Below are 57,671 nucleotides of genomic sequence, written 5' to 3' on the forward strand. Positions count from 1 at the left end.
CCGCAAACACAGCCGCCGTCAGCACCAGCAAAAGCCAGATCACGGCAAAGGTCTTGGTCATAAGCGGCCGCACAAACGGCAGGGTCGCCGTTAGAAATCGGTCGGGATCCCAGATCGGCACGCGCACCGCCAAGGGTGACCAAACCTTCTGTTTGATCTCCATCCGTTTGTGGCGCTTGTGACGCCGGAATAATTCGCGACTGTCAGGAGATACATCGGCCACAAGCGCATCGGCGGCATGCAATTGCCCCAATAGCCGGATCGCCTCATTCTGCGTCGGGGCCCGTTCACCCAGCTGTTCGTTGGCAATATCCCACACCTCGCCAAGCGACCGCGTGCCGTCCAGCAAGCCGACCATGCGATACGCGGCGGGGGAAAACCGGTGCGACCGGCCCGTGGCTAGATCCTGAAGGATGAACCAGATGCGCCCACGGTAATCATGGCGATAGATATTCACATGCCGGCGTAGCCGTGGCTTCAGGTCCTTGACCCGATACCACGACGGCGAGAAAAGCGAGCCGGCCAAAGGGCTAGGCCCTCCAGGACCAAAAGGTCATGCGCACCCAAAGCACCAGACGGCGGGTCCATATTTCCACCAGTCTGCGCTCGTCGACCTCGATCTTGGCAACGCCTTCCATACCCGGACGCAGCGCCATAATCGGGCCCTCTTCGATGGATGCTTCGACATCAAAGACATTCGCGCCGTTCAGCGGGCTCGAAATCGGTGTGATCCGCTGCACGGCGACGCGGTAGGGCGTATCGGGTAGCGCGCTCAGGACCAAGGGCCCGCTGGTCCCCGGCGAAAGTTCACGAATATCGCGCTCATCCACGCGCATTGTGACACGGTATTCATCAAGCGGAGCGACCTGAAACAACACATCCCCCCGCTCGAGCGGGGCACCAAGCGCTTGGCTAAGGTCACCAGAAACGACAAGCCCGGTAAAGGGCGCGCGGATTGTCATACGTTCAAGCTGCTGATCCAGCAAACTGATTTGCGCGTCCGACTGTTCAATTTGTGAGGCCAGAATACGCGCTTGCGTGCGTTCACGCTGCGCCATCGCCTGACTGTATTCCTGCTGCTGCTTGGTCCGATCGCCCAGCCATTTTAGCCGCTCAAGACGAATATCACGGTCTTCCAACCGCGCCATTACGTCGCCTTCTTGCACCAGATCACCGGCGCGCGCCTCGGACTGGACAAGGTAACCGGCGATCGGCGCAGTCACGACACGCTGAATTTTACCCTGCACAACAGTCGTAGCCGTCACACGGTACGTGCCTGTCGCATAATAGCAAAAGGCGACAAAGCCGATCAGCGCAATCACCCCCAGCTTCAACAGCGCATGTCGCGCACCAAACAGCGCCTTAAAGAAATTCGTGACGGAGTCCCAAATCTTAGCAGGCAACCAGCGATCTTCGCGCCGTTTGATATCCAGCACAGGACCGACCAGGACGGCGGCCTGCTCTGCCAGCTGCACGCCGCCGGCATCAAATCCGTCGGCCGACTTGCGTTGCAACAGCATCGCGCCAATCGTCTTGCCCTGTTCGGTCAGCGGCACGGTACACAGCCCTGTGCCACCCTCATGATCCGCCAGCGCCGTATGCGCCCGACGTACACGGGCGGGCGACCCTTCAAGTGGGGGATGCGCGATGACCGCTTGCTGGTCGACGGCTTCATCCATCGCTGTTTCGATCAACCGAACAAGGGTAGCGCGCTTGCCAAAGGTCGCAGAGTTTGACAGCGCACGCAGCCGGATATGCCTGCCGCGCATCATGCCGATCGCCACCAATTCGCAATCCAGCGCACCGGCAAGTTCAGTCGCAACGGCGGTGGCGGCTTCTGAAAAGCGGGTGTGATGCAGACTGGTGGCCAGCAGCTCGATCACCGTCACAAGGTTATCATTGCCGCTGATCCGTTGCCGACGCACGACGGCCTCTATCCATCCGGATGCCCACTGCAGGTCACTGACGACACGGCGCAGGTCGGTATCGGCAGAATTATCCGACAAAACGGCAAGGACACCGCGCAACTGCCCCCCGATCAAAAGCGGCACTGCAATGGCGGCGTTGTCCTTGGCGCCGGTTTCCACCAGCATCCGCTGCCCCTTAAGGCACCCGTCAACCGCCCGCATGAGCTCGGGCGCCGCACTGGCCCCATCCGGCCACATCGCGACGGGTTCAAATTTGGCTTTGCCGGTGCCTGCCATGACGACAAGCCCCTGCTGTATCCCGTGCGTCTGCTTGGCAAAAGCCTGCAACCATGCCGCAGCGACCTGCGCCATGTCGGTGCCGCTGCGCAGCTTTTCGAGCGTTTCCGCATTCAAAAATGGTTCTTCCGAAGACGCCCCTAAGGCCTTGGTAAATTCGTTCAAACGGACAATCCCTGCACTTCTCGCCCGCTTCTTCGCAGGCATATATTCGAAACCTACGACACTTTGTGCCAATCACCTAAAAAATAAACTTTATTTAATAACATCATCCTGTTGCGCGCTCTCACCAGTGTCTATCAAGGCGCCGAAATCGACTGGATAAAAGGGATCAGCGCAAATCTCAGGGAACTGGTGCCCGCAACATCAAAGCTGAGGTCTGCGCGGGTAAAATCATGGGCAAAAGATGTCAGGAATTGCTGGGTCACCATTTTTCGCAATTCATCGTCCAGATCGCCCCAGACATAGGTGTTTGAACGGCTGGACCAGTTACAATAGTTGCCAAACCCGCTATAGTCGGCAGACGACGAGGTATAACGGCCGTGTCGGTCGCCAAAGGCGAACACGTCATAGGACTTGCGATGGCCCTTAAGGCTATCGTGACCTGCGCCCCCCACCAGAATATTGTTATAGCCCGAGGCCGACAGATAATCGTTGCCTTCACCCCCAAACAGGATATCCGCGCCGCCGCCGCTATAGATACGGTCGTTGCCGCCTTCGCCGTCCATCAGATCGTTGGCCTTGGTGCCATACATCCGATCATCGCCCGATCCCCCCAGGACGACCTGACTGGCATCCTCACCATAGCGCAGTTCACGGCTATCTTTGAAGCGGCCATAGCCCGCATCAAGCCGGTCATCACCCGCGCCGCCATCAATAAAGTTCGACCCCGATACACCGTCGATCCGGTCGTCGCCGCCATTGCCGGCCAAGGCGTTATTACGATCGTTGCCCTTGATCGTATCGTCATAGACTGACCCCGAAACATCTTCGAACCCACCCGCGGTGGACAGCTTGAGCGACAGGTTGATCTTACCGTACTTGCGGTCACCGTTTATAATCTGGCGGCTGCTGTCGCGCAGGTTCAGATCGATCGGGCCGATAAAGTTACTGAAATCAAGCGCATCACCGGTGTCATTCATCAGGCCGTCAGGCGTTGTGCCTTGGTCCGAGTGTTTGTGGTAGCGCTCGTTCTCGATGAAATCGCTTTCAACCAGACGATCAATGCCAAGGCTGCCCCCCGCAAAGACATAGGTATCGTCATCTGTGCCGCCCCACGCCCAGTCATCGCCGCGCCCGCCTTCGATCACGTCTTTGCCACCTTCGGTTACGAAGGTCAGCTGCAGACCCTGGATCGTGTAGGGATCAATCCGGTCAAAGTCATTTTTATAGTATTCGCGCTTGCCGTTGTCTGCGAACCCGTCGAGCCCGATGATATTGCCACGAATGATGATAACTTCGGCGTTGTCGCCAACGATCCGATCATCCCCGTCCTCGCCATTGAGGGTGTCATTGCCATCGCCACCGATCAGCACATCCCCATCGACGCCACCCAGAATCGTGTCATTCGCGGTTCCGGGCGCACCTGTCAGGGCGGCAAAGTTGAACACAGCGTTATCGAACACGCGCATGAACCCCTGATCCCCCAGCACAAGGTCGGTATCATGGTCACCTTGCTGCACGACATCTGCCTTATCGGCACCACCGACAATCTGGATACCAGCTAGGCTCGGCGTGTCGCGGTCGTGGTGATACCACTTGCCTTTGTGCTGGTACCCGCCCGAATTGATGCGCAGCTCGAATGCATCGCCGCTGACATCGCGGAAGATCACGACGTTGGCCGGCAGGCTTGGGTTCATCGGATCATATTCGATGAATTCACCGGTAAAGTTCGCGCCAACCGGATCGTTCAGGCTGATCGACTGGCCATTGGCAGATACCAGACGATACCCGCCATCGCGCGCCGCGTCGCGGTCTTCTGCATCGATATAAAGATATACGTCATAGCTGCCAGTGCCATAGATGGCATCCAGGCCAGAGACGTCTACCCCAAGTTCGGACTTGGACTTGGCGTAGATGTAACCGTTGAACAGGCTGCCATTCTGGGTGTCTGCGTTGATCTGGTCATGATCTTCGACATAGGCGTCGCGCACATATTTGCTGTCCAGATTCTGACCGACTGTGACGCGGATGCCTTCGCTTGTCAGCATGGAGGCAACATCCACCTCATAGGTCTTGGATTTTTTGTACCAGCCCCAGCCATGATCCTTGCCGTAGGTTTTGCTAAAGTCGCCTTGATCGACAAAATTCGTCCAGCTGCCCGCCGCGACAAAGCCTGCCGGACCATCAACCCAACCTTCGTCGACCTGCGCCCCAAAGTTGAAGCCGCGTGCGATCACATCCGCGCCCGAGGTCGCATCATCCACACCGTTATGTTCGAAAATATCGCCCGTGCTGATGGTGTCGTCACCCTGCCCGCCAATCACCCGATCCGTGCCGTTTCCGGTCAGGATCGTATCGTTATAATTCGGTGTGGCATCGCCGTTACGGCTGATTATCTCGCGCAGCTCGCCAAAGCTGACAGGGTCCACCGGACCGGTCCGCAGGAACGTCAGGATACCGCCGTCGCCCAGAACCGTATCCGCATCAAAGCGACCCATATCGGCATCGCCGGCGCTGTTGATCATGTCGCCGCCCGCCCCGCCAAGAATGATATCCTCGCCGCCACCGGTCAGGATAACGTCATCGCCGCCGATGCTGTCTGCCACCGTCTCGAACGTATCAATCGGGTAAGACTGACCAACAATTTGCAAGCCCGAAATCACCGGATATCCGGAGCGCTGGTTCGACGGGATCGACACTTCGATGGTAATAGAGCCGCCCGACAGGCCGGTGCCAACAACATAGTTCCCCAGACCCGGCGCATTCTGATCCTGCGACGTGACGCGGATCAGGTCACCCGCAAAGTTAACGCCATCCGGATCACTGACAAAGTAGCTTTCCGTTCCGATGGTGACCTGACGCACGGTGCCATATTTGCGGCTTGTCTTACCATCATCGCCGTCAAGGTAGACGTAGATGTCGAAGGTCTCATAGTGGCGATCCAAACCGCTTAACGTGATGACCAGCGTGTCGTCGTGACCGGTGTAAAGATAGCCCTCGTAGAGGCGATCATCGGCAGAGTTCGGATAGCGGATGTCGCTGTGGGTATCGTCATTAGCATCGCGAATACGGCCTTTGTCATCACGTACGCTCCATTCGATGGTGACATCGCGCATGATAGCGCCGCTGTCGTCGCGTACCAATTCGGCCGCGTCGTCGCCAAAGATGCCGCGATCATCGCCCAGCTCGTTCCAGCCGCCCGTACGCGGTGCGGGCTTATCAGAGACCGGATCGCCTGCCCCCGCAACACCGTCTACCGTGGTGTCAGCGCGATACTTGTCATTGCCAAAATTAAAGCTGATTACGCCGAATTCCTGACCGGATGGATCAGCAGTCGAAGGCCCTTCAAACACGCCGGTCTTGTTCAGGGTGATCTTGGCGTTGTCGCCAAAGACGACGTCGGTCAGGTTGTCCACGATGCCCGCATTGATCGCGTCATCACCGTTGCCCCCGAGGATGATGTCGGTCGACAGCCCGGTGCTGATCACATCGTTGCCGCCGAATGCGGGGTCAATCGACACGATGTCGCGCAGGAACGTGTAGCTGCCGGTCTCAGGGTTCACAAAGTTGATGTAGCCGTGGTCGCCCAAGACAATATCGTAGCCATCGGTGCCACTGAAATCACCGGCAAAGTCCGTGACAATCGTATCATCCTTGGCCCCGCCAAAGACGATGTCATTGCCCAGACCCGTGGTGATCATATCATTGCCGCCGATGGTAGGGCTTTGCGTGGACACGCTCAAAAGCGCGATTGGAAGATCGCCAAAGTTGGTCACGGTGCTGTCAAAGATCGCAGTGCCGTTGTCGCCAAGAACGATGTTATCACCCTGACCCGCGTCGATCAGGTCATCGCCACTGCCGCCAAAGATCAGATCGGTGCTCGCGCCCGTGGCGATCTTGTCGTCGTCGCCCAAAGCATCAGCGATCGACATCAGGGTGCGCAATGCCAGACCAAAGCTTGGGACATTGATTTCGACCGCACCAGATTCAAGCAGACCACTATCACCCAGAACAATGTTCGATCCTTCGGAGGCGTAGATTTCGTCGCTATCAAAGCCACCCAGCACGATATCATCGCCGCGACCTGTGTGGATCACATCGCGGCCGCCATAGGCTGTGTCGATAGATGTGACCAGATCAAGCGTCGACAGGTCGCCGTCAAGGTTCCAGTACGCCGCACCAAAGTCACCGAAGACCAGATTGATCGCGTCAGGCTGGGCCGTCGTTTCGCCGACATTTGCCGTGATCATGTCATGCGCACCACCGCCGAGGATCAGGTCAGCGCCGTAGCCCGTCCGTATAATGTCGTCGCCACCGGCTGCGGGCGACGTGGTCGAAATTTCGACCAGTGCAATAGCGAGGTCACCAAAGTTGGGTGCCTGCGTCTCGAAGATCACATAGCCGTTATCGCCCAGAACGATGTTATTTCCCTGCGCCGCGTCTATGTCGTCGCCGGCCTGACCACCCAGAATGATATCGGTGTCATCACCCGTACGGATTTTGTCGGACCCGCCACGGGTGTCTTCGATGGTCCGGATTGTCCGCAGTGCCAGACCAAAGGCCGGCACATTCGTTGCCGCCGCACCCGAAAGGATCTCGCCGCTGTCCCCGATAATCAGGTTCTGGCCCTGGCTTGCGTCAATATCGTCGTTTGCGTCGCCCCCGATGATAATATCGCTGGCGCGGCCTGTACGGATGATGTCATTGCCGCCGACGAAGGTATCTGTCGACACCACACGATCCAGTGTCGACAGATCATTGTCGTCATTCCAGTAGGCGGCACCGAAGTCCCCGAGGATCAGGTTCACCGCATCGCTTTGCGCCGCCGTCTCGCCCATATTTGCCACAATGTTGTCGTTGCCGAACCCGCCAAGGATCAGATCAGCACCAAAGCCGGTACGGATGGTATCATCGCCACCCGTGGTCGCATCCAAGGTTGCCGCATATACCAGCGCGTAGCGGAAGGTACCGAAATTCGGAGCCTCGGTCGCGAGCAAGACCTGACCATTATCGCCGAGCACGATATTGTCGCCCTGACCCGCATCGATCACGTCACCCGCCTGACCGCCGACAATGATGTCCGTGCCGGTGAAGGTGTTGATCGTATCAATGCCACCCACATCAGTGAACGTCGAGGTAAACGAGGTCGGCGCACGCGCCACCCCATCGGTCACATCGGTCAGACCGCCGGTGCCAAGACGCAGGCTCAGGGAGCCGTTTTCATCCAGATACTCGAGCACGCCACGGTCGCCAAAGACGATATCATCCGCGGTGCCCGTATCAATCTTGTCGGAATCCTGACCACCAAAGACCACAAGCGGCAAGCTCGTATCCGGTGCGGTGACAATGTCAGCGTCGCGCACGGCAGCATACTGGTCATAGGGGCCTTGGGTGTTCAGCGCAAAGAAGTCGTCGGCGTTGTCCAGCGTGATCATCACGTTGTCATTGCCCAGGCCCGTGTTCAGCGAAGTCACCGTTTGCGCACCAGCAATTGGCCGCGAATGTGTCGCATCGATAAAGATCGCGTCGTCGCCAAAGCCGGTCCAGTAGGTCACGCCGCTTAGGAAGTTGCCGTCGGCATCCGCAGCATAGCCGATGGCAGCAGGGGCGATCCCGACGATGTAGATGTCGGTCTGGCCAATGAACGTCTCGTCGATGCCGCGTTCCGTTGCCGCAGCTTGGGCAGCGGTACGGTCGTCGGTGATCAGCGCGCGCTGTTCGATGGTCCCATCGGCCAGAATTGCGGCCTCGTCCGAGATCATCAGCTGATGACGTCCAGCGCCCGCATCGATGTTAAGCAAGCCGGTGAGGTTGTTCAAGTGACCCTTCAGGAAGCGGGTATCCGTGGTCAGGTCTTCTGCAGCTTCCGACGATACATAGATCCGCTCGTCTCCAGCACCCAGATGAAGGATAGTGCGGGCCGTCGTGCCCTGAATGTTGAGAACGTCGTCTTTATTACCCAAAGACAGGTCAAGGAATTCGACATTGTGATAGCCGATGCCGTCATTCTGCAGCGTTGTGGCGATGCGGTCGGTCTGCTGGCCAGCAGCCGCCAATGCGCCTGTGATGGCAACCTGAATTGGTGCGCCTGAACGGCTGGTGATACGCAGTACACCGTTTTCGGCGGTGGCGACCAGATGCGGGCCTTGTGCCGCGGCGACCTTCTCAGCCAATTTCTGCGCGACGGTCTGGGCCGTATCCCCTGAAACGGCAGTGTAGCTGAAGACAGAGGCAGCCGCCGCCAGACCCGCGATCTGCGTCGGGGTCACAAGATCGGTTACAGTAACTGTCCACTGCTGGCCTACAACGGGTGCGGCGATAGCGAAGTCGGACTGGGTATAGTCGCCACCCAAACCGCGCGTGTCGATGCTGGCAATCCGCGTACCGGCCAATGCGCCCTGCAGCGTCAGATAAATCGCATCGCCCAAGCGATCCACGCCGACGTTATGGGTATAGGGTAGGAAATCGAAACCGTTGTTCGGGTTCAGGACGGGATCAAGCGCTGCAAGAATCTGTTTTTCTGTCGCGTTCCACGCAATCGCTTCGGTCGTCCGCAGGGCAACGACGCCGTTCACATCCGGCACCATGAAGGTCAGGGTGAAGGTCCCGCTGGTCGCGGACAGGCGCAGAACTTCGACGTTGTCGCGTATCGGGGTGATCGTGCCTTTGCGCAATTCCTCAATTGTGACAGCGGTGGTCGTATCAACGGCAGCGATCAGACCTGCAGTGTCAACGACGGTCAACGTATCTACATCAAGACCGCCTGCCTTGCCTCCAAACCCGACCAGATAGGCGATGCCGTCTTTGGTTTCGACGATTTCAACTGCAACGTCATAACCGGTGATCGCTTCGATCTGCTGGCGTGCAGTCTCGGTCGCGGCGGCGATGGTTGCGGCATTGGCGGTGCTATAGACAAAGGCCGCGAGCTCGGCGGTGGCCATCGTGCCACCATAGCCAAGCACGAAGCGGCCGCCAATCGCACGCACTGCGATCTGCTGCACTTCGGCAACCGACGGCATATCCAGTCCGGTGAGGCGATCCCCGGTCAGGGTCATCACGTTGGCATTGGTATCCAGGCTGTCGTCGAGGTTAAGTTTGTCGCCTGCGTCGGCCCCCATATCCAGCACCAGTTGGCCCGTGATCTGGTCAAGGATGCCGCGGTCGGAACCGACGTTGATGGTGTCGTTGCCAGCGCCTGTGGTGATGAACGTATGGCCGTTTGTGGATTTGACATTGACCACATCATTGCCGCGGCCCGTATCAATGCGTGTCTTGCCCTCGTGTGTGCCTTCGACCGTCAGCGTATCAGTATTTCGGCCCAGACGGATATCGAGCACTTCGATGCCGCTGTAGGTAATGCCACCGGCAATGCGCTTGCCTGCGATGACAACATCATCCCCCATGCCCAGACCGCTGAGGCGGTTCGCGGTGAGCACGCCGTGGTCGGCTGCGGGGCTTTCGCCGTTAAAGATCGTCAGCGTATCAACCTGATCCGCCTCATCTACGCGCAGGTTGGCATTCACCGGCGCGTAGGAATAAAGGATGTTCTCCCCCGTTGCGAAATCGCCTGGCAAGGCCGCCGCAATCGTCGCGGATGTCCCCGATACGACTGGCGTCAGGCTGCCGGGCAGCTTGTTCGCAAGTGTTTGCGTAATCGACGCGGCATCGGCTGTCGCAAGCGCAGTGCGCGCGTTTCCGTCAATGCTCAGCGACCATGTTGCACCGGCGGTTGGATCAATCACCCGGATCGCGGCCTTCGTCCACGTCACACCGGTCTGCTTATACTGCTCGGCCACGGGAGTACCGCCGATAATCGCCTCAGCCCCTGTCGGCGTTGCTACATCGATATCAAAGCCACCGATGGCATCCCCGACTTCGACAATCCGCAGGCGCGTCTCGCCAACAAGGTTCACGATGGCACGGGCCTTGAACTGGGTGGTGGCCGCGTTGATCGCATTCGCAAGTTCCAGCGCGATCGTCCCGGCAAAGTTCTGGCCCGCAGCCGGCGTGTAGCTGACAGTGATCTGGCCCGCAGTCGACCCCGGCGATGGTGATAGCGTGATCGCATAAGTGCCCGCAGTTGCGGCGGCGGTCAGGTCAACTGTCGCTTCCAGCCAGTCCAGCATGCCCAGAACTGCCGCACTTTGATCCGGTGTGCCAAAGATCTCTGCCGCACCAATCGCGGTGGCATCGTCATCATTTACGGTCAGGTCGACCGTGAACGGCGTGCCTTCGCCAATCTGGGTCCCGCTGGCAAAGGACAAGATGTTCTGCGCGGCGCTGACCAGATCAACGCGGCCGCTGCTGCCATTGTTACCAAAGGTCGATACGTCATAGATGGTCGCCGTGCCGTTGATGCGCGGATCAAAGCCGGGACGCTCGCCATAAAGCTTGTTCACATGGGTCAGCGCCTGATCCGTGATTGTGGTCACGCCATCCGACGTTTCGATTGTATCCGCTGTCCCGCTCGGCAGCTTGTCGTTGGTCTCGCCGGGGCGCAGGATCGGGTTGTTCAGTTCAACTGCGGTTGGCGACGTACCACCGATGACACTGATTGGCCCACGGATGGAGTTCACGCGCTCGTTGAACGCTGCAAAGACCTTGGCATCGCCACCGTCGATGATGTCGTCGTCAATCGCCAGAACCGTGATGGTTTGTGCCGTGGCCCAGTTGTCGGCATCAAAGCGGACGTATTGGCGCAGTGTCATGGCCCCATCGCTGTCGGCGACAGTTGACCCGACCGGTGTGATCTCACCCGATGCGGACAGCGTTGCGCGCTTGTCTGCCAGCAGCTGAATACCGACCACTGTGCCGTTTACCGTCACATCGTACTGCCGCGCACCGCCGTTTGTGATCCGCTGGTCGTCGTCCCCCTGAATGTCAGCCGCCAGCTTGGCAGCCAGCGTTGCAAGGCTGTCATCGGTCACAACGGTCTGGCTATACAGCTTGCCGTCAAAGGTGACATCCCACGTTTCGCCAACGGCAGGGATACCCGCGAATTCGATCTCGAGCACGTTGTCAAAGCTGAAATCCGGAACCGTACGGGTCAGGATTGTACCGCGTGTATCGGGCGTGATCACCGTCTCGACGAAGAAGCGTGGCAGGGATGCCGCATCGGTTGCCGTGATCAGGATGGCATCCTGCGTCAGCACGGCGGAATAGTCGGTCAGCAAATTGATGGCGTCGATCAACCCGCCACGGACGGTCGCCAGCGTGTCACCGCCCTGCACCTCATAGAAGGCCGTAACCGCGCCCACCTGATAGGTTGCATCGTCATACAGCGTGACAGACCATACCTCGCCCGCAACTGCGGAACCGCCAAACGAAAGCTCGGCATAGGGGGCTGCGACGCGTACCTGAACGCGGTTCGCCTCGCCAAAGTTGGCCGCTGCGTCAAATGCCGCATCGCCATTATAAGTCCGTGTCTTCAGCGGCGTCACATCAACGGTGACCCATTTGTCGCCGGTCAACGCACCCGTCAGCACAATATCGAAACTGTCGGTGGCGCGGGCATCCGGCCCCGTGACCCCATCGCCGGCAAAACGCTCGGCCAGATCGGTGGAATTGCCGCTCTCGATGATCTCGACCGTGGGCGCATCGTCATCCAGCAGTTTCAGATCAAAGGCCGCAGGGGACAGGGTTTCCTGATTATCACCGGCTACATAGTCATAAGGCTCAAGCAGGGCGGCATCAGCACCTTGCGCAATGTCAGCCGCGCTTAGGCGCAGACCCCAAGTCGTGCCTTGAGCAATCACACCGCTGATCAGGCCAAAGCTGACAGTTGCAAAATCCCAATAGGTGGTGCTCAGCTGGCGCAGTGCACTGTTAACCGCACCGGTCTGGCTGGTTTCAGCGCCCACCGTTTTTAGGCGCACAACCTGCAGGCCGAAGGGCGGCACGCCTGCTGCATCAGGGCGCTTGAAGATCACGATGGTGTTGTCGACGAACGCAGGCGGCGCGATGCTGTTGATGCCCGCAGCACCAAGACGGGTCAGTCCGCCCGTCGCAAGCGTCACAATCGAGAAGCCGTCGCCAGATGGCCGCGAGATCGAGATCGCGCCGCCAGCAGCAACGTTCACCACATACCCATCATTAAGCGCTGTAATCTGCCCCGCGATCTTCTGGCCGATCCCCGAGATACCGTTCTTCACGTCCGCCTCAACCGAGGTGTAGCTTATTACTTTGCCGTCCAGCAGAATGCTCCAGGTTGCGTCGGCAACGACACCGCCGACGATCGAAGGCACAAGCGTTGCCGTCCGGTAGAGTTCGGACGCGGCATAATCGGTGCCCGCCAGCTGGGCGACCAGACGGCCAGCGATGCTTTGCAGGGTATCGCCGGTGACGGCGGTGGCCGATACGGTCAGACCGTCCAGAATGATCTCCCATGTCGATCCGATCACGACACCGCCCGCAGCATTTTGTGTACCGTCGGCGGTCGAGGACGTCAGGGTGACGACAGCAACCTCAAGCGCGCGCTGGCCAGAAACAGGAAGCGCCGTCCCAGTGGGCGCAACTGCAGCAAGCTCGAATGCCTCGCCTTCGATCAGCACACCCATTTGGCTGTTCGCCGTGGCTTCGATTTCGAAACCGTTGTCGTAGAATGGCGTCTGCACCGATGCCTCGACGCTGAACCCGGCAGTATCCGTGATCCGCAGAGCCCCACCGATTACCGATGCCGTCAGGCCCGCTGGCCGACGCGCATCACCGTTGATTTTGTCACGCAACGCTTGCGCCACGGCAAGGCTGTTCGCGCCCGACCCGATAGTAGTGCGGTAGTCTTCGCCGTTGAGCGTGATCGTCCAGGTTTCAACGAAAGCGCCGGTATTGGTCGTGCCGCGGAAAACCTGGATGTCGGCAGAACGGTACAATGCAACAGCATCGCGGCTTTGGCTGATATCGGCGTTGATATTCGCGGCGACGCCCCGTGCGACATCGCCTTGCCCCAGCCCCAGGAACGCGTCCTGACCAAAGGTGATTTCGGGCGTGATGCGGGTATAGTGAACGCCCTCATCGACGCCGTCATTATTCGCGGCAATTTGCAACAGACGCGGCGTGTTCCAGTTGGTGCCATCAAAGCCCACAGTGACCGAATTGCCCGACTGCGTCCCCGTGAGGCCCGTGAACGATACCGTCGCGCCATCCCCGACATTGAAGGTGACAGTCACAGGGCCAGTGGGCGCGCGCGACAGGGCGACATAGACGCTGTCGCCATTGGCGGTCAGACGGATGTCTTCGGCTGCAACCTCTTGGTCGATGGTATCCACAGTCGACGCATTATCGACCTGCGAGAAGATCAGAACCTCGGCGCTGTCGTTATCGATCACCTCGACCAGCACATCCGCAACCACCACGTTGTCATAGGGTTGCGCATCCGTCCCGATTGCACCCTCGACCACCGAGTGGCGCAGGTTCACGACCTGCCGCCCTTCGGCCAGCGCATCATTGACGCCAGTCACCGTGACGTACTGGATTTCGTCCCAGTTGGTCGCGTCGAACACCAGATCGGCAAAGGTCTCGGATCCGTTGACCATCACGCCCTTGCCACCGGCGGCTTGCGCGCTTTCGGTGCCACGGGTTGGCGTGATTGTCACTGTCACCTTACGATCAGGCGCGCGCGACAGGGCGATGCCGTAGGTGTTATGGATCAGCAATGGCGATGTCTGCGTGTCTTCGAAAACCCGCAGCGCATCGTAGTCGTTAAAGATGATGACCCCCGCTTCATCGTTATCCGCAATATTGGCCACGACATCTTTGGCAAAGATCGCGTTATAGCGGGCGTCGTTACTGCTGACCGTGGTCTGGATCAGGCCGTTGTGACCATTCAGGCTGTTGGACACGACCGTGATTGCGCCGCCTTCGGTCACATCATTCAGATCGGCACCAGCAATGTTGATGTTGTCGCTGCCCAGACCACCGACGATTTCAACCTGCACGTTCTCGTTGGTGCTTTCGATAAAGAAGGTGTCGTTCCCCTGCAGGGCATCGACGACCAGCTTTTCGAGGCCGACGAAGCTGACAAACAGACCGCCGCCAAAGACGCCATTTTCGGTGATCACATAGTCGTCGCCAAATTCGCTGCCCACGATGGTCAGGCTGTCAAAGCCGTCGCCGCCATCAATCCGCACAGGCGCATTAATGTTGTAGGACACAAAGTCTGCACCCTGCCCGCCATTGATGTTCGTATAAGGTGCCGCGGGATCATCGGGATCGACGCGCACGAACGACCGCACAAGGAAGCTATCGTCGTCTTCATCCCCGAACAGGAACAATTCAGCCTTGTTGGAATAGACGGTAAAGTTGTCTTGCCCCGTACCACCGTTCAACGTGGCGTTCTTGCTGATCCCATTGGACAGGAAGCCAAGCGTCACTTGCGTCGTGGTATATTGGTCGCGCCCCTTGAGCCCGTTGTACGGGTTCGACGCATCGCGCGCGCTGTCAAAGAGTTGGCCAACCTGGAAGGTATCATCGCCCGCGTCACCAAAGACGTTGAATGTGGCGAGCGTATCATCGAACACGAACAGATCGTCGCCATCGCGGCCATTGACCTGAATATCGCCCTCAAGCGCGCCGTTATATTGCACTTCTTCAAGGATACCGGCGACCTGATCGCCGTTCTCGTCAAGCTGCAGTGCTGCGACGACACCGGTTGCGACCGTGGGGTCAAGGTTCGCGCGGAAGAGGAACAGATCGGCGCTGTTGGTCCCGTTGATCTCGGCGCGGTCAGCGCCCTGCCCGGCAACACCGCTGTCCAGCAGGCGGATCAGAGCCGTGCCCTCGCCCGACAAACCGATCTGATAGAAATCAGAGCCCTGCTCGCCATCAAGGTCAAGCTGGTAAGTCGTGCCCAGATCGCCGCTTTGCAACCCGTTTTTGAAGGTCTGTTTGCCGTAGCGGTCATAGTTGACCCGTACGATATCGTTCCCCTGACCCAGTTTGACCTCGGTCTGGCCGCCAAGGCGTTCAATGTTCAAGACATCATTCGCGGCGTCGTCAGTGGGCGATACAGCTTCGTCCCCCATATCGATCTGGGTCAACCCTGCGTGGGTGCCATCGATATGCAGTTCGTTGTTCGCGTCGTTGGTCTCGAGGATCAGAGTCTCGAAGCTGGTGTATTTGATCCCAACAGTCATGCCGAGACCGATAATCTCGGTCGCGGTCAGGCGGCCGCCGCGATCGGCTGTTGTATCGCCATTGTCGCTAACACGCAGAATGTCGGTGCCTTGCGCCGTGCCAGTCGGCTCTGACCCGCCATCGATGGTCAACTGGCCGAACAGGATGTCGTTGACCGTGTATTCGCTGCCAGCGGTGGTCGAAATCGGGTTCCCCACAATAACACTGTCAGTGCCGGTGCCGGTTTCGACAAAGGTTGGGCCATTGATAGCGTGGATATTGACCGCATCAACGCCGCCCCATGTGCGTAGCGTGGTCTTATCGGCCAAACCGGTCGAGGTGATGGTCGCTGTGTTTGCGCCGTCGCCCAGATCAACCTCGACCACTTCGACGGCGATGTAGTGGATTGCAACGGTCTTGGAGCCGTCGACAAGGTTAAAGCCAGTGACCGACATCATGCCTTCAAGGTTCGCGGGATCAATCAGGCCAATCGTACCGGAGGATGCATTCGCGTCATTGCGGCCATTGATCAGCAGGGTGTCACTGCCGCGGTCGGTCGGCACCGTCGCACCCGATGCGAAAACATCGAAAGCGTTGATCGAGACAACCGCGTCAATCGCTGTCAGCGATCCCGCAGCAGTTCCGATGCGGATCGTATCATCCCCGAGCCCCGAATTGATTTGCAGCGGAATATCTGTGCTTTGAACCGCAATGTCATCCGCGCCACCTGCCGTGTTCAGCACAACGTAGTCGGTGCCGATATGCGTCACCCCAACGGTCGCGGCACCGGTGACGGCCAGCGTACCATCGTTGACAATGATCATGTCGCTATCGTTCGACCCGTCAAAGCGCACAGTAGATGTACCAGCCCCGGTGTCATTGATGACCACATCAAAACCAGACCCATTGGGCGCGTTGATGCGGTACGTCTCGGTCGATCCGGTCGACTTTGCATCCAGTGTCGCGGTGCCATCAAAGGCGACCACGGAAACAACGTTGCCATTGACCCGAATGGTCCGGTCCAGATCGTTGACCACCATGCGGTTGGTCGCATTCGATCCGCCGGTCAGGGTGACATTTTCAAAGATACCGTTCAGGTTTTCGAGGGTCGCGCTGTTCCAGACATCGCTTTGCGCGCCAAAGACAGTGCCGACCACAAAGCGGTCTTCGAACAGGCCGAAGTCATAGCCCGCAAAGCTTTCGATCAGCGTATCACCGGTATCATTCGTGCCGCTGTCAAGGAAGGTGTCAAAGCCCTCGCCGCCTGTGATCGTGTCATTGTCAGAGCCGCCATCAATCCGGTCGTCAAAGGGCGAACCGACAATCGTATCGCTGCCGTCATCGCCATTCAGCTCAAGCGCGACGGTGTTCTGCGTGAGCCCCTTGGCATCTATGGTGTCACCGGATGCGCCAGCGTTAATGATCAGCCTGTCACCGGCGGCACGGCGGAAATCGTTCAACACGATCGCGATCGCGGTATTCGACCCGTTCCACTTTACGTCGACCTTGATGTCGCTTGCATCCACGGTGTCTTGCAGCAGCGTAAAGGTGTCTACGCCGGCGGTGCCGTTGATGATGACGGTGTCGGCGTTGTTGTCTGTGGTCCCTTCGCGCGACCCCGGACGGTCGGCTGGCGCGTCACGGAAACCCGGACCCTCGACCGCCAGATCGTCTTCGATGATCAGACGGTTCACACCCTGGCCCGAGATATCGTCGACGATGACCGTATCACTGCCGCCAAGCAGCTGAACCTGAACCGTGCCCGTGCCACCGCGGATATCCACGCCGCGCGTATTGTCGCCGTTACGGATCACAACCGATCCTTTGCTGAGGCGGGCAGTGTCAGCACGCGCCGAACCGGTCACAAATACGGTATCCTCGGTGCCCGTCCCGTTGACCGTCAGAATGCCGGAAGCTGCCAACGTACGGAAGATCAGGTCGGCACCCGTGCCACCATCGATCGTATCCGAGCCTTCGCCGCCATCAATTTCGTCTGCGCCGGACCCGCCGTTGATGGTGTCGCTACCCGCACCGCCAAACACGATGTCATTGCCCGCGCCCGCCAGGATTGTCGCGGCACCCGCCCCCAGCTGCTGGATAAAGTCATCCCCGCCGCGTGCGTTGATATAGATCGCATTGGCGCTGCTTGAAATGATGCGGTCGCCAAGCAGGCTCGCGGTTTCGCCGTCCGCCAATGCGCGTGTAACATCGGTGCCGTACACCTCGGATCCGGCGGCAGCAAAGCGCCCGATGGTGATCTGATCGCCAAAGTCGCTCGCGCCGTCTGTCTTGTTGATGATCGCTTTGCCCGACCCTTGGTAATCAACCAGATCAATGCCGTTGCCACCATCAAACACCAGATCGGCCTCGACGCCTTCGCGGACCAGAATGACGTCGCTGCCTTCGCCGCCATAGCCGATGATCCGGTCAACACCGGTGAAGACCTGTTCGCGACCCGAATAGATCAGCTTGATCGTGCCGGGTGCAATTTGTTCGATGATATAGGTTTCGTCCGTTGCACCAGCACCGATGCCGCGATCCCCATTGCCGGCGCCCATATTCAAGGTCAGGTCGCCGCCGTTTTGATCCGCGAGCTTGATGGGTTCGGGCAGTTCCAGATAACCGATGGTAAAGTTCAGGTTCAGCCTGATCCGGACGAACAGGATCTTGACACTTGCATTTGCCTTGACGTTGATCGGCACACGCCCGCCGCGCTCGACATTCTCGATCTTGGCACCAAAGCCGATGCTGGCCCCGCCCCAATTGATGCCCAGACCGTACAGGCTGACCGACGCACTACCAGAGAAACCGATTGCCAAATTGCTTGGCGGCCCGTTGGCCGGACGGTTCAGATAATCGTAATAGATGTTAAAGTGGAACGACCCTTCCATTCCGAAGCTGCGGCTGCCCAGCAACACGCCGCCGTTCAGGGTGACGTTAAACGTCCCATCGCTGCGGAAAACGCCATTTGCCGACATCGTCGCGATGCCGAAGAAATTGATATTGGCGTTAAAGTTAACGGTCCATGCCTCGTTCACGACGATGACACTGAAGGCCGCGTTGAACTTGATGGTTTTGAGGAACTGAACGTCACCACTCAGCGCGAGGCTGAAGCTATTGGCTTTGAGGGTAAAGCTGCCAATCCGGCGTTCCTGATTGGTGGTGTTCAGCGTCAGCCTGCCGCTTGCGTTGATATCGATGATCCGCGCGACATTTGCATCAATCGACACGGAAAGACCAAGCGCGATGCCGGTGATCTGCACACCGGTATAATACAGCCCCGCCGCACCCGCCGCGCGTACATTCAGCCCGCCAAGGCCAAAGACGACATCAAAGCTGATTTCGGTCCGGTTGCTTAGGATTGCAATGGTGGTCTTGCCGCTTGCCGTGGCGAAATTGGCGAAGGTGACGCTGCCACTGATGACAAGTTTGACGCCTGATCCGACACTGCGGTCTGCGCCGTCAACTTGGATGACCCGTGCCGATGAGAAGGTGTTCAGTTCGAATATTGCGCGGCCGTTAAAGATCAGCACATTCGGGATGCCGGCATTGGTAATCTGGATCGATCCATAAAGGATCATGCCGCCGTCCGAGATGACGATCTTGCCGACCAGATCGAGGTCATCCAGAACGCCAATCAACCGCGCCTTGACGGCGATCTCAGCGCTGACTTCTGTCCCGTTGTTCCTGATCTCGAAGGTAAAGGCCCCTTCAAGCTCGACGATCGGGTCAATCTTCAACACCGCTTCGATATAGAGCGACAGCCCGTTTTTGAGAACGATGATGCCCTTTTTGTTGCCGCTGATATCCGTGATCGGCAGGTTGGTATCCGGATCAAGAACCAGCGACAGATAATGCGCGCTTGTGGGAATCTTCGCGACTTCATCTGCATTCAGGAAGGTTTCGAAGTTTTCTGTGGCGGTGAATGTATTGATCTCGAGACTCAGCGTTGCATCCGCTTCGATATTTACGCCGGGGATCGCAAGGCCGCTATCAAGCGTAAGCAGTGCACGCCCGACTACACCGCTTTCGCCCGCTGGCGAAATCCGGATTTCCAGATCAAGCAGACCGCTCACCACGCCGATATATTTGATCGATCCGCTGACATTGCCTGTCAGACGGGTGGTGTTCACTGTCTCACCGTTGATTTCAGACTGGCTGTTGGCTAGTTGCAGCGATCCGGTCAGTGTCACGGCATTGAACAGCGTCACCGAACCCTCGAGCATTGCGATAAAGTAATACTCGGTCGGGCCCGTTTGCCCCGGTGCGTCGCCACCAATGACGATCTTGGCTGGTGCACCGGCAGGCAGCAGCGGCAGGAAGCTGGTCGGAACAATAAACTCTTGATCGACGCCCGTGGTGTTGAAGACCAGCGAGATGGTGACGTCGAGCAGGAACAGATTGTCTGGGATACCGCCAAAGTCGCCCGTATCCTGGTCACCGTCCGTGCTCTGTGAACCACCGCTACGTTCAAGCGACAAGCTACCCGCGATGCCTGCGCGGCCACCGGCGTCGGCGACCAGATCAACGATGAACAGGCCCTGCGCGCGGCCTTCGATCAAAACCAGGTCGCGGCTTGCGCCAAAGACGGTCGCGCTGGCCGTTGCGAAGATTTCGATCCGTTCCGCCGTGATCGAGAGGTAGAACCCGCCGTTCAGTTCCGCCAGCGGGCTGACGGCAGGGTCTTCGCCCGGCACCGTCAAGGTGATGCTGCCCTGGATCTTAAAGGCGAACGATCCGGCGAGCAGATCAAACGATTGCTCTTCCGAGGAAAGGATCAGCTCGGTCCCGTTCTGATCGGCGAAATAGGTCTTGCCCGCGCTGGTGATGCGCCATTGATTTACATCGCCGGCCAGCTTCTTGGTGAGCGCGACAGTCGCATTTTCAGCCAGCGTCACGCCGCGGTTTGCCACGGCAAAGGCAGTGCGCAGGCCCTGGCTTACCGCGCGTTCGGCAAACAGAGGCTCGGATGTGGACAGGCCAAGGCTGTTGATATTGCTCTGCCCCGAGATCTCAGTGCCAAGCTGGTCGCCCGCGATACCTTCGAGCGCGATTGTTTCGACACGATCCTGATTTGACAGGTTGATCTGCAATACGGCGCTTGCGTCGATATGCAGACCCATCGGGTTCAGCGCGGCAAAGTTGGTCTGGACCGCCGCCACACCCCAGAACTGCGGCACGCCGGTGTTGCCGCCGTCTTCGATGGTGAACGACCCTGCAATCGACCCGACATTGCCCAGCTTGATGATCTTGGCCGTGCCCGAGAACTTGAGCGAGAAGCGGAAGACATCGCCGCGGTCAGGATCGGCGTAGGTACCGAAGGTCAGGCGCGCCATGCCGCGTTGTTCTAGCAAGGCCTCGCCGTCAAAGCCCGGCGCGTCATAGCGGATGCCACCGGCAATCTCGATAAAGAAGATTTTCGACGTCGATGGCGCACCTGCCTGCGGTGTTGCGCCGTTGGCGACGCGGTCGATGACTTTGAAACTTTCAGTGCTTTGCGCGCCGGTGTTGCCTTCAAGGTCGGACCAGCTGCCCGCTGCGAAAGTGACGATCACGTCGCCCGTCGTGTAGGCACCAGAGGTGTAATAACGGAAGGTGTTGTTGCCCAGCTGTGTGGGTGCGCCTTGCAAGACAGTGACTGATGCGCCGGCCCCGCCGAGGGTAAATTCATTGCCGGTCAGCAACTGCGTATTGAGTGCGAAATTCGGGTTCAGAACGGTATCGCCAAGCGTCGCAAACTGGACGTCGATATATCCGTTTGTCTCTGCGCTCGTGACACTAAGCGTCTGCGTCTGCTGGGTCTCGATCGCGGCACCGGCGTATGTCCATGCGGTGGCGTTATAGGTCAGGGTGACAAACTCACCCGCAGAAATCGGGTTGGTCGTTGTTGCGCCGGACAATGTCAGTTCAATTAGGCCCGGACGAAGTGGTTCTGCTAGAGATGCCCCGGCAGGGGGTGCGCGGGCGTATTGCCCAGTGACGTTGAGCGTTGAACCATCGGCGCGCGTGATCACATAGGCTCCGCTGGCGATCCCTGCTGCAATGCTGGCACGATCAAGCAGCTCTGTCGTGCCGAGCTGCAGGCTCAGATAGAAGGCGGCGGGCGTCGTGCCCTGCTCGATCTGCAGCTCGACACTGTTGCTGTCGGTGACCGCGTCGACCGTATTCCCGCTGGCATCCAGCCAATTGAAGCTGCCGCTGATAAATTCAACCGTCACGTTGTCCGCTGTGGCGTCCCCACGGAAGCTGCCCAGATACCAGACACGGAAGATCGCGTCGGATCCGTCCATCCCCAGATAAAGCGGTGCCTGCGACGTATCCGCGACTATCGTGCCGTTGGTGGTGCCAAAAATCACCTCGGCATCCAGATCGGTGACCGATGCCAGATCGATGGCAAATGCGTACGACGGCATCGCAAAGCGCACGTCGATATAGCCGCGGTTGTTCAGGTCTTCGACCCCGATCACACCGCCATCAACAGGATCAGCGATCGCACCCGACAGTTGCAGCACGCGGAAGCTTTCGACTGACCCTTCGCCCGCGTGCGCCCCCGAGCTATAGCTGCCCGCCTGTACCGCCACGCGAACCTCGCCAGCGTTTAGGCTACCGCCAAGAAAATAACGGACCGTCAGACCATCGCCGATGCGCATCGCGTCAATGACGTTCACGTTGACGGGGGATGCGTCCGGACCAGTCGAGACGCTAATTTCGTCCCCCAATGTGCCAAAGTCGATGGCGTCGCCGAAGGTCGGGGTAAAGCGGACATCAACCCAAGGCGTATCCAGCGTCAGCGTGTCAAAAGATACGGTGCCGGTCGTTATCACTGCCACACCGTCGTTGCGCAAGACCGTGGCTTCTTCGACGCCATCGGCGTTCACAAAGCCCGCGATCCGTTCAATGGTGGTGCCCGCTGTGAATGTCCCCGTGGTCCAATAACGGAAGCGATAATTCTCGGTGATCGTATCGGGATCAACGGGGTTGCCAGCAGCATCGAAAGCAGGATCAGGGTTCAGCCATTCCGGGGCCTGCATATCATCAAAGGTGATCTGAACATTCTGCCCGACAAATACAAATTCGGGCGCAAGATCGGTGATGGACCCGATACGCAAACCTTGTGCAGACCGCGCGAAGCTCAGATCGACATAGCCGCGTCCGTTGATTGCACCGATGCCAATGATCCCATCAGCACCCGGGTTCACGATATCGGCCTGCGCCCCCGCCACCTTAAAGCCCAGCGTCAATGCGCGGTTCTGCGCGCCGACCGCGCCAAAGGTGCTAGCGGCAATTTCCAATGCGGCATCACCGACCGAGAAGCTGCCACTTAGGAAGACACGTGTAATCCCTGCGCCCATATCCATCAGTCCGGTGACAGTAACCCCGACAGCCCCCGCACCCGTCAGGGTGAAACTTGCGACATTCGCGGTAAAGTCTGGCACGGTCTGCCCCGTCGCGGGCGCTACCAGAATATCGATATAGCTGACATCGTCAGTCGCGCCGCCGTTCAGTGACGCGATCGTCAAGGAGCCACCTACGTCAGCCTGATAGGAGACCTGATCCTGCTTGAACGTCAGGGTGACCGCAGCGGAAGTTGCCGCGGCATCGGTGGGCACGATGGCATAGCGATACTGAACCGCGGTCGCCGTACCCGACCCATCATCCTGACGCACAGTCGGCGTATTTCCTGCCAGTGCCCCGCCCGTGATCACCGCAAATTCGGGTGCTGCATCCAGCAAGGACGCCGGATCAAAGCTGTAGCCGGTGGGTGCGGCCCCAAAGATAGTGGTCAGCGACAGCGGGTTCGTGACCCCGGCGACCGCGTCAGTCTCGCCAATCTCGAGAACGCCGTCGTTCACCGTGCCGTTCACTGTCACATCGCCCGCTGCCTTGACGAAGGACCATGAGCCGTTGATCGCAGTGACCGTGATGTCTGCCGTGACAGCGCCATCTGCGAAATCACCGGTCAACCAATAGCGATAGGTCGGCGTGCCCGTGGCCGATCCCGAGATCAGCGTCGGTGCCTGTGCGCTGTCCAGCGCGATTGACCCGCGGTCATCACCCGAGAGCGTGAATTCTGCCGCCAGATCCGTGATCGACACAAGATCGTAGGCCGCGAACGGCAATGGAACAGCCGGGAAGGTAATGTCGATATAGCTGCGTGCGCCCAAACGGTTGATGTCGATCGACGCACCCTCGCCCGGATTTACCAGTGCCGCAGTGGCGCCTTCGACAACCAGTTCAATTGCAGTCGCCGCGATGGACTGGTTACGGGCTGCGTCGCTAAAGGCATTGTCAACAAAAGTCAGCTCGTAAACACCCGGCGCGTAGGCGAAGCCAGCCTGCGTTACAGTGTACTTGAACTGGGTAATCCCCTGGGAGGTCAGGTATTCTTCGAGTGTTACGCCTTCGGCAGCTAAATCTGCGGGCACGGTCACCGCCGTATAGATGACCTTGCCATTGTCAGGGCTGTTTGCATCGTCGACGAACCCCTGCCGCACAGCCACAGGGCCGCTAACGGCGATATTCGATCCATCAAGGGACAGCGTGAATTCCGCATCCGTGTCAAAGATTGACGCATAATCCAGTGCATTGCCCGAAGGCCCGCGGAACGAGATGATCAGGTCCTGCGATCCGGCGTTCAACGCGTTCACATCCGCCGTGTACCCCGTGTCAGAGGTCCCGAAAGGCCCGACCAGTTTGGCCGTCGGGTTCACGATGCTAAAGCTTTGCGTGACGGTCTGAATGTTTGGCGTGCCATCGCGCGTCCAGCCATCCGCATTGAATTCAACCGTGTAGGTCCCCGTCGCCAGCGTGGTGTCGGCAAAGAAGAAGCGCACGATATCGTCACCAACAATCACGCGGGCGTTGTTTTTGGTCGCAGCTGTAAAGGATTTGAGCGCAACGATAGCGTTGTTCTGGTCGCGCACCGTAAAGGGTGCCACGTTATTGTTCACAATGGCGCGAAGGTCATCCAAGGTCAGTTCGGCACCTATCTCGGGGATAAAGCGGATATCGATCCAAGGGCCGGAAACCACGCTCGCTGTTCCCGTATCCGACGTCTCTTCGTCTGCAACACCACTGTACAGCACTTCGCCGGTCTGTTCGTTCAGATAGCTCCAGCCTTGATTAACGTAGGTATAGCTGATGTCGCTCGTCGCGGTGCCGATCACCCAGAAACGATAGGTCGTGCCGCCCAGATGGACAGGTGCCAGCGTATCGTCCAGCGCAACACCGCTACCGTCCGCGAGGATAAGCTCAGGTGACAGATCCAGGACGCTGGCGGAATTCAGGATAACACCTGTCGCATTTGTCGGCAGGGCATCCAACGTCACATCGATATAGCCCCCGCTATTGATCGCCGACTGACCCAACTCGGTGCCCGCACCCGGCCCGGCCAGTTCCTGTGTCGGGCTGGCGGCACGGTCCTGAACGATCGCAATCGCGACATCATCCCCCATTAGGGTCTGGAAACCAAAGCGCAGGCTGCCCTCTATCGTGATCAGATCAATCTGGTCTGGGATTTTTGCAAGAAACAGGATCGTCGCCTCGCCCGACGCGATCTTGCTTAGGTTCGCATAAAGACGCGCCGACAGAGACAGGTTGTCTGCCGCAAAATTCAGCTGCCCAATCACAAGGATCTTGCCATCCGTGGAGATCTTGATCGTGACCTGACCGTTGAAGGTCAGCTCTGATGTGTAAATCGAATACAGCTTTGCACTGCCGGTGATCACCATGGGTGCCTGGAAGGCCGCTGCAAAACCGCTTTGCGACGGGTTCGCCTGAACCAAACGGTATTGCGTCAGAACCTGACCGCGCACCATGTCCAGCCAACCGTCAATGCTGACATTGGCTGGCAGTTGGAAGGCAGGTCCGGTCAATTCGCCCGGCGTGGTGATGTCCGGCAAGCTGGTGAAGAAATCAACGCCGCCGGTAAAGTTGTTGATGGTCAGGCCTGAAATCGGCTCCAGCAGGATACCGCCCGGAATTTGCGCCGTCACAAGCACCCCAAGCGGGCCAAGTTCGCTGAGCGCAAAGCGGATGGTGAAGCCCGACAAACCCGCAAAGGAATACCCTGCCTCTACCCCGATAAAGAAGACGCGGTCGGCCACCACCGTATCGGTATCAAGCACGCCAATCTCGTTGCCATTGGCATCCACCTTGATAATGCCGCCAATCAACGAGCCCTCAATCTGGCCACCAAAGACATTGCCCGAAATAGAGACCCCGAGCGATTCAATCCCGATTATTGGGTTATCACCCGCAATCAATGCGCCCACGTCGATCTGGATGCCTCTGACCGTGCCTTCGAATTTCAGGCCGGGGTTGCCTTGCAGGCCGGTGATGGTCGCTGACAAGGTCAGCACGAATTCTTCAGGTGCCGCCTGAATATCTGCCCATTGAACGCCGATCTCGGTGATGCGGATCGGTAGCCATGCGGGCCATTTGAACGTCGCACCTGTCGCCGACCCGACGCCGATGAAGACGCCAAAGCCACGCTTGGTCACAAACGATCCGTCGCCAAGGAAGGCGAACTGACGCGCCTCACCGACCAGCGTCACAGAGCCGACAGTCAGCTCGGCCCCGATGGCGGCAAAGCTGATCAGCTCTTCGTCGGCGGCAGCGCCGGTATCAAGGTTCAGATCCTGACCCGTCAGAACAAGGTTCGGCCCCAATGTGATGCGGAAAGTATCCATGCGCCAGATAAAGCCGTCGACCACGCCATTGGTGAAGGTCAGACCAAGGCGGATCGCTTCGGTATCCGGTGCGCCAACTGTATCGGTCAGCTCTGGTCCCACACGGTCGCGGATGTCTGCAGAAATTGCCTTGCCCGGCGCGAACTTTGCCCCGCCCGAAGCAAAGAAGATCGACCCGTTGAAGGTCACGGCCTGACCGAACACGACGCTAAAGTCCGTGACCCCAATGCGCAGATCATCAAATTCAAGCAGGCTGCCAAACCGGATCGGGCCGGTTTGGTCGTCGGTGCGCGTCGCCGCAGCCGCGTTCGGGTTGGCGGACAACCCGCCATAAATCAGCTGCGCCGTCTTCAGGCTGAACCCGTTTTCATAGACGATCAAACCGGGCGTCGTGGCATTGCCTGTAATCAGGCCCGTCAGACCGAAACTTGGGAAAGTGACGCGCACGGTGCCAATCTGGACCAGCTTTTGGCCGGCACCGTCAAGCGTGTTCAACAGATCCTTTGACGCGTCATAATCGGGGTCATAGCCGATTTTGATGTTGAACGCCTCAAAGGTCAGAACTTCTGGCACGGTCCCGATCAAGCTGTCCGCCGTCACTTCCCACTTGCCTGTGAAACCGATGTCCGGCTCCCCGCCAGTCACCGTCGCCAGCACATCAATGCCAACGTCGAACTTGACCAGCAGGCCATTGATCACAACGCTTGTGCCACCCGTATTAGACGCTGTCCCGCCCTGCGCAGTAGTACTGCCAAAGGCAAGCGCCGCGCGATCAGCACCGATGGCAATCGTCAAGACCAGACGGCCATCTTTGAACGCCAGCTTGTCCAGACCGACAGATGGCGATTCAATCGTGACCGGGCCGATGTTGAAGGATAGGCCGCTGGTCTGTGCCTCGGGAATATTGGCAACCGTAAAGACCGACGAATACTGAACCCGAAGCGGATCGGCTGCAGTGCCCGCATTTGCAGCGTTGTTTACGGTGCGATCCGTCAGCGTCACACCATCGACAGCGCCAAACAGAACAGTTGTCGGTGTCAGACCCGTGCGGTCTTGCTCATACGACCAGGTGCCAGCAATAAAGTCGACCTTTACGTCGCCGACACTAAACGCCGCATTCGACCGTGTATTCGCAGCTGCCCCAACGGGGCTGGCCGGAACACCCACGACAGGAGCCGGGGGCTTGGCCGCAATGAAATAGCGCCATGTTGTCGCTGACACCCGCGCCACGCCAATGACACCGCCCACATTGGCAGCCCCCTCGACCGCCGAAATTCGGATCTCATTGCCGTCGATTGTGTCTAGGTTCAAGCGCTGTCCAACGGTCGTGCGGAAGGTCACGTCGATATATCCGGCAGCGTTCAGTTGCATCGCATCGACAGTCGCCCCCGAGAACGGTTTAGCGAGCGCGATCGACGCGGCCTGCGCCGCGGCTAGGCGGGCCAGTTCGAACTCTGCCGCGCCAAAGCCATCGCCAAGAGCCCGCAAAACGCTGAACCTTTCGATCTCTCGTGCACCCAGTGAATTGGCGCTGTCCTTCCAGGAATTCGCAAGGAATTCGACCTCGTAGGTGATCGGGGTGTTGGTGGGGATGCTGTCAGGTTTGCTCAGAATTTCGTAGCGGAAGGTCGGTTTGGCCGTGCCCTCGACCCGCGTGGCCGCGCCGGACACTTCGATATTAAAGGTCGTGCCAGACTGGTTCACCGCACGGATAATGAATTCCTGCTCGGCATCGGTGATAGAGCTATCGACTATACCATCAGGGTGATCGGCCGTGCTGAGGTAGTTATTGTTGTTATAAATAACGTCGATATAGGTCAGTTCGTCCAAACGCACGATCTGGTTCTGCAACGGTGAGGCCAGATCTGCGCTGAGCTGGACCAGATCGCGAGGCCGCGAGTTGACGACGCCAGTCTGGGCGTTGATCGTATAGCTGGTCAGACGGATATCGGACAGCTGGAACCCGTTGCCGCCGCCAAAGCTGAACCGCGCTGCCCCCCCCAGACCAATAGCGCGATCAGCATCACCTTCGGGGTTGACCGTGATCCGCGTATCCGGCGCAAATACCTCGATCACGCCAAGTGGGGTGCGGGTGAATTGCACAGCATCCGATGTAATGACCACGACATCCTCAGCCGAGGTTGCACCGATCCCGATGGTCAGCTTTTGGTCGCCTGTGCCGCCCATGACCATTTCCATCGTACCGGATACGAACTTGACCGAGAGGCTCGGCAGCACGTCATCGGAATCCAGTCGTGGAATATCCAGAACCTGCGTGGGTTCAATGGTCTGGCCAGAGTTGTTGATCCAAACCTCGACGGATCCTTGAATGCGCAGCCCGTCAATACCGACAACAGAGGCATCTCCCTTGGCATAAATCGCAAAGGTCCGCAGGCCGCTTGTCACGAATTCCAGCACAACAAGCTGGGTATTGGTGATCAGCAGACCCACATCATCATCAGTGCTTTGGAGGTCGGCACCTTTGTCCCCAAGGAAAATGCTGATGTTGCGTGCCGAAATCCCGCTGCTGACGCCTGCCGCGACAAAGCTGGCATAGTCAGCGATGTTCAGCGTGTTCACCGACCCCGAGATAGTCAGATAGGGGTCATAGGTCAGGGTCAAATCCGCAACGCCAAGCTGAATGAAGTACGGCGTAGTTGCCGTGGCGGCTTGGGCCGCGCTAAAGGTCAGCCGGTAGAGGGCATCGCCGATATCGACACTTTGATCGATGGTCCGCGCTGTGGTGTTAAAGCGCAGAATGCCCGTGGCTTCGGCAGCGAAATCACCGGCACCGCCCTGCGCAGTCAGTTCGATCTGTCCCGCAAGGCCGTTCTGTGTCGGGTCGGTTTCGCCAGCATAATAAAGGATCACGCCCTTAGCGTCGGTCAGCCCGTAAACGTCGGGGTTGGCCGCGTCAGAATTCGGATCGGTATAGGTGCCTGTCACACCGCTAAAGACAAAGATCGTACGTTTCTTGACATTATCTGGGTCGGTCACATCCGAAAAACTAGCGAGCGAAATCGCGCCACTAAACTCAAGCTCGGGTCGGTCGGACGCTGCAATCGTGCCGGATGCGTTATCCAGATCTACCCTCAGGCGCAGGTCCTCGCCCGTGATGCGGATGAACTTGCCCGCAGGCAGATCAAGGCTGCGTGTGGTCTGCACGACCCCATTCTCGTCGGTGTAGGGCGCGACCTTGAACTCTTCTTTGACCGCGACGGTCGCGGTATTCAGCTCTAGCCGGAAGGTCGGTGCATCAAAAGCGAATGTAGTGCGCCCATCAGTGAACGACTTGGCAGGCAGCGTCACATCGATATTTGCGGTCAGACCCGCAGGGGTGATCAGGATCAACGCGTTGCCGGTCACGGAAAAATCGATGCTGCCCAGGCTGGCGGTCACATTGGTAGCGGAAATCTTGGTGACGATAGACCCGTTTTGCAGCGTGGTCCGTTCAAAGCTGATATCAGCCAGAAGGGCGAAGTCTGCATCGGCGGCGCTGGACGGGGTGACACCGTTTGTGTTGATCAGCAGCGAAAGACCGGTGCCGGCGGTGCTGCCGATAGCCTCGAAACCAATAATGGTCTCTTTGAAGCTCTGTTCTTTGAAGACGTAAAGGAAATCTGGTTCAATTATCTCAGAGGTCGTGGCTCCCGGTGACAGGCCGGTAACCTCGGTAAAGTCGAAGGCAGCTGGCAGGGCCGTCTGTGGCGTGCCAGCCGGCGCGCCGGCGCGGCCTTGGTTGACCTTGATCTTGACGTTGGTCGACGAAAGCGCGACGCCACCAACGCCCACAAGATTGACGCCAGCAACCTGGGCATAAAGCGCGGTGTACCGGTCGCCGTTCAGGCTGGCGACATACTGACCGGTCGCGGTGCTCAGCTCTACCTGTGACAGCAGCGCGAGATCAAAGGAAATTCCCTGCACCGAGACGCCAACCGCGCTACCGGCGTCGGCCGGAACCGAAGACGTGCGGTTCGGAATATCTAGCTCGAAGTACGGCCCGCCTACACCAACAAAGGCATTGATGTTGCTGCCGCTGATCTGCGTCACCGCAAATTTCTTGGCTGTCGGATCAGTGGTGGCTGCGACCACCATCCCTTTCGAGAAAGTCACATTGCCAGACAGGAAGACATACTGGTCAATGGTGATGACGGCAAAGCCTGTCACCTCAAGGATTTCGGCTGCCATCGACAGCGTCACATCATTGGCAGCATCAAGTCCGGTGGGTACAATCAGGTTATTGGCATCAAAGTTGATCGTCCGCCCGATATTGGCCGCGTTATATTTTACTTCAAAGTCATAGGCCGCAAGCGTCAGCCCATCGATGCCCACCAACTGCACGTCTCCGCCGGCGTTCAGCGCGGTGTAGGCCCCTGCCGTTGGCGCGCCTAAGGCAACCGGCAGACCCGTTGCCGCATCAACCGACTGCAACAGCGCCAGCACCACAAACCCGTTCGAGATACTCAATCCGACCAGATCCGTCTGCGCATCGAAGGCCTTGGTTAAATCATAGCCCGTGCCGACAAAGATGTTCACATCCCGCGCACCGACAGTCAGCGCCGAAACCGTTCGCTCCGCGCCATCTGATAGCACCACATCCAGCAGGGCGTCGCCTTTGCGGAATGCAAACTCGCCCGAGATAAAGACGTATTCCTCTACCCCCAGTACAAGCGATCCGCGCACTTCGATTGCCGTTTCGATCAGATCGTCAAAAGTGATTGCGGTGTTATCACCAACGGTGACATTCCAGATGTCCGTATCACTGAAATCAAGTGTGCTGTAGGTGGGCAATGTCGTGTCGATGCCGTTTACCGCAACATTCAGCGTCCCGCTGAGCTCAAGCCCCTCGACCCCCAGCAGCGCGGCGTCACCGCTCGCCTTGATCGCATACCAAGAGCGCAATGGCGTTGTCGCTGCTGGACCTGTCGGGCTTTCCTTGACCAGCAAAACGCCAAGGCTGTTCACATTTAGCGTTACGCCGGTGACGTTGCTGGCAGGGTCCACGCCAGTCACGCGACCGGTCCCTGCATCCGTCAGATAGTCGGGCACCCCGTTGCCGGCAAAAACCGCGACATTGGCAAGGCCAAGGCGCAGCACAGATGTGTTAAAGGTCGTGGCATCATCCAGCGTCCGCGCGGCGACATTCAGCTCGGATACAAGCGATGCTTCACCGCGGGCATAGATGAAATCATTGATGATGATTGTTGCATCGGCATAAAGCGCAACGCCGTCGCGGGTCATGTCGAGAACGGTATCTGTATCAGGTGCCACAAACCCGTTAACATTCGTGGCCGAAAGCACGTCGTAAGTGGCGGCATCAATGGCTACCTGTGTCGTCCATTCGGTGGAATCGAGGTTTACGGCTTGGCTCCAGTCAAGAACGCTCAGCGGGGTCAGGCTGCCTTTGATCGCGGCAGTGTTCAGTTCAAGCGTAGCATTGTTCAGCGTCGCGTCGATCACCTCTACCCCTTCGAGGGTCGCGGTATCGATGTTTGCCTTCAGACCAAAGTAACCGCGTGCATCAAGAACAGGGTCAGACGAGGTAATGCTCGCGAACACCAGCTCGGCACTGGCCACCGATACACCCGGTCCATCGCGGATACCGATGGTCAGCCCCGGATCGGCTTGGGTGCCAACGACACCAAGATTGATACGGGTCAGCAAGGCGTTATCCATGTCGGCGGCCAGATCAAAGTTCTGATCGCTGTTTACATCGACATCAACGATGTCCTGCGCAAACGAGAATGTTGCCTGCGCCGCAATGAAGTCGAAGGCGCTGAAAGAGACCGACCCCGTGACCAGTGTCTTGTCCGCGGTCTCGTTGAAACGGGCCGCTAGCGGTGCATCCGAGGTACCATAGTTAAAGAGCACACCATCGCCCGACACCTGATCCGGCACAATGACGGACGTCCAGCTAAAGCCGGGGTCAGCCACATCAAGCGGCACATGGGTATAGTAGTCCAGTGTCAGGCTGTTGATGTTGAAATCAATCCCCTCTGGCAGGTTGGTGATGGTCGCATCACCTAGGCTGGCCGTGATCGCGGTAGCACTTGGGATCGTGGTGACCGTCGCCGTGGGTACTGCATCCGGCACCGCCGAAAGTAGGGCGACCGCGACATGTCCGTTCCCGACCGAAATCCCGACACCGCCCGGCTGCCCGATGAACATCGGATCCGTCAAGGTCAGGCCCAGCATCAACAGCGTCGCATCCTCGAGCGCCGCGTCCGTATCCAGCTGCGCTTCTACGCCAGAGATAACCTGCAGATCGAACCGCGCCCCCAGATCGACAAACCCGAAGGCATCTAGCGTCAACGTGCCCGCGACTTTCAGATCGGTGCCCGCATCAAACACATCCGGCACGGCCGTGAACTGCGCGACATTTACCCAGTCAAGCTTGGTCCCGTCAGTGAGAGCCCCACCCGGCAGTGCCGTCACGCTCGCCTTGTTAAAGATGACCTCGATATCCGTCACCGCGATGTCGAAGCCTTCGGGTAGGCCGCGCGGTGAGACTTCGCTTGCTGTCGCATAGAGACCGGTCCAACTGCGAACGGATGTGGCACCGACGCCAGCAGCCTCGTTCACCACGTAAAGATTAAGTGCCGCGTTGGTGACGGCAAAGCCTGTCCCCTGATCTGAAATGCCAATCACAGCGCCATCCGCCAGATCACCGTCGCGGGTAAAGGCACCGCCATCGCCGATGAACAGATAGGCATTGGACAGGTTGAATTGGATCAACTGCGCCTGTGCAACTGTGATGCCCGCGCCGTCGGTTACGTTCGATACAGTCTGGATTGTGCCCGAGAAACCCGCTGCGACAAGAACGTTGTCTTGAATGTTCAGCTCGATCTCTCCGCCGAAGGAAAGGTCAAGCGTCGCATCAATCGTGCCGATCCGCGTGCCGTCAAAGTCGCTAATGGCCGACCAGTCCAGTTTGGTCGATACCATCGCCGCATCTGTCGCCGCACCATTAAAGCGGAACGTAACGTTGCGCGCAATCGCGGTGACCCCATCGATGCCACGCAAGTCAGCCTTGCCAATCTCGCCTGCGACGGCAAGCCAGCTCAGGGGCGCTGTGGCTGTGGCAGGTTCGCTGATAATCGCCAGCTCAAAGTTGGCATTCTGCACGGCCAGGCCGGTGCCGCCGTCTTCCAGACCTGTCGCACGCTGGGTTGTACCGTCATAAATCAGTGCACCCCCTGCCCCTGCAAACATCGTTGCACCGCTAATCGAGAAGGACAGAACCGACGCATCGGCAATCGTGATACCATTGCCGTCATCAATCGTCTTGGTCTGCGCGTTGAGACCAAAGGCTCCAAACAGCAAAACGTTGTCTTCAATCGCGACTTCGATGGCCCCCGAAACGCTGTAATCAAGATCGGCATTGATCCCGTCTTGCGCATCCGTGATCGACGAGGTCCCAAAGATCGGTGCGTCGGTGGCGCTGAGCGTGGTCCAATCTAGCTTGGTCGCCGTCGCAGCAAGATCAGTCGTTGCGGCTGCGTTCAGACGGATTTCGAGGTCATAGGCCTTAAGGTCAATACCGTCGATCCCGCGAATATCAAGCTGCCCTGCCCCTGCCTTGATCGCAGTCCAGGTCTGTGTCGTGCCAACAATCGTTGGATCAGTCTGACCTTGACTGATCGACAGGAAATCGAGCGACAGATTAGCCGCTGCAAATCCGGTACCGCCCGCCGCAATGCCCGTCACGACACCGCCAACCGTGGTGAAGCTGCCGCCAACGCCGGCAAAAAGATACCCGTTCGCGACGGTAAAGCTGAGCACGTTAACGGTCTCGGACGCGGCCACGTCACCGGGCAGCGCATCAAGTTGTTCAAGCGCAACAATGTCGCCGGTCAACGCCCCAGCGAGCAGAATAGTGCTGTCGATTTCGCCCCGGAATGCACCGCCAAACGAAAAGCCCAGAGTGTTGTCAAAGACGACACCAAGGCTATCATCCACCGCGCCGACTGCCGCGAGCCCCGTCACCGCCGAAAATGCGGTTCCGTCCAGCGTCAGAGCGTTCCAGTTCAGTTTGGTGCTTGATGCTTCGTCTGCAATGTTGGTGCTGAAATAGACGTCTTTGACACTGGCCACGAAACCCTCGGGCAGGCCGACCAGATCGGCTGTGCCCACGCGTGCATCAATCGCGGTCCAACTACGTGCGGCCGCTGCGGCCTCAGTGATGAAGGCAAGTTCGGCCGAAACACCCGTCGCGCTAAAGCCGCTGGCCCCTTCCAGATCATTCAGCGCAATCAAGCCGGTGATCCGCGACGGATCGGCAACACCATATGTAAAGCCACCGCCGACACCCGCAAACAGGGATGCATCATCAATCGAGAAGGTTGTCACATTCGCGGCGAAATCCGACCCGATCCCGCTGGCCGAAACGGTGTAGCTACCCGTCAAAAGCGAGAAGCCGCCGTCGAGGTAGACAAGGCCGTCGCCGTAAAAGATCCGCCCTTGAATGGCAAAGTCCGTGCCACTGTCCAGATCGCCAAGCGCTGTGGCTGCATCGGTATAAGCGATGGTCGACCAATCCAGCTTGGGGGCCGGCTGGCCCGCGTCATCTGTCGCGGCATTGTAGTGCAAGATCACATCAGCCGCCTGCGCCTCGACGTTGCCCAGACCCAGCACCTGCGCGAGATCAAACCCGCCGGTCAGCCCGATATAGGTCACGTCGTCTGTCGTATCGATCACGTCGGCACCGGTATCCACGAGCACGCCCAAGGCAAGGTTCGCATTCTCAACGTAGACGCCGCTGGCATTGCCGCGGTTGATCACAAGGTTGCCTTCGGTATCTTCGGCAAAGACCGCGCTGCCACCGGCAAAGAACGTGGTCTCGGACAGGGTCAGCAAGATCAGATCCCCGTCGATACCCGATACTGGGTCCGTCGGTACATCCATCGCCACCGCCATCGAGAAGGTCGAGGTCAGGTAAACTGCGTTGGAAATTTCAAGCGTCAGCGTGCCGCCGATCTTGAACTGCTCGAGCCCGTTCAGCCCTAGCACCGCATCCGTCAGATCAAGCTGCGGGCCGGTCAGATCGTCGGCCAGGTTTTTCCAGTTCATCACCGTAGGGACGGCACCGGGGTCAACCACCAGATCAACGAACGAGGCAAAGTTGCCGGTGACCAAAAAGTCCCGACCTGCGATGCTAAAATCATCCGGGCCGCCAAGCCCCTGCACCGCAATATTCTCTACCGTGGCGCGGAAGGCGAGCCACGTCTCGAAACCCGGCGCGCCATCAATCGCGGCGCTGTCCAAGTTCCGTGCGATCACTGCCAGCTCGAAACTGACACCCGCGGCATAAAACCCTTCGAATGTTGCCGAGACACCGTTGGGGGCACCATCAATCGGCGTCCGTGTGATCGGTGCCTGCACCAGCGCATTGTTCGCGTCACGGGTAAGGTCGATGATACCGGCTGCAAAGAAGCCATCGCTAAGTTTGAAAGTGACGACCGTCGCGTCCGTCGCTGTAATCGCACCATCATCAATCGTCTGCGTCTTGACGGACAGTTCAACCTGTCCGGCAATTAGAACCGTTTCAGCAATCTCGATCTCGACATCGGCCAGCAGCTCGATCCCGTCAAATGTCAGATCCAGATAGGACGCGCCCGATGGATCCTTCAACGCATCCTGTGTCCAATCCAGCGCCGTGGTGAAATCGGATGCGACATTCAGCTTTACCGACAATTCGCGCGCGATCAGTTTTGTCTCGGCGAGACCAAAGGATTCCGCTGCCGTGGTAAAGCTCAGGCCGGCGTAGATCACCGAAGCCACGTTGGTGTCCGCCTGCGTCTTGAACAGACCAAGCGAGAAATTCAGGTCGGTCGCAAGGATGCCTTCGATATTCGGGCTGCTTGTGTCGAATGAAATATTCGCTGGCGCGACCAACACGCTTGGCAGTTCGATCCCGACGCCGATAAACGCCGACGCATCTTGCAGCTGGAAGACCAGCAGATCGCCAAAGACGGGATTGCCCGATGGCAAGGTTACATCCGCCGTTGTCTTGGTCAGCGTCACGCCACCCGCGACATAGGCGATGTCCGTATAGGTAAAGACACCTTGTGTCCGCTCGGTCTTTTCTTGCACAACCAGCGCGGCTGTCCCGGTGACCGATGCAAATTCGGCCGTCGCCGTTTCGAACGCGGTGCCGGTTGCGCGGATCACGACGGCGTCGCTTGTATCGATCCCGTCGACCACCGCCCCGTCAGACGCAACGTTCAACAATACGTCCGCCTGCCCGATCGACCCTCTGACCGCGTCGGCGTTGATCAGCGTCAGCTGTTCAATCGACGCATCCAGCGATGCCCAGACGTAGTACCCGGCGGAGGAGGCTTGGCGATAGAACCGCAGATCAAAGTCAAATTCCTGCCCCTCTATCCCGGTCGCGACATTTTCTTGGCCATTCGCCATGCGCGTGAAATACGCTTCGCCATCAGAACCGGCAAAGAGCGTCGCGCCGGTGACAGTCATCGTGACCACATCAACATTGGTCAACGTGACCTCTGCCCCGCCGATCACAAAACCCGTCACCGTTTGGTTTTGCACAAAGCTCGACGATACGCTGGCACCGTCCCCCAACGACAGAGTAACAAAATCACCGACAGTAATTTCGTAAACGTTGGTCGCATCCGCCGCTGCGTTCTGTTTGCTGTCGTCAAACCCGTGGGTCAGCAAGCCGCCGGTCGCATAGATGATCGCGTCATTCTCGGTGCCGCCAACCAGCTTGCCGATATTCTGGAACTGGATCGCGCCGGTTTCAGACGTTACCGTACCGGCATTTACCGAAGTGATATCCCAGACGCTGTCGACATCCTGGCCTTCGACAACATACAGGCCGGTATCGGTATCATTCCCGCCGCTCAGCAATCCGATGTTGGAGTAGGTCAAAACGTGGTCGGTCGCGGCACCCGTCGCAAAGCTGAGCGTGCCGCTGTTCAGACCGGCGATCTTGAAAGTGCCCTCTGGCGACAGCCCGCCAAACAATACGTCGGCCCCGACCAGCGCATCAGTGTTGCCCGCCAAACCGATCAGCGTGGTCACCGGGCTGCCGGTTGTCAGAACTTCTTGGGTGAGGGCCGCATCGCTGAACGCCGTGATCCCGCCGCTGGCGGTCATCTGGTAAAAGAGCTGTCCGCTCAGCGCAGCGGGAATGACGCTGATGTCGGTTGGCAGTACCAGCCGTTCGCCCTCGGCGAGGGTATCCCCCATCAAGGCCAATCCGCTGGTATGATCCTGGCCGGCGGCGTGGCCGATCTCGTGCAGCATCACGGTGAGCAGATCGATGCCTTCAGCAGCGGCGTTCCCCTCTGCCTCAAGCGCGTATCCGTTCAAGGTTGTATATTCAGTGTTCGCCTCGGCAGTGGTGTCTATGAACCACCCTGCCCTGGCCGCATCGCCATCAACCGTGATTAGGTTCGCGGCCAGATCATAGCTGGCCAGTACACCTGCCGCGAGATCGCCGATGATGAAATTAAGCCCCGCTGACACCGAACCGCCTGCCGCCGACCACATTACCACCGCACTATCGAATGTCGCTTGGGCTTCTGTTTCAAGGGTGATGGCAGTGACCGCGCCGGTGTTGCCACCCTCTAACATCAGATGATGGATATCCGAGACGCTTTCAGCAGGAGGTGTATGCGCACCCCCTGTTGAAAGAAACTCAGCCGTCCCAATCATGGATGCGGGGGGACCTGTCGGCGAAATACTATCGCGATCGACGGAGGTCGAAACGAAGGTCGACCCAAATGCATAGTCTGCATCTTCACCAGCACTGGTATCCAAGGGCGCGTGGGTCGCGACTTCGCGCTCGGCCTTTTCAACCCACTCTTCTGGCCACGCCATTTCGACTTCAGCCTCGTCGGCTGTTTCGACTTCAGCAGCCTTCGCATCCTGATTTTCAGTTGCGTCTATAACCTCGACGATTGCTGCCAGATTTGACATCGGATCATCCCAGCCCGCCTTGTCAGCGATGCGTGCCATTTCACCCAAAACGGGGTCAGCGGACAAAAGAATCCGCGGTTCCAGCGCTTCGACACGAAATGATTCTTCGCGGTTCAGGCTGTCATCTGTCGGGTCACGCAAAACGCCTTCAGCACCGAATCGAGAAGGCTCAGCGCGCGCGCCGTCCTTTCGAAACAGTTTTGAAAACAATGACCTGACAGACATTTAATGCACCCTGAAGGGGACCTATGAAACGATTGAGATGCTCCAGAAAAAATGGAGCGAAATAGGAAAAAACGCAGAAACAAGAATGATTATTCCCGAGACTAGGCGCAAATCCGCCTTCGAAGCAAACCTTTTGTGACCTAAGGGAACCTTCCCACAGAACCTGCGATAGCACAGGCATGGGCATATATTCCGGGTAGCGCGTATAGCGGCAGTAGGCCAAAAGGTTGCTATATGCTCGCCGGTAGACGCGTGTCGGCGGGGATGGGCTGGCACTTGAGGACGCCGTTCGAAGGCATCCTGCCGGCCCCTGCAACTAGCTCACACGTTCAAGTCCGCTGAGCCTGCCATAAAAACTGCGATCAATATGAAGCTCTCCGGCGGCCGCTTTTCTAAGCATTCCTCTCAGATATCCAGTGGGTGACGTGACCTCGCCTTTGCTATGCTTTTCAAAGATCAGCGCAAAGGAGCACGCAGCCATGTCCTTGCCCAGATGGTCCTCAGCGAGATGCCAGGTTTGCTTCGACACCCCGATCATCGGTGCCAGCTGACCAGCGACACGGTGCAGGTCGCCCCAATCGGTGACCTTAGAGCCCAGGGTCTGCGCCCAAGTGCTAAACTCGGGACACGTCTTCATAACCGTTTTCAAAGTAAGCTTTTGGTCGCTCCGCTGCTTTGCAGAGATGCTTTCCTTTGGAATAACAGGAAGCCTGTTTTGGGCCGTGGTATTTGCATATTCTGTGATCCCATTCGCCTCAACTGTCTGACTACAGGTTACAGGATTAAGTTTATTAGTAGTTAGTATATGGGGTTCATTTTCGGCCTCTTTGGGGGCCATTTCCGGTGCAATCCCTGTTGGTTCGAGAACGGTATCTTCGTCTTGGTCCGCAGATTTCGAAATCTCGCAGTAGGCTGTTTCGACGTCGGTCTGCAACGCATCAAAAGCTGCGAGTAGTTGTTGCAGTTGACCGGAGCCTTTTGGGCGCCGGGGTAGTTTGGCCAGCAACATGTCAAACATTGAGACGAGCTGATCCCACGGTCCACGAAGGCTGTCAGCCAGAGCATCCATAAGACGCGCGCGGATCATCCGGCGGGCGACCGTGATCTGACGTTTCAGACGCTGGCACAAAGCGCGTTCAGCCTGCAGTCCAGCATAGAGATTTTCAAATTCGACAGCACGCGCGGCGAGGGGGGATAGGTCAAAGCCATATGCCTCGCTGATATACCCATGCGCGTTTCTATGACCCCAGCGTTTGCCGTTCGCGCTATCGCGAAAGCTGATGACACCGTGATCGGCCAGCCGACGTGCATGGCGCTTTAGGGCCGAGAGAGAGAACCCGGTATGATCCATCAAGAGTGCGTTGGAGGGCCAGACAATGGGGCGGCACCCGCTTTCCCAATCCTGCGGCTGCGTGAAAGCACCAAGCGTATCGAGCAGCAGAAGGTCACCAGCTTTCAACCCGATATGCGCGCCGACTCGTTTTACCGCGACGAAAGCGCGGGATTTTGGGACCGCGCTGCCCTCCCCCATTCCGGCAAGATGCTCGGCATCCAGCAGATGGTGGGTTGCTTTTCGCCAACCCGAAGGTCGGCCAATTTTCGACATAAGACCACTGTTCTGTGGCTGCTCGGCCCCAGTTACCCCAAGCGGGGTGTCGATATATTTTTCCATTTTTATGCCAGCGGCAAAGAAATCCCGTTCGCTCGGAAGCGTTTTCTCTTGTATGGCGATTCGTTGGCTGCTAACTTCTAGGTGTCTAATCTAAAGTTTGCGCTTTGCGCAGCAGCCCTCGAAGCTCCGGCTTTGAGGGTTTTCTTTTTCGCGTCTCTCCTTTTTGCTCTGCCTCAGTTATCGTCTGCCGGGTTTACAGCTGTAAACTCAGCGTACGAATCTTCAATTATCTGGCTGAGATTTTTCTCTAGCCAGACTGCGAATCCCGCGTTGGTTCCGGTCTTTTTGGCCGATAACGACAACGCGCTGCGCCCTGTTTTAATCGTGACGCCTTCCACAACGGTCGTTTCCTTAGCCGTCGGGCTGGTTTTCGCTCCGCGTTTGGTAGCCTCTTTGATAAGCCGCTCTAGACGTTCATCGGCGTTCGATGTCCCGGTCAGGCGGTTCAACAGTTCTAATGCTACGGCTTCGGTTAGTTTTCCTGCCACGAATAGCTCTGCCAGTTCAGTCCAGCGCGGACGCCCTGACTTGGGTGCAGCCCCGATCATATCGCCTACTTTAGCCGGGACATTCTGTGTGACCTTGGACAAGTGGGACAAGCCCGACGCCGACAGGTTTAACACCTGACGCACTGTAGTGGTGTCGTGGCCCGCGGTTTGGATGGCTTGGGCGAAACGGGCTTTCTCGTAAAACGAAAGGTTGCGACGTGCCGCATTCTCGAGCCCTTTTGCGAGCAGCGCGGTGGCGTCGTCCACGTCTTGGACATTGGCGCGGACCTTGATGCCAAGCTCTCGACAGGCTTGCAGGCGACGGCGACCATAGATCGCCTCATAGCGGCCCTCAGCCGTTTTGGATCGCCGGATGAGAATTGGCACCTGTTGCCCGCCGTCACGAATGCTGTCCTTGAGCCCCTCAAAGCCTTCGTCCTCCTCGTCGTTTACAGTTGTAAACGCTTCGAGCCGATCTATGGGCCCCCAGTCGTCTACCAGAGCTGGATCGACCTCGCGAATAGACGCCAGCGACCCTTGTAGCGCTCCTAGGGCAGGGGCGCTGGTTTTGGGGCGCTGCTCGCTTGACGAGGTGCCCGAACGTGCAATGGTGTTGGCGATTCCGGACATGCCGCCCAAGGATTTTCTAGCCATTATTTACGCCCCCAGGATTGTTGTATCATGACCTCGACCTCACGGCCGACCGCATCCATGGACCCTTTGGCGCGGTCATATGTGGCGCGAGTCATTTCAGAGCGGACAACTTCGTAGATGGATTGCTTTAGCATTGTCGCATCGCTGATAGCGGTGCTTTTCAAAGCCGTCGCAGACATCACGCGATCCTGAAACAGTGCCCTCATGAAGGAGGTGAGCTGCTGAGACGGTACATCTGTCGGCTCGTCACGGGTGATCAGGAACTTGAAGTGATCGTAATCCAGTGTCGCGCCGGCGTCTTCGATCACACCCATGTAGGCTCCGGCGAGTTCGAGGAACTGTGCCGTTGAAGAAACATCCAGCATCGAAGGTGTCAGCGGAACGATCAAGGAGCTGGCAGCCGCCATTCCTGCAATGGTCAAAAAACCGAGCTGAGGGGGGCTGTCCATCAAGACGATGTCAAAGTCATCTTCGACCTGCACAAGTGCATTGCGGATACGCGTAAAGAACGGCTGATCCGGATTGGAATGCACGGCGGATTCTGTCTCGAATTCAGATAGCATCAGGCGTGACGGGGCGATGGAAATCCCCGGGAAATAGGTGGGCATCACGACGTCGGCCATACCAACCGGATTATCGTATCGGATCGCGTCATAGACGGTCAGCCCGTCGAACTCGATCTCGGGGCTAATGCCGCACATGGACGTCAGAGAGCCTTGGGGGTCAAGATCCATGACCAAGACGCGATATCCGCGCAGTGCGAAATAATGGGCGAGGTGGACGCTGCTTGTACTTTTGGACGACCCGCCCTTGAAGTTCATGAGCTGCCAGACCTGTAGCTTTTCGTCGCCGCTGCGACGGGGCAGGTAGCGACCTTTCTTGCGCGAGCTTACCTCTAGGATCTCGCGGGCATTCCAGATCTCTTGTGCGCTATAGTAACGGCGACCGCCGCGAATGTCGGCAGGTTCGGGCAGCGTGCCTTCGGCGTGAACCTTGCGCATGAACTGGCCAGATACACCCAGTAGTTCGGCCGTCTCTGGCGCCGAAAAGGACCGTAGCGTTTTGGAGTTATCTGGTGCAAAGGCAGAGAGAAGATGCTCCCTAATTGCGGCGTTCAGCCGTTCGGAAATATCCGTCGCCAAAGCCGAAGGGCGACCATTCGCCAATGGTGTCACAGGAATCATCTAGTTGCCTCAAATTCAATACTGCAGCTTATTTTGCGCTACTTGAAGGTAGAAGCAATGATTCAGGGGCCTAAGTCAAGAAATTTCCTCTATATAGGGCCTGTTTGGCGCATTAGGGACTATATGCGAAGTCGCTACAAAGGTATTTTTTGTGTCGTTGCCTGCGCACCTGCCGGCCTGGGCAATGCGTTTCGGTATAATATACATCGTGATGCGGGTGTTTACAGCTGTAAAATTTGTGCGAAATCTGATGGAGGATTTACGATAGCGCGGCATGCTGGCTTTGATCCGGCCCAAAAATGCGGTACGGTTTCTCATGGTGCAGCTTTCCGATATCGAGATTCTTTTGCCCGAACTTAGGGCCTATGCGATTGCCATCTGCCAATCGCGTGATCAGGCCGAAGATCTGGTTCAGGATGCGGTCGAACGGGGGCTGCGATCTGATCGACGGCCAACGCTGCTAAATGAATTGCGGCCATGGATGTTTCGCGTCATTCGCAATCTGCATTACGACGAGCTGAGAAAAAGGCGGGTGCGTCGGGAATATTCCGCCGTCGAGAAACGTCACTCTGATGAAGCGGGCGGATCGGACATCGCACGCGACGTGCTGATCCGGTTGGCGTTTGAAAAGCTGGCACCCGACACCCGCGAGGTGTTGTGCCTTGTGGACATCATGGGGTTGAAATACGCCGAGGCGGCGGAAGTGATGGATGTCCCGATCGGAACGGTGATGAGCCGGATCAGCCGCGCCCGCAAGGCGTTGCTGGAAATCGTCGATGGGGCCGAAGCGGCAAAGCGAAAAGTGGTGCGGAAGACATGAGTGAACTGAACGAGCAGGACTGGATGCTGGTCAACGCATATCATGATGGTGAGCTAAGTGCCGAAGAGATGCGCGCGTTAGAGGTTCGGTTCGCGTCCGAGCCAGCGCTTACTGCTGCGTTGAAGGACGTGCAGGCTGTCGCTCAAAGCTTGTCATCCTTGCGACCGGAACTGGTTCAGTCGGCTGCAATGCCTCAAACCCGTCCGTCTAATAAAAACTGGCATCCGCGACGCTGGCTTTTGGGCAGTGCGGTCGCCGCGGCTCTTGCTTTGGCTGTGGTGTTCGGCTCCGCGTTTAATGCGTCGCCGACCGCTTTTGACATTCATGCCGAACTGGCCGCGCAGACATATGACTTCGAAACCGCCGGTCTACGGGACGCTGCGGCGGGGGGCGGGGCAGGGGGGCCAGACCTCACCCTCGCAAATATGACGGCTGTTGCTTTTCGCGCATTAGACAACAAAGTTATCGCCCATTACGCGGGGCAAAATGGCTGCCGGTTGACCTATCTACGCGGCACGTTCAATGCGCCAGAGGGCAGCAGCACCTCGGATCAGCAGATCGCGACATGGACGTCGGCGGAAAACCTTCGCCACATGATTGTTGCGACAGGGATGGATCATAGCCGGTTCGCGGCAATCGCTGATTATCTCAAGCTTGAAACCCGCGACCGGGCCGTCTCTGAAAGCGTTATGGCGTCGCTGTCAGAGGCGATCCGGTCGGCGCGGTCCTGCGTCGGGTAGATCAATCGGTTTTTGTCGTAGCGTCCAAGCTGTCCAGATACGCGATCACATCGGGCTGATCTTGTTCTTTGCGCAGACCGGCAAAGCTCATCTTTGTGCCGGGAACCGCCTTGCGCGGGTTGGCAAGGAACGCCGCCAGCCGATCGGGTGTCCAGACGCCGCCATACCCCGTCAGCCCATCCGAATAGCGAAAGCCATCGACCGACGCGACAGCTGCATTGACGATGCCGTAAAGATTGGGGCCGACCCGATTGGCACCGTCTTGGTCAATCGTGTGACAGGCTTTGCATTTCCTAAAGACCTTTTCCCCCGCCACGGGATCGCCCTGTGCCAAAATCGCGGCACCGGCCAGGTCCAAATCTGCGACACTGGCGTCCTCGGACGAGGGGGCCAGTGCGTCGGTTTCAGTCTCGGCACCTGATCCGCCTGTTACCGCTACCACGTACTGGGAAACCGTTTCGATTTCATCCTTGGTCAGCGTTTCGGAAAAGGCGGGCATGATGCCAATCCCGCTTGTCACGGCGGCAAGTACCTGATCGACAGTCGGTTTAAAGTCATCAAGGTTGGGGCCAATCTCGCCCTCGGCACCGGCGTCTTTCAGCGTGTGGCAAATGGCACAGGGAGGTTGGGCCGTATCGTTGAAGATTTCGCGGCCCGCATCAGAACGTTCCTCGGCAGTCGCGGCGCTGCCGATCAGCGCAACAAAAAGCGCACCGCCAAGGCGCGGCGTCAATCGTGTGGTCATATATATGTCTCCGGTTTGTGGTCGGACCGGCGACAAAGGCCGCCGGTCATTAGGGTCAGCCTACGGTCACGTCGACGGCATGGGCGCGCCAGCCGTTGTTGCCGTACCCGCGCTCGTTAGGGGGGAAGATCTCGGGTTGGCTGTCGCCCGCTTGGTTGGTCGCACGGCTGGCTAGCATGTGCGTGCCTTCGGACAAATCTGTGATCAGTGCGAAGGGCCTCCAAGCATAGGGGCCCAAGTCAGGACCAAGAAACTGCGCTTCGGCCCAGTTTTGCCCGCCGTCGCTAGAGACTTCGATCTTTTCCAGACCGCTGACACCCCCCATGGCGACGCCATGGATCTGTACTTTGCCCGTTGCCGCATCCAGCAGCGGCCCCGTGATCCACGATTTTACCGACATTTCGTACATCGACGGTTGCGACGGGTCACCCTTTACCCCGACGGGACGCATCCGATAACCGGTTTGCTGAATCTTGTTGGGCGACTCATCGACCGTCAGCGCGAGACGCTTGAGGTATTTAACGTTGTTGACGCCGTAGTAGCCGGGTATAATCAGCCGCAAGGGGCCACCGTGAGCAAGTGGCACAGGCTCACCGTTCATCTCCCACGCCAGGATCGCCTGATCCATCGCGGCCTTCGGTACAGAGCGTTCGACCTGAATTGTCTCTGGTGGCAGACCGTCGGGAATCTCCTCGCCGCCGGTACCGGTCAGGAACACGGCCTCAGCATTCGCGCCCCCCATCGCGTCGATCACGGCGCGTACCGGCACACCTGTCCATACGACGTTGCCCGCAGCACCCACGGACCACTGAGAACCGCTGGTCTCGTGATCGAAAAACGCGCGTCCGTTGCCCGAACACTGAAGCACGCAAACCACCGTTTCGACGCCGAGCGTTTTCAAGGCGCCTAGTGTCATTGTGCCCGGGTTCGCGACGCCTTCAATCACGACCTCCCAAGCATCGCGGTCCGCGACGATCTTGTCGGGCGGGGCGGGCAGGTTGTTGCGGATGTAAAGTTCGGTCGTGGGGGTGATCAGCTCCGATCCTTGCGCGGCGCGCTTTGTCTCAAGTGTCTGCTTTGAATGGACAATCATGTCCTTGGCGTCTTTCCAAGCGACGTATTCTGGCAAAGGCTCTTGGCCTGACTGCGCCATCACCGGCGCCCCGACAGCCACTGCGGCCATTGTGCCAGCTGATCCGATCAAAAAATGTCGGCGCTTTACGTTTTCTACGATGTTCATGTCATTCCTCCCGTGGTTCGGAGCCTTTGCTTTCCATGGAAGGCAAAGGCTCTATGTCTGAATGACGTACGGTGCAGGGGGTTTATTCCAGCACGGCTAAAAAATTTGCCTGAAGGCAGCCGGTTCGTCGGAACCTTGAAGTGCTCCCTATTCTTTGGACAGGATCAGGCGCTCTTCTTTGCTCCTGATGATCGGGTTGCATGACTTTGATGTGCCGAGAGTAGACCACTGCCGGTGGTCGGCAGGGTATTGCGGAGCAATGTCCCAGGAGGGGAGGCTCATCGTGCGGAGTTTTTTGTTCGTTCGCTGCGTCGGCAAACCGAAATGGGGGGAGAGAAATTCGGGGGCTCGGGTTGGCAAAAGGTTAACGTGCAGCTTGAGGAATGCCCTCAGACGCTAAGAGAGATCCGCGTGCGAAGTGCTATGTCACAATGCCGGCCCGCTTCAGATTGTTAATTTCATCGGCTACGCTGGCAGCAAAAGCCTGCCCTACGGTGCTAAGTGATCTGCCGTGTGGCACAAATTGCGCGATATCCCAGGTTATGGGGGGGAGCAGTCGATGCACAGAAACCAAGTCGAGATCCAAAAGTTGATGCGCGACGGGATCAATGATTGCGATACCTTCCCCCCGTTCTACAAGTCGAACAATGCCGTGGATGGTTCGCAATTCAGCGGCAATAGTGCGGTGAACTTGAATAGTTTCCATCATCAGATCAATCCGCCGCCGTAGCGGGCTGCCTTGAGAGAGATCAATGAACATCTCGTTGCGCAGACGCGGCAGGGGTATCTCATCGATGTCTTCTAGTGAGTGCCCCTTGGGTAGGATACATTTTGCCTCGCAACGGGCAAGTGACAAGGCTTCGCCTCCGAAGGCCTCTGCGTTGAGGGTAATCCCGAAAGCCAGATCGCAGCGTTGCTCACTGATCATCCGAAGCATTTCAGCCATGCCTACATCAGCGATTTGCACCGTGGCATGAGGGTGTTGTTTCCGAAAGTGGGTAAGGGCGTTCAGCAGAAAGGTGTCACAAAAGACGGGCTGGGCCGCGATAACGAGATGCCCAACCTGACCGCTGGCGATTGCGCCGGCTTCTTGTTCCAGATTTCGCAGCCCCGCAAGATGGTGCACTACGTTTTGATGAAATCGAAATGCTTCGGTGGTTGGAGCGAGGCGGTTACGCTTGCGTTGGAACAGCTCGAAGCCTGCCTTTTTCTCTAATGACGACAGCAATCGGCTGACCATGGGCTGGCTTAAATCCAAATGTTCGGCGGTGAGTTTCATACCCCCCAATCGCATATAGGCGTCAAACGCCTGCAGTTCGCGTGTCTTGAACATGCTGTCTCCTCTCAGTATGCAATTTATGCAACTATTGACCGTCTCTTGTCAAATTCGGCATACTGTGGATGGTGGCCTGCATCCAACAGCTCCGGGATGCCGGACAAAATCTGAGGTACTCATGAAAAAAATAATCGGAACGATTGCATTTACTCTGATGGCAGTGGGCGGACCAGCTCTGGCCCAATCTTATCCTGAGAAGTCTGTGACGCTTGTGGCCCCTTATGGCCCGGGTGGTGCCTCAGACCTTGCTGGCCGGGCTCTGGCGGAAACGGCACAGCCATTTCTGGGACAGCCGGTAACAGTAATGAACAAGCCCGGGGCAGGCGGCATGAACGGCGCACGTTTCGTTTCTGATGCCGACGCGGATGGCTATACGCTGCTGCTCGCGCGTGTTGGCATGGCATTGTCACCTGCTGTGACGCCAGAGTCTGCCGTGCCGTGGGATGCCTATACATTTGTGAGCGCGCTCGAAGCGACGCCGATGATCTTGGCAGTGCGCGGCAACGCGCCATATGAAACCGTCGACGACCTGATCGCGGCAATCAAAGACAGCAATGGCGCAATGACCTATGCGGCTTCCGGTGCTACTGCGATTGATGGTTTCACCACACAAGCGCTTTTGGCCGACAACGATCTTGACCCGCTTACTGCAGCGACGCTGGTGCCTTACAAAGGCGGTGGCGCGCTTGCGACTGCCCTGTTGGGCGGTCATGTAGACTTTGTTGCAATGGCAGCCGCATCTTTGATGCCACATATCGAAAGCGGCGATATGAAAGCCCTGATGGTCTTTGCACCTAAGCGCGTGGACACCCTGCCGGACGTCGCGACAGCCCATGAACTGGGCTATGAAAAAGCTGGCCAGATCACTGGGTGGAGCGCGCTTTATGCGCCCAAAGACATGCCCGAAGACGTGATTGCCAAATGGCAGGATGTTCTAGGCCAAGTTGCGATTGATGAAAAATGGCTCGAACTCGCGGCCCGTCGCGGTTCGATCTCGACCATCGGTTCGGTTGAAATGCCCGACTACGCAAAAAGCCAGTACGAGCTGTTTAACGGTCTCGCCAAAGACTTTGGCTATCTGCCCCAATAAGCTTTTGCAGGTGGGTGAAACGTCGCCCGCCTGCATTCCCTGTCGCCGGCCCTCGCGACCAGCCTGATCTCAACATAAATCGCTTTTCTTTCATGAGGCTTGCCATGACGATGCCCGTTTTGCGGGGGCTGCTAGTAGTCGTATTTTTTGCGCTCTGTGCCTTCTATCTTGTCCCTGTATTTGTGCCTCGCCCGGCGTTCATCCCTGGATTTGCACCACCACCTGACATGTGGCCGAAAACCGTATCGCTGATTGGTATTGTGCTCGGTTTGCTTGCGCTGACCCTTGCAGTCCGCGGCGGGGCTCCGAAGGAGGAAGCGGTCGAAACGGATGGCAGTTCGATCAAACGTATGCTGCTCCGGTTTGCTGGTCTGGTTGTCGCTTTCGGGCTGTTTCTCTTTGCGTTGCCCTATGTCGGATTTCTGATCGCAATTATTTTGCTGACCCTTTCCATGGTCCTCATGACTGGTGAACGAAACTATCGGATCTGGATTGCGCTCCTATCTGTCGGGGGGCCGATATTGCTTCTTTTGTTCTTCAATTCCGCTCTCGGAACGCAGTTCCCCAAGGGTGAACTGATTAAGATACTTGGCTTCTGATCGGAGACACTGATGATAAACGAGATTCTTGCAGCCCTTGCGGCAGTTGCTAACTTACAAAACTTTCTGATCATGGCCGCCGGTATCTGGGGGGGCGTAATTGTCGGGGCTATTCCCGGCATGACAGGCACAATGGCTGTGACCTTGGCGCTGCCATTCACCTTTTACATGGCACCGGTTCCGTCAATCCTTCTGCTGGTGGCTTTGTATAAAGGGTCAACCTACGGTGGGTCGGTATCAGCGATTTTGATTAAGACTCCGGGCACGGCTTCGGCTGCTTGCACGGCACTTGATGGCTACCCATTGGCCCGACAAGGCAAAGGGGGCAAAGCGCTCAACATGGCGCTCTATTCCTCGGTGATTGGCGATTTCCTGTCGAATATCTCGCTGATTTTCTTTGCGGCCCCCCTCGCGTTACTGGCGCTGCATATCGGCCCGCCCGAGTTCTTTATGCTGATGCTCTTTGCGCTGACGACTGTCGCAGGGGTGTCAGGCGGTTCACTGCTGTTGGGTATGGTCTCTGCGGCACTTGGTCTGCTGCTGGCAACGGTTGGCGAAGACCTCTACGGCTCTTTCCGCTTTGCTTTTGTGCCTGACATGCAAGCCGGCCTGTCGATTGCACCGGTTCTGATTGGCCTTTTTGCCCTCCCTGAATTGATCAAATTGGTGGTCATGCGCGCAGCCAAAACTGATGAGGCAGCGCCACTGGGGGCCCAGCATGTGACACGCGAGGAGTTTATGGGGTCGCTGCGTAGCATTCTCAAAGGCTCTGTGATTGGCTCAATCCTGGGTGCAATCCCCGGTATTGGACCCTCCTCTGCGGCATTCTTTTCTTATGGTGAAGCGCAACGGAGTTCCAAGAACGGCGCTAACTTCGGGAAAGGCGAACTTGAGGGTATCGCTGCGTCAGAATCTGCGAATAACGGTGCCTGCGGGGCAACGATGATCCCGCTTCTCGCATTGGGCGTACCCGGCGATGTGATCACCGGCGTGATGCTTGGTGCCTTCATGATCCAAGGCCTAACTCCAGGCCCGCTGCTGTTTCAAACCAACATGCATGAAATTTACATGCTGTTCATCGGTATGTTGTTCTCTTCGGTGCTTTTGTTTTTCGCAGGCAAGATCACCATGCGGATGTTCACAAAAGTGGCGCTGATCCCGCAAACCTTGCTGACGCCGTTGGTGCTGCTTCTGTGTATCTTCGGGATCTATTCTATCGCCTCCAGCACCTTCGATGTGGCCGTGCTTCTTGTGATGGGTCTGGTTGGGTTTGGTATGTTTCTGCTGAACATTCCCGCAGCTCCCTTCCTTATTGCATTCATCCTCGGCCCGATGATCGAAGAAAACCTGCGCCGCGCGCTGGCAATATCACGGGGCGATCCGGCGGTGCTGCTCTCATCGCCCATAACATGGGCCTTCGCCGCGCTAATCATCTTTGTGCTTGGGCTAACCGTCCGCCGAGAATTCTCAAAATCTAAAGAAAGACGAGTTCAGCAATGATAGACCTGAACAAAACAACCTTTGCATTTGATGGCCTGACCGGGGACGCGGCAAAGCATCTGGCACATCTGATCTCATTCGATACGGTCTCGTGTAAGTCCAACCGCGCGCTCATTGATTATATGGCTGCATTCTTTGGGGATTTGGGCGGGCGGATCACGATCCTGCCTGACAAAACCGGAACCAAAGCAAATCTGATTGCGGCTTTTGGGCCCGAGGATAAAGCGGGTATCGTCTGGTCAGGTCATACAGATGTTGTCCCCGCAGATGAACCGGAATGGGAAAGTGCCCCCTTTGTCGCCGAAATCAAAGGCGACAAGCTCTTTGGTCGGGGCTCTTGCGATATGAAGGGATTTGCTGCCTGTGTTATGGCAGTGGCACCGCAACTGGCACAGGCGGTACTTGCGCGTCCGATCTACCTTTGCTTTTCCTATGACGAGGAAGTGGGCTGTTTGGGTGCACCTGCGATTGCGAAGTATCTTGGGCAACTGCCTATGCCGCCAGAGTTAGCGATCATCGGCGAACCTTCGATGATGAAGCTGATCACAGGGCAGAAAGGCAAGATCGCCATGCGAGCGCATGTAACGGGCATGGCCGGGCATTCGTCATTCGCCCCAGAGCATGTCAACGCCATTGAATTTGCGTCCAAGGTGGTTGAACGGATTTCCGAGCGCGGCAGGCTTTATGAAAAAGAGGGTCCCTTCGATCAGGATTTCACCGTACCGCACGCGACGATGCTGGTGACGATGATGCAAGGCGGTGTTGCAACAAATGTTACGCCTGACAATTGCACGCTTACATTCGAATTGCGCTCAATCAGCGGTATGGATCCCGAGCGGGATATGGAAGGGCTTTTGGATGGGATCACGCGTGAGATAGTCCCCCCAATGCAAGAGAAAATCCCCGGTACAGGCATCCGTTTCGAAAAGATTTTTTCCTATCCCGCCATGGGCGATGCTCGGGGAACCCAAGGCTTTCAACGCTATGGCGACCTTCTGCCGGCATGGGGGGGTAAGGTTTCATATGGTTCAGAAGGCGGTGTGTTTGAACAAATCGGCGGGATTCCTGCAGTGATTGTCGGGCCGGGTTCTATCGATCAAGCACATAAACCCAATGAGTTCGTAGAGATCGGCCAACTTGCAACCTGCGTTCAGTTTTTAAGCGATCTTATTAGCTTCACCTCCTTGGATCAGGTTTGATGGATCAGCTACGCCCAGAGTTTCTGACCCTGCCGTAAGCTGCAATTTGTTGTTTGCGGCAGGGGCAACGCGCCGCATAATCAAACCAACCAGATAAGCCGAACTCTTTCATCGCTTGAGCTACCATCGGCTCGTAGACCCCGAAATAAATTTACCATAATAATAGTTACAGGCTTTAGCGTTGTAGCGCGGCGCGCGCTATCCCCAAGTGCGACTCTTGTTAGAAAACAGTAGTTTATCTAATGAGAGGAATCGGTATGGGAGCCGTTTACGACCAACTAAGTATCACAGAACGACGCAAGATAGAACGCTGGAGACACGCAAAGGTCCCTGTCGATGAGATGGCGCGCGTTCTGAAGCGCTGCAGATCAACGATATTCCGCGAGCTAAAACGCAACAATTTCTCGGATGAAAACATGCCTGGATGCGATGGCTATTACGGTGCCGCTGCGCACCTGATGCAAGCGGAGCGTCGTGCTCGGGAGCGCAAACTGATCAAACATCCCGAGCTTCGCAAGCGTGTGATTGAGCGTATCAAGAACGGTTGGACACCCGAGCAGATCAGTAACCGCATGATCCACGAGCGCACTCCCCTCAGGGTCTGCCAGGAAACCATCTATCGCTATATCTATTCCAAGGAAGGTCAGCGCGAAGACCTGTGGTGGTATCTACCGACCCACCGTGTCGCCCGCAGACCACGTCGCACCAGAAAACGCAGAGAGCCCAAATTCCACCGCGATGTCAGTATCCTGTTCCGACCTGATGATGTTGCTCATCGCCGTCAGTTTGGCCACTGGGAAGCTGATTTGATGCTGTTCAAACAAAAGCTTGGCCAGTCCAACGTTACCTCATTGGTTGAGCGCGTCAGCCGCTTCACTGTGATCCTAAAGAACCCCAACAAGCGCACCAAGCCGGTTATGGGTAAGATCATGAGTGCCATTAGAGATCTCCCCTTCGTCGCCCGTCGGTCCATTACCTTCGACCGCGGAACCGAGTTTGTCAGTTGGCCGCACCTCCAAGCCGAGATCGGAACCCAGACGTGGTTTTGTGACCCTTCCAGCCCTTGGCAAAAAGGCACAGTCGAGAACACAAACCGACGCCTTCGAAGGTGGCTGCCCCGCAAACGCGACATCCGGCAATGCACAGATCACGATATGAAGGTGATCTGTGATCGCCTCAACAACACGCCGCGCAAGTGCCTTGGATGGAAAACGCCAGCCGAGGTCTTTCGCGAAAAGATATTGGAGGAAATGCGATGACACCCCTACCCTGAGTTCGGCAAGAGTCGCGGTTCAGGTATCGCTCACACCCCTACCCTGAGTTCGGCAAGAGTCGCGGTTCAGGTATCGCTCACAGCTGGTGCGAACGCAGGCGAGTTGGCAAATGCGTTGAAGGAGGCTATCGGCATTCCCCGTACTGCCGCGCGGAAGCGGGTGGAGCGGTTGTTAACGCTAGGCCAGATGCTGGCAGAGTATGTGGGGTTGTATGCCCGGGCGATTGAGGCTGTAGGGGAAGGCTTTGACGTGCCGGATCTTGAGGCGTTTCAATTGCCACCCGCCCCCAACCTTACGCCTGCGCTAGATACAGTCGCCAGTCACCAAGCTGGGTGATGTCTGTACTATCTGCAATTGCTTCGGCCTCACAAATGAACCCTTTCACCTGCCGCCCGTCTGACAGATCGACAGTGCCTATTCCCAGCGGGGCAGGAATGCCCTTCAGAAAGCTGCCGACAGTTTCAAAGGGCAAGGACCAAAGCTCTACCGCAATGGGGGCACCCGATCCGGTGGTGCCTTTTACTAATCCCGGCCGAGCAGGTGGATCACCGGCGAGAGCGTAGAAGCGATAGCTATCGGTGGTTGTCGCCGCGCCGAGATAAATCGCGCCTCGCTCGATCAGCTGATGATTCAGCGGCAACCCGTCCATATGGGCACCGCAAACCGCGAGAGTCAGGCCGTCGGTTGCAGCAGGTTTGGGGGTGGGAGCACTGGTGAACGGCCAATCGGTTGCTCCCAATTTGCGCTGCCCTGCCGCCTCAAGAGCGAGGCCCGAAGCTGCGATTTCGGCATCTTTTCCTGCAGCGGCCAGCAGTGTGACGCTGCCCGGACGGCCATCGTCGCGCGTCGGTACGGGCACGGCGATACCGCACATATCCAGCAGGTTCACAAAGTTCGTATAGGTGCCGAAGTTCGAGTTCGGACCGATCGGGTCGGCTTCTAGCTCGGCGACAGTGTGGAAGGTCGGAATGGTTGGCACGCAGAGCATATCCAAGCCTTCCAGCGCGGTTTCAGCAATGCGCGACAGCTCTTTCAGCCGGTACATCCCGCGAAACGCATCCGCGGCAGAAAGCTTTTCGGCCTTGCAAATGACCTGGCGGGTGACGGGTAAGATGGCCTCTGGCTCTTTGTGCAAAAGATCCGCAATGACGGTATACCGCTCCGCGACCCATGCCCCTTCATAAAGCATATCCGCCACATCATAGAGCGGCGTAAAATCAATCTCGCGTATCTCGGCACCTTGGTCGCGCAGCAGGTCCACCGCGGCGTTGAACGAAGCCTCTTGAACGGCGTCACCCGAAAAGCGGATGCTTTCGCGGCTAGGGATGCCGATCACGGGGGCGGGTTTTGGCGCAGCAAGGGCGGGAGCCGAGATGTGTCGTGCATAGGCATCGGCGGCATCATAGGCGCAGGCGACGGAGAAAGCCGTATAGGCGTCCGCGACGGTGAGCGCGAAAACCGAGATCGTCTCGACCGATCTACACGCGGGCACGACGCCAGTTGCGGACAAGGCACCAAGGGTTGGTTTCAGACCTACGATATTGTTCAGCGCTGCCGGCACCCGCCCGGAGCCGGCCGTATCTGTGCCAAGCGAGAAGGCGACGATGCCATGGCCTACCGCCACGCCGGACCCGCCGGAGGAACCGCCGGGCACGATTTCAGGATCTATCGAGTTGCGCGGCGCGCCGTAGGGGGTGCGGACGCCCACAAGCCCTGTGGCAAATTGATCAAGGTTGGTCTTGCCGATAAAAATTGCCCCCGCCTCGCGTAGTTTGGCCACGACAAAGGCATCTTGCGTCGGGGTATAGGCATAGGCGGGGCAGGCGGCAGTCGTCTCATAGCCCGCGACATCGATGTTGTCCTTCACCGCAAAGGGCACGCCCCAAAGCGGTTTGGCGGGGTCGTATGGCCCGATCGCGGCCGCCGCTGCTTGGGCCTCAGCTTCGCTAGTCATCGATAGAAAGATGCATGGGTCATCCACATCTCGAAAACGGGTATAGATCTGTGCGATGATCTGTTCAGGTGACACGCCGCGCGCATAGGCCGCGTGGAGATCGGAGATGGTCATCGCAATATCAGTCATAGGAGGCTCTTTTATAATTCAATCAATGTAATCGTCGCGTGCAGTACCACTGGGCTTGCCTCAGTCGTCCTCTGTTGCGCTGCAGAATTCAAATGCTAAGAATTCACAAAAGCGGTGCAAAAAATGCACCATTAAAGACAAGGGGCCTTTCCGATGAAACATCTGCAAACTTTCCGCTTCATTGAGGCAGTGTCGCGCGCGGGCTCGATTCGGAAAGCGGCAGATGATATGAACATCACGGCCTCTGCCCTGAACCGTCGCATCCAGCGGTTCGAAGAGGAGTTCGGCGTCGAAATCTTCGAACGCTTACCGCGCGGTGTCCGTCTGAACCCTGCGGGCGAATTGCTGATGCAGCACTTCCTGATGCAGGAATCGGATTTGCGCCGGGTAAGAAGCCAGGTCGCTGATCTTTCCGGCGAACGACGGGGTCATGTGACGGTGGCTTGCTCTCAGGCGCTGATCCCATATTTTCTGCCGGCACGCACCGCCGCCTACCGGCGCGACCATCCCGGGGTCACTTTTTCTGTTCAGGTGCGCGACCGCGAAGACGCAGAGCGTGATCTGGCCGAATTTAAAAGTGACCTAGCGTTGGTCTTCGAGCCTGTACATATGGTCGACTTGGAAGTGCTGATGCGGATCCCGCAGGTCATTCATGCCATCATGCGACGCGATCACCCCTTGGCTGCAAAGCCAGAGGTACGGCTGCGTGACTGTCTGGACCAGCCCCATGTGATTCCGTCGCGCCGATATGGGGTGCGGGCCATGCTGGATGATGCTGCTGCGCGGGGGTCGCGCCCGCTGCGCCCTATCGCGACATCAGACAGCTTTGAGTTCATGCGCCATTACGTACTGCATGAAAACGCCATCGCATTCCAGATCCCGATCGGACTGAATATGGGGGACTGCGCACAGCTAACCTCGCGCCCACTGGCGTTACGTGACGTCGCGGCGGGTAGTCTGGTGCTGTGTCAGTTGCGCGGTCGGACCTTGCCTGTGGCTTCCGCTCGTTTCGGATTGGCCCTTTCCACCGCATTAGAACAGTTTTCCGACGCTTAGAGGCCTGCTCCTACTGGTCGATTTTTCGAGTGATGCATTTTTTGCACCGCTTTGTGTAAAAATGAGCAGACGTAATCATCGCAAGGATTTTGTAGTCATTGAATCACATCAGATGCGCTCTCTCCTCCCAGGGCGGCGCACCATCATTGGAGATTTAAATGACACATGCACCGTTCTTGAACCGCCGGGGCTTCCTTGGCACTTCTGCCGCTTTGTTGGGCACCGCCGCGTTGAGCGGTCTGGCACGTCCCGCCATGGCTGCCGACCCGCTGACAGTGGGATTCATCTACGTCGGGCCCAAAGACGATTTCGGCTATAACCAAGCACACGCCGAAGGTGCCGCAGCGGTCAAGGCGATGTCTGGCGTGGTCGTGCTGGAAGAAGAAAACGTCCCCGAAAGCCAAGACGTGCAAAACTCGATGGAATCGATGATCAATTTCGATGGGGCCAAGCTGATCTTCCCCACCTCCTTTGGCTACTACAAACCCCATGTGCTTGAGACAGCGCCGAAACACCCTGACGTACGGTTCGAACATTGCGGCGGTCTGTGGTCCGAAAACGATCCATCGAACGCTGGTTCCTATTTTGGCTATATCGGCATGGGGCAGTACCTGAACGGCGTTGCGGCCGGTCATGCGACCAAGACCAAGAAGATTGGTTTCGTCGCGGCCAAACCGATTCCGCAGGTGCTTAACAACATCAACTCTTTCCTGCTGGGCGCGCGTTCGGTTGATCCGGCGATCGTCTGTCAGGTGATCTTCACCGGTGAATGGTCACTCGCGGTAAAAGAAGCCGAAGCTACCAATGCGCTGGCAGACCAAGGCTGTGATGTGGTGACCTGCCACGTCGATGGGCCAAAGGTGATCTGTGAAACAGCTGTCTCGCGCGATATCTTTGTCTGTGGTTACCACGCCGACCAGACACCGGTTGCAGGCGACAAATACCTGACCGGTGCCGAATGGAACTGGGCGAACGTCTATACCGACATGGTGGCCAAAACTCTTTCAGGAGAGCAGATCCCGAACTTCGTGCGTGGCGGTCTGGCTGATGGCTTCATCAAGATGAGCCCCCTCGGCCCCGCCGTGAGCGATGCGGCCCGGGCGCAATTTGAAGCGACAAAGGCCGAAATCGAAGCCGGCGGATTTGCCGCGATCAAAGGACCACTGAAAGACAACAAGGGCAATGTGATCGCCGCCGAAGGAGAATCCTTTGTCGAAACTGATGTCGCGATCGAGAGCATGGACTACCTTGTCGAAGGCGTGATCGGGTCCACAAGCTAAAATGACTTTGGTTGCTCAAGCTGAAAAGCCCGCGGCCACTGCGGCGCGGTCCTTTATAAGGATCGCGCCACGGGCCGAGGCTGTGGTGATCCCGATCTGTGCTTTACTGGCTGGTTTCGCTTTATTTAGTCTCTTTTTGCTGATGGTCGGGAAATCTCCGATCGATTTTTACCTGCTGGTTTGGAAGGCGGGATTTTCCTCTGAATTCTCGTGGCAGAACACGTTATCGCGCGTGGCACCGCTGGTGCTCGCGGCACTTTGCGTCGCGCTTCCCGCGCGACTGGGGCTTGTGGTTATCGGCGGTGAAGGCGCAATTGTACTGGGCGGTCTGGCGGCGGCAGTTGTAGGCACCGCTGTTGCGAGTATGCCGGTT

The 57,671-nt window shown here is 57.8% G+C and carries 19 protein-coding genes and 1 pseudogene (1 of these 20 running past the window's edge); 10 read left to right on the forward strand and 10 right to left on the reverse strand.

Going from position 1 to position 57,671, the window contains the following annotated elements; translation table 11 throughout:
- The 6 genes and pseudogenes from GLP52_RS17030 to repA all read right to left on the reverse strand — a co-directional run.
- Positions 1-526, reverse strand: a pseudogene (locus GLP52_RS17030) (peptidase M50); the annotation flags it as partial.
- 4 nt (positions 527-530) lie between these two features.
- The gene (locus tag GLP52_RS17035) at positions 531-2,369 is read right to left on the reverse strand and encodes an HlyD family efflux transporter periplasmic adaptor subunit (protein WP_237273783.1); all 1,839 of its coding nucleotides are present in this window, start codon (positions 2,367-2,369) and stop codon (positions 531-533) included.
- A gap of 134 nt (positions 2,370-2,503) precedes the next feature.
- On the reverse strand, positions 2,504-38,254 hold the full coding sequence (locus GLP52_RS17040) for a calcium-binding protein (protein WP_237273784.1): 35,751 nt from the start codon (positions 38,252-38,254) through the stop codon (positions 2,504-2,506).
- Positions 38,255-38,654: 400 nt separating this feature from the next.
- Positions 38,655-39,944, reverse strand: a complete 1,290-nt coding sequence (repC, locus tag GLP52_RS17045) for a plasmid replication protein RepC (protein WP_237273858.1) — start codon at positions 39,942-39,944, stop codon at positions 38,655-38,657.
- A gap of 239 nt (positions 39,945-40,183) precedes the next feature.
- Entirely contained in the window at positions 40,184-41,152 is a 969-nt protein-coding gene (gene repB, locus GLP52_RS17050; protein WP_237273785.1) for a plasmid partitioning protein RepB, read from the reverse strand.
- A complete protein-coding gene (repA, locus tag GLP52_RS17055) occupies positions 41,152-42,336 on the reverse strand; it encodes a plasmid partitioning protein RepA (protein WP_237273786.1) in 1,185 nt (394 codons plus the stop codon). Before repA ends, repB begins: the two co-directional genes overlap by 1 nt.
- 274 nt (positions 42,337-42,610) lie before the next feature.
- On the opposite strand from repA, the gene GLP52_RS17060 reads away from it, so the two are divergent.
- Together GLP52_RS17060 and GLP52_RS17065 are read left to right on the forward strand one after the other, a co-directional pair.
- Entirely contained in the window at positions 42,611-43,156 is a 546-nt protein-coding gene (locus GLP52_RS17060) for a sigma-70 family RNA polymerase sigma factor (protein WP_237273787.1), read from the forward strand.
- Positions 43,153-43,896 carry a hypothetical protein gene (locus tag GLP52_RS17065; protein ID WP_237273788.1) on the forward strand — a complete coding sequence of 248 codons (744 nt, stop codon included), beginning with the start codon at positions 43,153-43,155 and terminating at the stop codon, positions 43,894-43,896. The genes GLP52_RS17060 and GLP52_RS17065 overlap by 4 nt, the downstream gene beginning before the upstream one ends.
- Position 43,897: 1 nt before the next feature.
- On the opposite strand, the gene sorU is transcribed toward GLP52_RS17065, so the two are convergent.
- The 3 genes from sorU to GLP52_RS17080 all read right to left on the reverse strand — a co-directional run bounded on the left by sorU (position 43,898) and on the right by GLP52_RS17080 (position 47,214).
- On the reverse strand, positions 43,898-44,641 hold the full coding sequence (sorU, locus tag GLP52_RS17070; RefSeq protein ID WP_237273789.1) for a SorU family sulfite dehydrogenase c-type cytochrome subunit: 744 nt from the start codon (positions 44,639-44,641) through the stop codon (positions 43,898-43,900).
- A 55-nt stretch (positions 44,642-44,696) separates the two neighbouring features.
- The gene (gene sorT, locus GLP52_RS17075) at positions 44,697-45,881 is read right to left on the reverse strand and encodes a SorT family sulfite dehydrogenase catalytic subunit (protein WP_237273790.1); all 1,185 of its coding nucleotides are present in this window, start codon (positions 45,879-45,881) and stop codon (positions 44,697-44,699) included.
- A gap of 421 nt (positions 45,882-46,302) precedes the next feature.
- A complete protein-coding gene (locus GLP52_RS17080; RefSeq protein WP_237273791.1) occupies positions 46,303-47,214 on the reverse strand; it encodes a LysR family transcriptional regulator in 912 nt (303 codons plus the stop codon).
- 121 nt (positions 47,215-47,335) lie between these two features.
- Here GLP52_RS17080 and GLP52_RS17085 point away from each other — a divergent pair, with 121 nt between their 5' ends.
- The 5 genes from GLP52_RS17085 (at position 47,336) to GLP52_RS17105 (ending at position 52,864) form a co-directional block, all read left to right on the forward strand.
- Positions 47,336-48,307, forward strand: coding sequence for a Bug family tripartite tricarboxylate transporter substrate binding protein (locus tag GLP52_RS17085; protein WP_237273792.1), 972 nt, complete (start codon positions 47,336-47,338; stop codon positions 48,305-48,307).
- Positions 48,308-48,411: 104 nt separating this feature from the next.
- A complete protein-coding gene (locus GLP52_RS17090) occupies positions 48,412-48,906 on the forward strand; it encodes a tripartite tricarboxylate transporter TctB family protein (protein ID WP_237272761.1) in 495 nt (164 codons plus the stop codon).
- A gap of 12 nt (positions 48,907-48,918) precedes the next feature.
- The gene (locus GLP52_RS17095; RefSeq protein WP_273055897.1) at positions 48,919-50,406 is read left to right on the forward strand and encodes a tripartite tricarboxylate transporter permease; all 1,488 of its coding nucleotides are present in this window, start codon (positions 48,919-48,921) and stop codon (positions 50,404-50,406) included.
- Positions 50,403-51,605 carry an acetylornithine deacetylase gene (gene argE, locus GLP52_RS17100; protein ID WP_237273794.1) on the forward strand — a complete coding sequence of 401 codons (1,203 nt, stop codon included), beginning with the start codon at positions 50,403-50,405 and terminating at the stop codon, positions 51,603-51,605. The genes GLP52_RS17095 and argE overlap by 4 nt, the downstream gene beginning before the upstream one ends.
- A gap of 257 nt (positions 51,606-51,862) precedes the next feature.
- Positions 51,863-52,864, forward strand: a complete 1,002-nt coding sequence (locus GLP52_RS17105; RefSeq protein ID WP_237272163.1) for an IS30 family transposase — start codon at positions 51,863-51,865, stop codon at positions 52,862-52,864.
- A 307-nt stretch (positions 52,865-53,171) separates the two neighbouring features.
- On the opposite strand, the gene atzF is transcribed toward GLP52_RS17105, so the two are convergent.
- Positions 53,172-54,962, reverse strand: a complete 1,791-nt coding sequence (gene atzF / locus GLP52_RS17110) for an allophanate hydrolase (RefSeq protein ID WP_237273795.1) — start codon at positions 54,960-54,962, stop codon at positions 53,172-53,174.
- A 153-nt stretch (positions 54,963-55,115) separates the two neighbouring features.
- Here atzF and GLP52_RS17115 point away from each other — a divergent pair, with 153 nt between their 5' ends.
- The 3 genes from GLP52_RS17115 to GLP52_RS17125 form a co-directional block, all read left to right on the forward strand.
- Positions 55,116-56,018 (forward strand): LysR family transcriptional regulator, encoded by a 903-nt coding sequence (locus GLP52_RS17115; protein ID WP_237273796.1) that lies wholly within the window; start codon positions 55,116-55,118, stop codon positions 56,016-56,018.
- Positions 56,019-56,176: 158 nt separating this feature from the next.
- Positions 56,177-57,298 carry a BMP family ABC transporter substrate-binding protein gene (locus tag GLP52_RS17120; RefSeq protein ID WP_237273797.1) on the forward strand — a complete coding sequence of 374 codons (1,122 nt, stop codon included), beginning with the start codon at positions 56,177-56,179 and terminating at the stop codon, positions 57,296-57,298.
- A 1-nt stretch (position 57,299) separates the two neighbouring features.
- On the forward strand, positions 57,300-57,671 hold the start of the coding sequence (locus GLP52_RS17125; RefSeq protein WP_237273798.1) for an ABC transporter permease. 735 nt of this gene lie beyond the right edge of the window; the window shows 372 of its 1,107 coding nt (coding positions 1-372); its start codon is at positions 57,300-57,302; the stop codon falls past the right edge of the window.

It is taken from the genome of Sulfitobacter sp. M22, from assembly GCF_021736025.1.
In the GTDB taxonomy this organism is placed as follows: Bacteria; Pseudomonadota; Alphaproteobacteria; order Rhodobacterales; family Rhodobacteraceae; genus Sulfitobacter; species Sulfitobacter litoralis.

Coding starts and splice junctions, on each gene's coding strand:
- atzF (WP_237273795.1), bottom strand. CDS start 54,962: ATGACTGATATTGCGATGACCATCTCCGATCTCCACGCGGCCTATGCG.
- GLP52_RS17105 (WP_237272163.1), top strand. CDS start 51,863: ATGGGAGCCGTTTACGACCAACTAAGTATCACAGAACGACGCAAGATA.
- GLP52_RS17085 (WP_237273792.1), top strand. CDS start 47,336: ATGAAAAAAATAATCGGAACGATTGCATTTACTCTGATGGCAGTGGGC.
- sorU (WP_237273789.1), bottom strand. CDS start 44,641: ATGACCACACGATTGACGCCGCGCCTTGGCGGTGCGCTTTTTGTTGCG.
- repC (WP_237273858.1), bottom strand. CDS start 39,944: ATGTCGAAAATTGGCCGACCTTCGGGTTGGCGAAAAGCAACCCACCAT.
- GLP52_RS17080 (WP_237273791.1), bottom strand. CDS start 47,214: ATGTTCAAGACACGCGAACTGCAGGCGTTTGACGCCTATATGCGATTG.
- argE (WP_237273794.1), top strand. CDS start 50,403: ATGATAGACCTGAACAAAACAACCTTTGCATTTGATGGCCTGACCGGG.
- GLP52_RS17060 (WP_237273787.1), top strand. CDS start 42,611: ATGCTGGCTTTGATCCGGCCCAAAAATGCGGTACGGTTTCTCATGGTG.
- repB (WP_237273785.1), bottom strand. CDS start 41,152: ATGGCTAGAAAATCCTTGGGCGGCATGTCCGGAATCGCCAACACCATT.
- sorT (WP_237273790.1), bottom strand. CDS start 45,881: ATGAACATCGTAGAAAACGTAAAGCGCCGACATTTTTTGATCGGATCA.
- GLP52_RS17065 (WP_237273788.1), top strand. CDS start 43,153: ATGAGTGAACTGAACGAGCAGGACTGGATGCTGGTCAACGCATATCAT.
- GLP52_RS17095 (WP_273055897.1), top strand. CDS start 48,919: ATGATAAACGAGATTCTTGCAGCCCTTGCGGCAGTTGCTAACTTACAA.
- GLP52_RS17090 (WP_237272761.1), top strand. CDS start 48,412: ATGACGATGCCCGTTTTGCGGGGGCTGCTAGTAGTCGTATTTTTTGCG.
- GLP52_RS17120 (WP_237273797.1), top strand. CDS start 56,177: ATGACACATGCACCGTTCTTGAACCGCCGGGGCTTCCTTGGCACTTCT.
- GLP52_RS17115 (WP_237273796.1), top strand. CDS start 55,116: ATGAAACATCTGCAAACTTTCCGCTTCATTGAGGCAGTGTCGCGCGCG.
- repA (WP_237273786.1), bottom strand. CDS start 42,336: ATGATTCCTGTGACACCATTGGCGAATGGTCGCCCTTCGGCTTTGGCG.